This is a genomic window from Prosthecobacter sp. (genome assembly GCF_044378005.1).
GTDB lineage: Bacteria > Verrucomicrobiota > Verrucomicrobiia > Verrucomicrobiales > Verrucomicrobiaceae > Prosthecobacter.
Genome location: NZ_JBILYB010000011.1, coordinates 1 through 56,098, shown reverse-complemented (window position 1 = coordinate 56,098; position 56,098 = coordinate 1). Strand labels below are relative to the sequence as shown.

General features: G+C 60.4%; 53 protein-coding genes. 25 read left to right on the top strand and 28 right to left on the bottom strand.

The genetic code is table 11. From position 1 onward, the window contains the following. The first annotated feature begins 54 nt into the window (after positions 1-54). The 3 genes from AC6FTP_RS04270 (at position 55) to AC6FTP_RS04260 (ending at position 1,820) form a co-directional block, all read left to right on the top strand. Complete coding sequence (locus AC6FTP_RS04270; RefSeq protein WP_497205662.1) at positions 55-297, top strand: hypothetical protein; 243 nt, start codon at positions 55-57, stop codon at positions 295-297. A 105-nt stretch (positions 298-402) separates the two neighbouring features. Then, positions 403-942: an RrF2 family transcriptional regulator gene (locus tag AC6FTP_RS04265; RefSeq protein WP_497205661.1), complete on the top strand. Its 540-nt coding sequence runs from the start codon at positions 403-405 to the stop codon at positions 940-942. Positions 943-1,427: 485 nt separating this feature from the next. Next, positions 1,428-1,820 (top strand): hypothetical protein, encoded by a 393-nt coding sequence (locus AC6FTP_RS04260; protein WP_497205660.1) that lies wholly within the window; start codon positions 1,428-1,430, stop codon positions 1,818-1,820. Positions 1,821-1,879: 59 nt separating this feature from the next. Here AC6FTP_RS04260 and AC6FTP_RS04255 read toward each other — a convergent pair whose 3' ends face one another. The 3 genes from AC6FTP_RS04255 to AC6FTP_RS04245 form a co-directional block, all read right to left on the bottom strand. Beyond that, entirely contained in the window at positions 1,880-4,093 is a 2,214-nt protein-coding gene (locus AC6FTP_RS04255; protein WP_497205659.1) for a hypothetical protein, read from the bottom strand. A 275-nt stretch (positions 4,094-4,368) separates the two neighbouring features. After that, positions 4,369-5,934, bottom strand: a complete 1,566-nt coding sequence (locus AC6FTP_RS04250) for a glycoside hydrolase family 75 protein (RefSeq protein WP_497205658.1) — start codon at positions 5,932-5,934, stop codon at positions 4,369-4,371. Positions 5,935-5,940: 6 nt separating this feature from the next. After that, the gene (locus AC6FTP_RS04245; RefSeq protein ID WP_497205657.1) at positions 5,941-6,756 is read right to left on the bottom strand and encodes an SDR family NAD(P)-dependent oxidoreductase; all 816 of its coding nucleotides are present in this window, start codon (positions 6,754-6,756) and stop codon (positions 5,941-5,943) included. A 49-nt stretch (positions 6,757-6,805) separates the two neighbouring features. Here AC6FTP_RS04245 and AC6FTP_RS04240 point away from each other — a divergent pair, with 49 nt between their 5' ends. Beyond that, positions 6,806-7,159 (top strand): cupin domain-containing protein, encoded by a 354-nt coding sequence (locus tag AC6FTP_RS04240; RefSeq protein WP_497205656.1) that lies wholly within the window; start codon positions 6,806-6,808, stop codon positions 7,157-7,159. On the opposite strand, the gene AC6FTP_RS04235 is transcribed toward AC6FTP_RS04240, so the two are convergent. The 4 genes from AC6FTP_RS04235 to AC6FTP_RS04220 form a co-directional block, all read right to left on the bottom strand. Further along, complete coding sequence (locus AC6FTP_RS04235; protein WP_497205655.1) at positions 7,156-7,485, bottom strand: hypothetical protein; 330 nt, start codon at positions 7,483-7,485, stop codon at positions 7,156-7,158. The two genes, AC6FTP_RS04240 and AC6FTP_RS04235, sit on opposite strands and share 4 nt — an antisense overlap. Before the next feature lie 164 nt (positions 7,486-7,649). Next, on the bottom strand, positions 7,650-9,419 hold the full coding sequence (locus AC6FTP_RS04230; protein ID WP_497205654.1) for a LamG-like jellyroll fold domain-containing protein: 1,770 nt from the start codon (positions 9,417-9,419) through the stop codon (positions 7,650-7,652). 295 nt (positions 9,420-9,714) lie between these two features. Continuing rightward, positions 9,715-10,941, bottom strand: coding sequence for an aspartate kinase (locus AC6FTP_RS04225; RefSeq protein WP_497205653.1), 1,227 nt, complete (start codon positions 10,939-10,941; stop codon positions 9,715-9,717). Between the two features lie 72 nt (positions 10,942-11,013). Then, entirely contained in the window at positions 11,014-12,168 is a 1,155-nt protein-coding gene (locus tag AC6FTP_RS04220) for a prepilin peptidase (protein ID WP_497205652.1), read from the bottom strand. 76 nt (positions 12,169-12,244) lie between these two features. On the opposite strand from AC6FTP_RS04220, the gene AC6FTP_RS04215 reads away from it, so the two are divergent. The 5 genes from AC6FTP_RS04215 (at position 12,245) to AC6FTP_RS04195 (ending at position 15,563) form a co-directional block, all read left to right on the top strand. After that, a complete protein-coding gene (locus AC6FTP_RS04215) occupies positions 12,245-12,931 on the top strand; it encodes a M15 family metallopeptidase (RefSeq protein ID WP_497205651.1) in 687 nt (228 codons plus the stop codon). A 126-nt stretch (positions 12,932-13,057) separates the two neighbouring features. Next, entirely contained in the window at positions 13,058-13,909 is an 852-nt protein-coding gene (locus AC6FTP_RS04210; protein WP_497205650.1) for an energy transducer TonB, read from the top strand. Positions 13,910-13,921: 12 nt separating this feature from the next. Next, complete coding sequence (locus AC6FTP_RS04205; protein ID WP_497205649.1) at positions 13,922-14,569, top strand: MotA/TolQ/ExbB proton channel family protein; 648 nt, start codon at positions 13,922-13,924, stop codon at positions 14,567-14,569. A gap of 20 nt (positions 14,570-14,589) precedes the next feature. Then, positions 14,590-15,024: an ExbD/TolR family protein gene (locus AC6FTP_RS04200; protein WP_497205648.1), complete on the top strand. Its 435-nt coding sequence runs from the start codon at positions 14,590-14,592 to the stop codon at positions 15,022-15,024. Next, entirely contained in the window at positions 15,024-15,563 is a 540-nt protein-coding gene (locus tag AC6FTP_RS04195; protein WP_497205647.1) for a hypothetical protein, read from the top strand. The genes AC6FTP_RS04200 and AC6FTP_RS04195 overlap by 1 nt, the downstream gene beginning before the upstream one ends. Positions 15,564-15,595: 32 nt before the next feature. On the opposite strand, the gene AC6FTP_RS04190 is transcribed toward AC6FTP_RS04195, so the two are convergent. The 4 genes from AC6FTP_RS04190 to tmk form a co-directional block, all read right to left on the bottom strand. Next, positions 15,596-17,047, bottom strand: a complete 1,452-nt coding sequence (locus AC6FTP_RS04190; RefSeq protein WP_497205646.1) for a sigma-54-dependent transcriptional regulator — start codon at positions 17,045-17,047, stop codon at positions 15,596-15,598. 91 nt (positions 17,048-17,138) lie between these two features. Then, positions 17,139-17,786 (bottom strand): tRNA (adenosine(37)-N6)-threonylcarbamoyltransferase complex dimerization subunit type 1 TsaB, encoded by a 648-nt coding sequence (gene tsaB, locus AC6FTP_RS04185; protein ID WP_497205645.1) that lies wholly within the window; start codon positions 17,784-17,786, stop codon positions 17,139-17,141. Between the two features lie 68 nt (positions 17,787-17,854). Continuing rightward, positions 17,855-18,850 (bottom strand): DNA polymerase III delta subunit-related protein, encoded by a 996-nt coding sequence (locus tag AC6FTP_RS04180; protein ID WP_497205644.1) that lies wholly within the window; start codon positions 18,848-18,850, stop codon positions 17,855-17,857. After that, a complete protein-coding gene (gene tmk / locus AC6FTP_RS04175) occupies positions 18,840-19,472 on the bottom strand; it encodes a dTMP kinase (RefSeq protein WP_497205643.1) in 633 nt (210 codons plus the stop codon). The genes AC6FTP_RS04180 and tmk overlap by 11 nt, the downstream gene beginning before the upstream one ends. A gap of 137 nt (positions 19,473-19,609) precedes the next feature. On the opposite strand from tmk, the gene hisI reads away from it, so the two are divergent. Together hisI and recR are read left to right on the top strand one after the other, a co-directional pair. After that, entirely contained in the window at positions 19,610-20,029 is a 420-nt protein-coding gene (gene hisI / locus AC6FTP_RS04170) for a phosphoribosyl-AMP cyclohydrolase (RefSeq protein ID WP_497205642.1), read from the top strand. A gap of 11 nt (positions 20,030-20,040) precedes the next feature. Further along, the gene (gene recR / locus AC6FTP_RS04165; RefSeq protein WP_497205641.1) at positions 20,041-20,646 is read left to right on the top strand and encodes a recombination mediator RecR; all 606 of its coding nucleotides are present in this window, start codon (positions 20,041-20,043) and stop codon (positions 20,644-20,646) included. Here the strand turns inward: recR and AC6FTP_RS04160 are convergent. The 5 genes from AC6FTP_RS04160 to AC6FTP_RS04140 form a co-directional block, all read right to left on the bottom strand. Continuing rightward, positions 20,643-21,608 carry a bactofilin family protein gene (locus AC6FTP_RS04160; protein ID WP_497205640.1) on the bottom strand — a complete coding sequence of 322 codons (966 nt, stop codon included), beginning with the start codon at positions 21,606-21,608 and terminating at the stop codon, positions 20,643-20,645. The genes recR and AC6FTP_RS04160 overlap by 4 nt on opposite strands. Positions 21,609-21,803: 195 nt before the next feature. After that, complete coding sequence (locus AC6FTP_RS04155) at positions 21,804-22,169, bottom strand: bactofilin family protein (RefSeq protein ID WP_497205639.1); 366 nt, start codon at positions 22,167-22,169, stop codon at positions 21,804-21,806. 296 nt (positions 22,170-22,465) lie between these two features. Beyond that, the gene (locus AC6FTP_RS04150; RefSeq protein ID WP_497205638.1) at positions 22,466-23,701 is read right to left on the bottom strand and encodes an exo-beta-N-acetylmuramidase NamZ family protein; all 1,236 of its coding nucleotides are present in this window, start codon (positions 23,699-23,701) and stop codon (positions 22,466-22,468) included. A gap of 33 nt (positions 23,702-23,734) precedes the next feature. After that, positions 23,735-24,772 carry a hypothetical protein gene (locus AC6FTP_RS04145; RefSeq protein WP_497205637.1) on the bottom strand — a complete coding sequence of 346 codons (1,038 nt, stop codon included), beginning with the start codon at positions 24,770-24,772 and terminating at the stop codon, positions 23,735-23,737. A 9-nt stretch (positions 24,773-24,781) separates the two neighbouring features. Next, positions 24,782-25,216 (bottom strand): YidB family protein, encoded by a 435-nt coding sequence (locus AC6FTP_RS04140; RefSeq protein WP_497203563.1) that lies wholly within the window; start codon positions 25,214-25,216, stop codon positions 24,782-24,784. Between the two features lie 135 nt (positions 25,217-25,351). On the opposite strand from AC6FTP_RS04140, the gene AC6FTP_RS04135 reads away from it, so the two are divergent. Continuing rightward, positions 25,352-26,194 carry an LOG family protein gene (locus AC6FTP_RS04135; RefSeq protein ID WP_497203562.1) on the top strand — a complete coding sequence of 281 codons (843 nt, stop codon included), beginning with the start codon at positions 25,352-25,354 and terminating at the stop codon, positions 26,192-26,194. A 60-nt stretch (positions 26,195-26,254) separates the two neighbouring features. After that, a complete protein-coding gene (locus AC6FTP_RS04130) occupies positions 26,255-27,124 on the top strand; it encodes an alpha/beta hydrolase (protein ID WP_497203561.1) in 870 nt (289 codons plus the stop codon). A gap of 6 nt (positions 27,125-27,130) precedes the next feature. Here AC6FTP_RS04130 and AC6FTP_RS04125 read toward each other — a convergent pair whose 3' ends face one another. Next, a complete protein-coding gene (locus AC6FTP_RS04125) occupies positions 27,131-32,488 on the bottom strand; it encodes a PVC-type heme-binding CxxCH protein (RefSeq protein ID WP_497205636.1) in 5,358 nt (1,785 codons plus the stop codon). 35 nt (positions 32,489-32,523) lie between these two features. Then, entirely contained in the window at positions 32,524-33,771 is a 1,248-nt protein-coding gene (locus tag AC6FTP_RS04120) for an NAD(P)/FAD-dependent oxidoreductase (RefSeq protein ID WP_497205635.1), read from the bottom strand. Positions 33,772-33,867: 96 nt separating this feature from the next. Between AC6FTP_RS04120 and AC6FTP_RS04115 the strand changes: the two genes are divergently transcribed. The 3 genes from AC6FTP_RS04115 to AC6FTP_RS04105 all read left to right on the top strand — a co-directional run bounded on the left by AC6FTP_RS04115 (position 33,868) and on the right by AC6FTP_RS04105 (position 36,956). Next, the gene (locus tag AC6FTP_RS04115; RefSeq protein WP_497205634.1) at positions 33,868-34,734 is read left to right on the top strand and encodes an SDR family oxidoreductase; all 867 of its coding nucleotides are present in this window, start codon (positions 33,868-33,870) and stop codon (positions 34,732-34,734) included. Positions 34,735-34,797: 63 nt separating this feature from the next. Further along, entirely contained in the window at positions 34,798-35,739 is a 942-nt protein-coding gene (locus AC6FTP_RS04110) for a DUF502 domain-containing protein (RefSeq protein WP_497205633.1), read from the top strand. Positions 35,740-35,753: 14 nt separating this feature from the next. Further along, a complete protein-coding gene (locus tag AC6FTP_RS04105; protein ID WP_497205632.1) occupies positions 35,754-36,956 on the top strand; it encodes a M20/M25/M40 family metallo-hydrolase in 1,203 nt (400 codons plus the stop codon). Positions 36,957-36,965: 9 nt separating this feature from the next. Here AC6FTP_RS04105 and AC6FTP_RS04100 read toward each other — a convergent pair whose 3' ends face one another. Beyond that, positions 36,966-38,054: a hypothetical protein gene (locus AC6FTP_RS04100; RefSeq protein ID WP_497205631.1), complete on the bottom strand. Its 1,089-nt coding sequence runs from the start codon at positions 38,052-38,054 to the stop codon at positions 36,966-36,968. A gap of 276 nt (positions 38,055-38,330) precedes the next feature. On the opposite strand from AC6FTP_RS04100, the gene hisC reads away from it, so the two are divergent. Continuing rightward, on the top strand, positions 38,331-39,422 hold the full coding sequence (gene hisC, locus AC6FTP_RS04095; RefSeq protein WP_497205630.1) for a histidinol-phosphate transaminase: 1,092 nt from the start codon (positions 38,331-38,333) through the stop codon (positions 39,420-39,422). A 30-nt stretch (positions 39,423-39,452) separates the two neighbouring features. Here hisC and AC6FTP_RS04090 read toward each other — a convergent pair whose 3' ends face one another. The 5 genes from AC6FTP_RS04090 to AC6FTP_RS04070 form a co-directional block, all read right to left on the bottom strand. Next, the gene (locus AC6FTP_RS04090) at positions 39,453-40,343 is read right to left on the bottom strand and encodes a sugar phosphate isomerase/epimerase family protein (RefSeq protein ID WP_497205629.1); all 891 of its coding nucleotides are present in this window, start codon (positions 40,341-40,343) and stop codon (positions 39,453-39,455) included. Between the two features lie 86 nt (positions 40,344-40,429). After that, complete coding sequence (locus AC6FTP_RS04085) at positions 40,430-41,425, bottom strand: alpha-ketoacid dehydrogenase subunit beta (RefSeq protein WP_497205628.1); 996 nt, start codon at positions 41,423-41,425, stop codon at positions 40,430-40,432. A gap of 66 nt (positions 41,426-41,491) precedes the next feature. Continuing rightward, complete coding sequence (locus AC6FTP_RS04080) at positions 41,492-44,317, bottom strand: PVC-type heme-binding CxxCH protein (protein WP_497205627.1); 2,826 nt, start codon at positions 44,315-44,317, stop codon at positions 41,492-41,494. 148 nt (positions 44,318-44,465) lie between these two features. Further along, positions 44,466-45,041 (bottom strand): LOG family protein, encoded by a 576-nt coding sequence (locus AC6FTP_RS04075; RefSeq protein WP_497205626.1) that lies wholly within the window; start codon positions 45,039-45,041, stop codon positions 44,466-44,468. A 39-nt stretch (positions 45,042-45,080) separates the two neighbouring features. Then, positions 45,081-45,695, bottom strand: coding sequence for a carbohydrate-binding family 9-like protein (locus AC6FTP_RS04070; RefSeq protein ID WP_497205625.1), 615 nt, complete (start codon positions 45,693-45,695; stop codon positions 45,081-45,083). Between the two features lie 49 nt (positions 45,696-45,744). Here AC6FTP_RS04070 and glpQ point away from each other — a divergent pair, with 49 nt between their 5' ends. Continuing rightward, positions 45,745-46,680, top strand: coding sequence for a glycerophosphodiester phosphodiesterase (gene glpQ, locus AC6FTP_RS04065; protein WP_497205624.1), 936 nt, complete (start codon positions 45,745-45,747; stop codon positions 46,678-46,680). Positions 46,681-46,695: 15 nt separating this feature from the next. Here glpQ and AC6FTP_RS04060 read toward each other — a convergent pair whose 3' ends face one another. After that, the gene (locus AC6FTP_RS04060; RefSeq protein WP_497205623.1) at positions 46,696-47,118 is read right to left on the bottom strand and encodes a hypothetical protein; all 423 of its coding nucleotides are present in this window, start codon (positions 47,116-47,118) and stop codon (positions 46,696-46,698) included. 186 nt (positions 47,119-47,304) lie between these two features. On the opposite strand from AC6FTP_RS04060, the gene AC6FTP_RS04055 reads away from it, so the two are divergent. The 5 genes from AC6FTP_RS04055 to AC6FTP_RS04035 all read left to right on the top strand — a co-directional run bounded on the left by AC6FTP_RS04055 (position 47,305) and on the right by AC6FTP_RS04035 (position 52,175). Next, entirely contained in the window at positions 47,305-48,693 is a 1,389-nt protein-coding gene (locus tag AC6FTP_RS04055; RefSeq protein WP_497205622.1) for an FAD-binding oxidoreductase, read from the top strand. Next, complete coding sequence (locus AC6FTP_RS04050) at positions 48,690-49,766, top strand: beta-ketoacyl synthase N-terminal-like domain-containing protein (RefSeq protein ID WP_497205621.1); 1,077 nt, start codon at positions 48,690-48,692, stop codon at positions 49,764-49,766. Before AC6FTP_RS04055 ends, AC6FTP_RS04050 begins: the two co-directional genes overlap by 4 nt. A gap of 60 nt (positions 49,767-49,826) precedes the next feature. Then, entirely contained in the window at positions 49,827-50,612 is a 786-nt protein-coding gene (locus tag AC6FTP_RS04045) for a sialate O-acetylesterase (protein ID WP_497205620.1), read from the top strand. Positions 50,613-50,765: 153 nt separating this feature from the next. Then, complete coding sequence (locus AC6FTP_RS04040) at positions 50,766-51,380, top strand: L,D-transpeptidase (RefSeq protein ID WP_497205619.1); 615 nt, start codon at positions 50,766-50,768, stop codon at positions 51,378-51,380. A 15-nt stretch (positions 51,381-51,395) separates the two neighbouring features. Next, positions 51,396-52,175, top strand: a complete 780-nt coding sequence (locus AC6FTP_RS04035; protein WP_497205618.1) for a sulfite exporter TauE/SafE family protein — start codon at positions 51,396-51,398, stop codon at positions 52,173-52,175. 23 nt (positions 52,176-52,198) lie between these two features. Here AC6FTP_RS04035 and AC6FTP_RS04030 read toward each other — a convergent pair whose 3' ends face one another. Next, a complete protein-coding gene (locus AC6FTP_RS04030) occupies positions 52,199-52,618 on the bottom strand; it encodes a c-type cytochrome domain-containing protein (protein WP_497205617.1) in 420 nt (139 codons plus the stop codon). 146 nt (positions 52,619-52,764) lie between these two features. On the opposite strand from AC6FTP_RS04030, the gene AC6FTP_RS04025 reads away from it, so the two are divergent. Continuing rightward, a complete protein-coding gene (locus AC6FTP_RS04025; RefSeq protein WP_497205616.1) occupies positions 52,765-53,940 on the top strand; it encodes a Gfo/Idh/MocA family protein in 1,176 nt (391 codons plus the stop codon). After that, positions 53,937-55,133, top strand: coding sequence for an N-acetylglucosamine-6-phosphate deacetylase (gene nagA, locus AC6FTP_RS04020; RefSeq protein ID WP_497205615.1), 1,197 nt, complete (start codon positions 53,937-53,939; stop codon positions 55,131-55,133). The genes AC6FTP_RS04025 and nagA overlap by 4 nt, the downstream gene beginning before the upstream one ends. On the opposite strand, the gene AC6FTP_RS04015 is transcribed toward nagA, so the two are convergent. Continuing rightward, positions 55,134-55,658: an ion channel gene (locus AC6FTP_RS04015; protein ID WP_497205614.1), complete on the bottom strand. Its 525-nt coding sequence runs from the start codon at positions 55,656-55,658 to the stop codon at positions 55,134-55,136. 87 nt (positions 55,659-55,745) lie between these two features. Next, entirely contained in the window at positions 55,746-56,063 is a 318-nt protein-coding gene (locus AC6FTP_RS04010; RefSeq protein ID WP_497205613.1) for a hypothetical protein, read from the bottom strand. Positions 56,064-56,098 lie beyond the last annotated feature (35 nt).

Genomic DNA, 56,098 nt, shown 5'->3' with positions numbered 1-56,098 from the left:
CGCACAACCCGTCAATAATGTGTCACCACCAGCCCGCTTCTGCCGGTGATCAGGATGAACCCCGCTCAACATCTCCGTCGGCGGAGCCACCACTGGAGCCCCGACCAGCGGCATCAGCGCCGCCAACAGCAGCAGTTCCGCCACCAACTCCGCTGCCACAGCCCAGACCGCGACACCTCCTCCAAAGAAGAGCTACCCTCCATCATTACCGTCGAAGTCCTCGGCTATGGCGGCGGCAGTGACGAAGAAGAAGATGAGGAGGAAAAGCGCCGTCGTGCTGCTGGCGGAGCCGAGTGAATCCAACATTTTTGGGTGAGAACACAAGGCCAGGGTCGTTTCACGGTCGCGAATCCCTGTTTGCACCGTAGGGATAGGCAGCTATTCATCTTCTCACCCACCACCATGACCCTGACCAAACGCGGAGAGTACGCTCTTAGAACCATGATTCGTCTCGGCATCGCCGACTGGAACAAGGAAGGCGTCATCTCGGTTTCGAACATCGCGCATCAGGAGCACCTGCCCTTCAAATTCCTGGAGGCGATCCTCATGGAACTGCGCACCGCGGGCTATGTGGAAAGCGTTCGCGGCAAATACGGCGGTGCCAAGCTCGCAAAGCCGATGAAGTCCATCAAGATGGGCGATGTCGTGCGGCTCATTGATGGCAAGCTGGCTCCGATCAGTTGCGCCAGTGAGACCGAATATGTGAAGTGCTCCTGCCCCGACGAGGAGCACTGCGGCCTGCGGATGCTGATGATCGATGTCCGCAATGCCATCGCCAACATTCTGGACAAGTACTCGCTCTATGATGTGGTCGAAGTCACCCTGCGGAAGCAGGAACTCGAAGCCCCCAAGAAGAAAATCGCCGCCAAGAAGGTTACGCGTTCTCGCCATGCCGACCCAGCCGACGGTTTCCTGGCGCTGCTGAAGTCTGGCAAGGCCTGATGTGTTCGCTCATTGAGGTTCATTCTGGGTATGTTTTAGAAAAGTTGAGCCGCAAAGAGCGCAGAGATCATAGAGGCTGAGGATCGATACTCTTTGCGGTGGATCATGAGCACGGAGGCAGACTCACCCGCGAGCTGGGCGCGGTGCTATTTTGGGCCCCCTTCACTTGCTCTGAACTGCTTAGCTGAGGCAGAATCAGAGCCTCGAATTTGGGATCGGGAGACTCTGGGTGCGGTCGGCCCCTCCTCGCCGCCGCCCACGCCCGACCCGCTGCCTTCGCTGCCCCAAAACCGTGTCGATCTTGATGTGTACTTTTACCGGGAGGAGCCCTCCGCGTGACGAAACCCGCGAAGCCAAATGCCCAAGCCCCAAAGGGGCGAAACAACTCAGCCCAGGGCAACGCCCTGGGTAACGCGGCCCCAAAAGCTCGGTGCCCTGAAAGGGCGAGACAATCCTCGAAGGACACCCGAAGCACAAAAACTCCGGTGCCGCCGCTGGCGAATGATACGCTGCTGGTGGCCGCCGGTCAGGCCTTTGCCACGGCGATCACGGAGCTGAATCTGGCCGCCGATTTCACCGAGCATGGTTATGACGGCGACATTGTGGCGGATCTAAATGCTGAAGCGCTGGATGTGCAGGAGGCGGAAAGCTCCCAGGGCGGTGCCCTCCAGGGGCAGGGCGGCGCGACGGCGTCGCTGCCCGGTCTGCTGAAGCAGGGCGCGGACATGGTGAAATGCCTGGATGCCGTCATCAAGAACCGCTTCCGCAATGACCCGACGGTACTGGGTGCCTGGAAGATCGCCGGTCATGTGATGAGCACGGGCGGCGGTGGTGAGGAAGAGTCGCCGACGCCTCCCGCGCCTCCTCCGGCGGGTTAAACTCGGAGAACGGAGTTCCGTCCCGTAGCTCGCAGGGCGGGGCTGCGAACAGGGCAGACTCAGAAACTCTCGTCCTTCTTTGGCGTGGCGTCCTTGGGCTTGTCCTCGATCTTGGGCACGACGATTTCGACCTTCTTGGGCTCGGCGGCTTTGGCGACGGCAGGGGGCGGAGGTGCCACGACTTTGGGCTTCGGCGGCGGAGGGGGTGGTGGTGGCGGGATGAGGACGGTCTCGATGCCTTTGCGCTGTTCGGGGAGCCGGGAGTCATCCATGAGACGGGGAATCGTCGAGGCGGGATCTTTGAGGCGTGAGGCGAGGTAATTCACGGCGATGGCGGTGGCAAAGGGTGTACCGGGGCTGACGGTGTATTCGCTGCTGGCATGATTCCAGTAGGCGACGTGGGCTTTGTTGATATCGACGGGCAGGTTCACCCGCCAGTCCCGCCAGACGCGTCCGGGCATCTCGGACATGGCTTTCCAGCGCTCGCGCATGCTGCTGGTCTGGTAGCTGCGCTTGAAGCGGGCTCCCCAGGAGCCGTCGGCATCGGCGGCGAGGATGATCATGCGGGTGAAGATGTCGGCATGGTTTTCACCACCGGCACTGAGGGCGGCGGGCATCTTCAGCGGGCGGGAGCTGGCTAGGAGCAGCTCGAAGAGCGCCGGGTTGGCGACGGCTGCGTTGGGCTTCTGGTTCTGCTTCTTCCAAAGCGTGGACAGATGCTCGGCCATCAGCATCACGCGGCCTTTGGCACCGACTTCATACTTGGGCAGGAACTTGCCCATCTTTTCAATGCCGACGACGCGTCCGATGCTGTCGAGCGCGGCGACTCCCTGAGCGGCGCTGACAGGGGTGATGGGCGAGTTCAGCGGCGGGAAGCTGTCGGCGATGACGGGCACGGCGAGGTATTTGTCAAAGGTGTCAAAGTCGGTCACGGGCTGGTGGATGTTGCCCTCGCTCCAGGCGGAGGCATCGCCGAGCAGGGTGACGAGCGCGTTGGCGGCACGAGCGAGCACGGCGATGGCGTTCTCCGGCGGCACGGTGGTGGCGTTGAGCTGGGATTTGACGGCGGCCTGCGGCTTCGGTGCCTCGCCAAACTTCACCTGGGAGCTGTAGGAAGGTGGGATTTCGGGGCGCAGGGATTCCTTGGGCAGACGCCCGGCGGCGGCGCATTCGGAGAGCGCGTGGAGGGCGATCCAGGTGCTCTCCATGTCTGCGGCGCGCTGATTGTAGAAGAACTCCGTGGCTCCGCCGAACTGCACCTTTTCAGCCAGTTGATCATCCCACACGAGGGGCCACTCGACGGAGGCAAAACGCAGGGCATTGCGCGACCAGGAGTCGGCGTATTTCTTCAAGCGGTTGCGGCCACCTTCGGCGACATCGATGAGCAGTTGGTTGGCCCGGGTGGGTTGCTTTTGATGCTTTGCCTTGAGCCTTTCCACCTCTGCTTCACCGGCGAGGAAGTCGCGGATGACGATGGCGAGGAGGCGCGGGTGGATGGACATCGGCCCCCACAGGCCGCGCGCTGGGCCATCGGAGATCTGGCCGTCGAGCAGCCGGGAGGCGAGCTTGTTTGTCCATTCCTCCGCCATCTCCCCGGGTGTGCGGGAGAGGGCGATGGCGAGCTGGGCGATGTTCCAAGTGTGGTCGGGCGCGCCGTAGGTGTCGAGGTAGTTCAGCAGGTTCTCTGTCATGCGGTAGATGACGAGATCTGTCTCTGGCAGGCCCGCATTCCGCAGGGCGGTGAGCGCCATTGCGGAGTCGCCGATGAGATTGAACTGCCAGGAGGTGTCTCCGACGTGCTCATAGATGGGCTGTTTGTCGATCATCTCCTCCGTGCCGTTTGGGTCCCAGCGGATGATGGTTTCTTTCTTCGTGCCGATCTGCTTCGTGGGCACCTTGCGCACCTGACGCAGCGGCGGCTCGCCCGGAGAGGGATTGGGCACCATCACGACGAGGTCGGTGTACTCATAGATGGCCCGGTCAATCTCGATCCGGCGGAACTTGCGGGGCACGTCTTTGTAGCCTGTGATGCGCACGCGCTGGATGGGCGGGATGATCCAGCCCTGGGGGTCGGCATTCGCGAGGTCCTTGAGCTTTTTCACCCCAGTGGCCAGTGCGATGCTGGTGGCGTACTCCATGTCTGCCGGAGTGATGGTCGGCGCGGGGACAAAGGGCTCCTCCTTTTTCGCGGGCTTCGCGGGAGCAGGTGCGGCGGGTGCCGGAGTCTGAGCGCCGGCGTCAGGCCCTCCGAAGAGCGAGGCTGAGAGGCCCATCAGCACGAGGCTTTTTCGGGCGTGAGACGAGAGCGTTTTGCGTGTGCGGCATGCTTTCATAGGAGGCACCTTGTCTGGGTTGGAAAGGCCTGCCAAAGTCAGGCCAACCAGAATGATGGCAAAATCACCGGCGAACGACAAGATCAATTTGAGCACGGAGGTGGGCGACCCGCCATGGGATCTCCCTTTGATTCCAGTCTGCGTGCCAGCCTTATAGCATCGTCGATCTCAGTTTGGTGAAGCAGGAACGAGGACTGTCTCGACGACTCGACACTTCACATCCCACCTGACTTCGGCACCTCGGCAGGCGGTGGGGTGGGAGCCGTAGGAGCAGCGGAGGGAGCCGCAGGTGGGGTGGCAGGTGGAACACCCGTGACCGAACCTGCTGGAGCGACGACGGCAGGAGGGGCGACGACGACGGGTGGAGGCTCGGGCTTCTTGAACGGGTCTTCCCAGCGGTGCAGCTCACGGCCTGGGCCGGGGGCACCGATCTCGGTGAGGTAGGCGCTGCACTTCTCATGCCATTGGTCGAGATTGGGAGGTGCGTTTGGTTTCTCAGCGGTGCCGGGGAAGATGAGATAGGTGACCTTTAAATCACTCTCGGGGCGGCGGTAGGGCGTGGCTTTCTCATTGATGGTCTTGGCCAAAAAGAGGGAGGCCTCACCCATCTTTTGTGTGGGACCGTAGTCTCCACAGATGGCGGGGTACATCTTGTCACCATAGATCACGACGGCGTAATCACCCATCTGCGGGGTATGCTTGTTGGTGGCGGTGTAACCACGAAAGAGAAGCGAAAGCACGATGAAGGGATCTTTCTCCGCGATGAGGCTGCTGCGTGCCTTCATGTCTTTGATCTCCAGACCGAGCTGGTCGATCAGCACTTTAAGTTCGCGGTTCTTGTCGGCGGGCAGTCCCTTCACGCTGAACTGCTCCTTTGCCTTCGTCAGCCGCTCTTCCCATCTGGCGAGCAAGGGGTTCGGCGTCTTGGTCTTCTTTGCCCAGGCGTAGCTGGTAAAGGGCTGGTAGTAGTCGGACATGAAGATGTACTCATCCAGGGTGGCCATGCGGTCCCCGTCAGAGCCATCGCACACGACATCCATCTCGGACTGGATGAGCAATGCCTTCCGCTTCGAGACCGGATGCGTCATCTCCAGGATGGTCTCGCAGTCGAAGAAGTTGTGACGATCGAGGATTTTATTCAGCCGGGTGAGGTCGCGCTGGATGGCGCTGGTCTTGTTTTCGTAAAGCTTGTGGTAGAAGCCGGAGACCTTCGCGGTGGGCAGCATGGCTTTGAGATCCGGCAGCAGCGCGGTAAGGGCGGGATTGATGCGGGAGAGCTCATCGACGGTTTGATTGGCCTTCGGCACACGAACGCTGAGCTGGAACTCGGCCTTGTATGCCTCAGGATTCAGGCGCTCCAGACTGGCGTAGGTACCCTGCTCGGTTTGCAATTTTGTCTTGATGGTGATGCCGTTGAAGAAGGTGGCCACATCAGCCTCCTTGCGCGGGATGTAGTCGTCCGGCAGCGGCACGGGCGGGGCGGGCACTTCCTTGATGACTTCTTTGATGATCTCCTTCGGCACCTCGACCCGCTTTTCCACCTCGACCTCGCGTGTGATCACCCGAGCCTGCCCGGCTCGTGCAGCAGCGACGATCTCTTTGAGCCCCTGTTTGATCTTTCCAGCAAAGGGCGTGAATGGAATCACCAGCAGCAACGCGATGATGATGAGCACGAGCACCCGGATCAACGAACTGAAGAAGCCACGCTGCGGCGGTTTCGACCAGGGCGACGGGCCATGATTCTCGGTCAAAGGAGTGGTCTCAGGGGGCGGAAGATTCATGAATGGTCAGACTTTGCCGCTGGCATGGCGGCGACGCAAGAACCAGCGCATCACTCGACGCGGCAGATGGCGGAAAAGCGGCCCGGCGAGGGAGACGCCCAGCCCTGGGAAAACGCAGGTCCTCCCCGCACGCAGCCCCACCAGCGTCTCCGCCACGACCTGGCTCGATGGGATGCGCAGCAGCCCCTGCCCATCGCGGTTCGTGTCCGTGCCATCCGTGCGCTTCGCCGTCTTGCTGAAGTTCGTCGGCGTCGGCCCTGGGCAAACATAAGTCACCTGGATGCCGCGTGGCTCGAGCTCGATGGCGATGCCCTCGCTGAAGCTGGTGACAAACGCCTTCGAGGCCGCATACACCGCGAGATCCGGCATCGGCAGGGTGCTCGCCAGCGAGCTCACATTCACGATGCCCGCAGGTGCATTCGAGATCAGCACCGGCAGCAGCGCGTGCGTCAAAAGCACCACGGCACTCACATTCACCTCGATCTGCATCCGCAACTTGTCCGCCGTGGCGTCTTCGAGCGCGCCGTAGTCGCCGAGGCCCGCATTGTTGATGAGCAAATCCGGCTTCACTGCCGACTGCCGCACCCACTCCACCAGCACCGCACGCCCCGCTTCATTCCCGAGATCTGCCACGACGAGATGCACCTCCAGCGTCGGCTTCAAAACAAGCAGCTCAGCTTTCACCAACTCCAGCGCCTCAAGTCGTCGTGCCACGAGCACCAGGCAACGCGCCGTAGGCGCAAGCTGTCGTGCGAACTCCGCACCAAGGCCGGAAGAAGCGCCCGTGATGATGGCGGTGCAGTCGTGAGTGTCGAAATTCATGCTTGGGGTTGTCTCTTGAAGAGTGAGCCGGATGCTGGCAGACAGCGTCATGACGATCAACCCGCTTTCCAAACAGATTCCCTTCACCACCAAGGACGGCAGCACCATCCGCAGCATCCTCGACCGCACGAACGCCCCCGTGCAAAATCAATCCCTCGCCGAAGCCACTGTCCCCGTCGGCCAGCCCACCGAGCGCCATTACCACAAGCTCAGTGAGGAGTTCTACTTCATCCTCGAAGGCGAAGGCACCATGGAAATCGACGGAGAAATCCGCGAAGTAACCCCTGGCGATGCCATCCTCATCCCGCCTGGAGCTTGGCACCAGATCACGGCATCGCAGACGCTGCGCTTTCTATGCTGCTGCGCCCCGCCGTACTCGCACGAGGATACTTTTTTCAGCTAAGTCAGACGCACCCGACAAAAAGCGAGCAGGCGGGCGCGGTGGAGGGCGGATACGGAATCTTGCTGGAAGAGGGTTTTGAACCATGCTTTGAAAGTCGCACGGAGGCCTAGCCAGGTGACTTTTAGGCGATGTTTTCGAGCAAGGTGGAAAACGGTCCGTGCAAACTCATAATCGCGATTGTGGCCGCTTCGGCTGTAGCGAAAGGGCAGGGAGAGACAGCGGCAGATGTGACCGAGGTCGAGTTGCTGAATGGCCCAGGCGTAATCTTCGGAGGTGTCGAGTGTTCCATCGAAGGCGTGGCGCTCCCAAAGGCTGCGACGGATCATTCCCATGCTGTTGCTGTAGAAGAATTTAAAAAACGGAGCTGTCTGAAAATGTGTCAGCGCTTCAAAAGGGAAGGATGCCAAGTTTTGTTTGCTTGGCCGTACGGCCCTAAAAAGCTGAGTCACGACTTCCCCTGAGCGACATGAAAAGGGGCGAATACCCAAACCTACTTTAGCTTCTCAATTGGGATCACCGCCAACTCCGCGCTGTTGTGATTGCCACGGCGACCACCGCCGTTGGAGTAGCCGACGTAGAGTTTGCCTTCGTGCTCGATGGCATAGGGATAGGAGAGTGGGGCTTTGTCGGCGACATCGCCGGGGCCTTGGGGGAAGATGGAAGGGCGGATGATGAAGACTTTACTGAACACGGACTCGCCCGGCTTGCTGATGGCGATGGTGAGAGGCGTGCGGCGTCCGCCGCTGTCAGCAGTGGTGGTGCAGATGAGGTAACGCTGGCCGGTGCTGAGCATGCCAGCGGCTGGCTTGGAGGTGGCCATGGGCAGATTGCTCGGCGCGTAGGCAATCCAGGTGCGGCCGTAGTCTTTGCTCACGGCGATGAGCGCCTGTGCCTTGGCTCCCAAGCGGGCGATGTTCGTCACCTTTGGGCCATCGACAATGATGCTTGATTCGCCCCACATCGTGAGTCCCTCGACGGCGGGGATCACCACGAGGTCCCACTTCAGGAAGTCATCGCCACGACTGATCGCCACGGCGGCGCAGTGTCCGTTGCCGACGCTGATGCCGGGCATGATCCAGTTTCCATCGGCCATCTTCACCGGCTGATTCAGCGCCCAGAAGCCGCCTTCGATGACGGTGCCTTTCGGTTCCCAGACGTTCGTGGTTTCATTGAGCCGATAAGTACGCGTGTGGACTTTGGACTTTGTGATGTCGGTCAAACTGTGGCCGTAAAAGCTGCCATGAAAGGCCCACAGCTCGCCGCCATGCGAGAGGAACACGCCGTGACTCACCGCGTGCTCCGTCGAGTCGCCAGCACCGATGGTGAAGGTCTCGCCCCACGTCTTGCCCCCATCGCTGCTCACGCGACCGCGTGCTTGCTCGCCCGGTGTGTTCTCCTCGCCTTGGTTGTGACCAAAGGACGCGTAGAGCTTGCCTTTATGCCAGCCAAGGCCCACGCCATGCAGCCAGATGTAGCCGTCTTTCTCAGGCTCGTTCGCTTTGATGACGTGAAACTCCACGCCATCGAGCACGGGCAGTTCAGCGGCTTTCGGCAGCTTCACTTTGGCATCCCACAGCGGCGTGTCAGCCACGATGACCTTCGGGATTTCATGCGTGGCCGGCACCGGCTGAAACGTCGCCGCGATGTCCGCTGCGCTCATCACTTGAGCAACGTATCGCGCCTCATCCACCGCCCCGCTGAAGGTCTGCGTGCGTCGTCCAGCGTCATGAATGCCGCCCAATGTGATCGGTGCCTGTGTGGCCGGTATCGGCTTCTTCAGCTTCACCTCGCCCTGGCTTTGACCATTGAGAAACAGCGCCGCAGTGCCCGCGCCGACGGTCAGCGTCGCCAGATGCCAATGACCCTGCTTCAGCACCTCCTTGCTTGTGACAGTGGCCCAACCGCCCTGCTGCACATAAGCCTTCAGCCTACCATCCGGCTCCACCGTGAGCGACCATTGCCTCTCATTCAGCGAGTAACGATTCTTCCCCGCGATCACCTGCTGTCCTTCATTCACCGCATACGGATTGAACCACACGGAGAAAGTGAACCCGCTCTCGCCATTCAGCGCCGCCGTCTCCTTCAGTTCGAGCAACGACACGCCATCAAGCACGAGCGATGTGTCACGAGCACCACTCGCCACCTTCGCCTTGCCGAGGACAGCGATCTGAGAATCCACTGCATTGAGCGGCCAGTGCTCTGCCATGCAGGCGAGTGTGGGAGCGAAGACGAAAGCTCTGAGGAGGAGTAAACGGATCATGATGGTGAGGCTGAGCGAGTTGTGCCCAACTTGGACTCGGCGAGCCAGGGTGCCAGTTCGTAAAGCTAAAATGGCGACAGACACGCAGATGTGTTTCAGCTTTCCAGATTTCACCCGCGAGGTTGTCGAATCATCATGGCAATGAAGAGCTGAGCCACAAAACAGGGTGACGCGCTTTTTTTCTGGAGGGTGAGAAATACTGGCGGGCTTGCTGACCCGAGCCATCTGTGAGGAAAGAAAAAGCCTCCAAGCCGACGAGCAGCTTGGAGGCTTCAAAATGGGCGGGTGGCGTCGCTTACGAGGCGTCGAGGCCGAAGGCGGTGTGGACGGCGCGGGCGGCGGTCTCGATGTCGGCTTCGTTGACGATGACGGCGGTCTTGATCTCGCTGGTGGAGATCATGAGGATGTTCACGCTGACATCGGCCAGGGCTTTGAACATCTTGGCGGCGACGCCGCTGTGGCTTCTCATGCCGATGCCGACGACGCTGAGCTTGGCGATGCCGGACTCGGTGCGGAGGGTGACTTTATCGCCGAGGGTGGGGAGGATGGCCTTGAGGGCGGCCTCGGCTTTCGGGAGGTCGGCTCCGCTGAGGGTAAAGGAGATGTCGGTTTCGCCATCGAAGCTCACGTTCTGGACGATCATATCGACCATGATGTTGGCTCCGGCGATGGCACCGAAAATGGCGGAGGAGATGCCGGGGCGGTCGGGCACGTCGTCGATGGTGACTTTGGCTTGATTGCGCTCGAGGCTGACGCCGCGGACGACGACGGATTCCATGCCGGGGGTTTCTTCTTTCACGATGGTGCCGGGGTTGTTGTTCATGCTGTTGCGGACTTCGAAACGGACGCCGAATTTTTTGGCAAACTCGACGCTGCGGCTCTGCATGACCTTGCTGCCGCTGGAGGCCATCTCGAGCATTTCGTCGTAGCTGAGGTCTTCGATCTTGGTGGCGACCTTCACGACGCGGGGGTCGCAGGTATAGACTCCATCGACGTCGGTGAAGATCTGGCAGAGGTCGGCCTTGATGGCGGCGGCCATGGCGATGGCGGTGAGGTCGCTGCCGCCGCGGCCGAGGGTGGTGATTTCACCGCTGGCGGTCTCGCCCTGGAAGCCGGCGAGCATGACGATGTTGCCTTCGTCGAGCATCTGCTTCACGGCATCGGGGGTGATATTCACGATGCGCGCCTTGGTGTGGACGCGGTCGGTGGAGATGCCTGCCTGGGCTCCGGTGAGGGAGACGGCCTTGCCGCCGAGGGCGTTGATGGCCATGGCGGTGAGGGCGATGGTGGTCTGCTCGCCGGTGGCGAGGAGGACGTCCATCTCACGCTCGACGGGGTCGCGCTCGGGGGAGACTTCTTTGGCGAGGCGGATGAGGTTGTCGGTCACGCCGGACATGGCGGAGACGACGGCGACGACTTGGTTCCCAGCGCGCTGGGTTTCCAAGATGCGGCGGGCGCAGTTGCGGATGCGCTCTGGGTTGCCGACGGAGGTGCCGCCATATTTCTGGACGATGAGGGCCATGGTGGGGGAGGAAAAGGGCCGCGATAGTGGCACGGCTGGCGGGTGCGGCAAGGGGAAATCCGGGGGCCCTGATCAGAGGCCGCGCGGGGCGAGGAGGCCGAGGTACCAGTCGAGGATTTCGGTCCCGAAGAAGACCCAGATGAGGGCCCCGGCGGCGAGGTAGGGGCCGAAGGGGATCTTTTGCCCCCACTCGCTGCGGCCAAAGAGGCGGGAGATGCCGGCGATGAGGGTGCCGAGGAGGGAGGCGGCAAGGACGGTGAAGAGGACGCACTTCCAGCCGGTGAAGGTGCCGATCATCATGAGCAGGAGGACATCGCCGAAGCCCATGGCCTCGCGCGGGATGACGACGCTGGTGGTGGTGCCCTGGAGGTGGGTGACGCCTTCGAGGGCGAACTCCTGGAGGCTGCCATCGGCGCTGCGGACTTTGAGTTTCTCCATCCAGAGTTCGGCGGTGACGTTTTCGAAGCTGAGTTCGTTCACGCTGAGGGCAGGGGAGGTGATGATCATGCGGTCGCTGGCGCGGGAGTAGATGTCAGCCCAGCCGGTCTGCTCGCCGTCGAGGGTGACGATGGGGGGCTCTTCGTCGTTTGGCTGGGTGACGCTCCAGGGGGCGGGCTTTTCAAAGCGGAGGCGTTTGCGGCCAAAGGCGAGCTTGCCGAGCTCGACGACGAGCCAGAGCCCGCCGAGGCCGAGGGCACCACTGGCGAGGGAGAGGAGGAAGCCACGAAGATGCAATTCCTCGCCGACGAGGGAGGGCACGAGCGTGGCGCTGATGAGTCCGGCGATGGCTCCGCCCATGGTGATCTCATGGGGGAGGATGTAGTGCTCGATGTCGATGAAACTGCCAGCGACGAGGAGGGCGGTGAAAACCCAGAGGGCGAGCATGGCGGGCCCCCACTCTTTGATGAGGGTCCAGTCGCCGCCGACTCTCCAGAAGATGGCGTAAAAGAGCAGGCCGGTGAGGAGCTCGACGCCGAGATAACGCGGGGAGATGGAGCAGCCGCACTTGGCGCATTTGCCACGAAGCATGATCCAGCTCACCAGGGGGATGTTCAGCCACATGGGGATCTGATTTTTACATTTCGGGCAGTAGGAGCGGCGGGGATTGTTCACCGAGATGCCGAGAGGCAGGCGGTAGATGACCACATTTAAAAAGGAGCCGATGCCGGTGCCCATGAAGAAGAACAGGAAGTGGAGCAGGGCGTTGAGGAGGTCGTACTTGGTCATGCGGACGGCGTGGAAAGGATGAAGTGGCCGGAAACTTGCCTTGCCATGCCGCTCAACGGAAGCAAAAAAAGGCTCTATGTTATTCAGCCACGCCGGAAGGAAGATTGCAGCGACCTATGTTTTGCCACTGCTGCTAGCCGGTTGCGCCGGGCAGCAGGGGGCGTTTCACCCCAAGCATACGGTGGAGCTGGCCAGGAAGGTCGGGATGCTGGATGTGCGGAAGGAGGTGCCCGGCATCGTGGTGGATCTGCGCTACACGACGGGGCAGAACGTGACGGGTCAGCCTCTCTACCCCAGCCGGATGCCCTGCCTGCTGCTGCGTCCGACGGTGGAGCGGCTGAAGAGGGCGCAGGCCGCGCTGCGGGCTCAGGGCTACGGTTTGAAGATCTGGGATGCCTGGCGTCCGGCGGAGGCGCAGGGGAAGCTCCATGCCCATGGCGGGAAGACGGGGATGTTCCTCAATCCCAAGGTCGGCTGGTCGCGCCACTGCGGCGGGGTTTCGCTGGATGCGACGCTGGTGGACGCGGAGGGTCGGGAGCAGCCGATGCCGACCTACTTTGATGAAAACCTGGCCCATGCGGCGAGCAGCCAGACGCCGGCGGACCCCGTCGTGCGGCGGAATCTGGCCCTGCTGCACCGTGCCATGCGCTCGGCGGGCCTGATGCCGCTGCCAGCGGAGTGGTGGCACTTTGATGACATCGACTTTTTGCATAATCCGGTCCTGGTGATCCACGGAAGCGTCATCGGGGTGCCGATCCGCTGAGTGGAGTCGTAGGATTGGGGGCCAAATCGCCAAAGCTAAGGCAGCTAGGAGACTTTCATGCGATAGTGTCTCAATAGGCTTTGACCTCTCGGTTTTTCCCGCCATCCTCCCATCCTCCCCGCTATAATGACCTCCTCAGCCCTCCGCCGCTCGCCTGATCTGGCTCTGCCAGCGGCCATGGCGTGGACTGCCAAGTCGGAGCCGACAGGCCGGGCGTCTTCCATTCTCCCGCTCACTGGCTCGGAGCCTTGGGCTAAGTGGGCTTGGATCTTGGCCATCACCGCCAGCTTCCTTGCCGTCGGCATTGCTGGAGTCTCCGCCGACTTGGGACCGATGCCTAAACTGACCTCGTATCAGCCCAAGCTGGACGAACTCGCTGCCGCTGGAGGTGAGGCGATGCTCATGGCTGACCTCGCCGCCGAGCCCGAGGCTGCTGAAGTCATCCAGGAAACGCCGCCCGAGGTACTGGAAGTGCCCCCGCCGGTGGAGGCGGTGCCCGATGCGCTCGATCTCCCCGAGCTCGCCGAAGCGCTCGTGACAGAGGACCTTTTCGTCGTCCCCACCGCCCCGAAGGTGGAAGAGATGCTCCGCGCTGTGGACCCCGCGCCGCCAAAGCCTGTCACCCGTTCGACCCCCAAAGCCACCCCAAGCCGCCCCATGGCCCGCAGCACCACCGGCACCGGCCAGGGGAGTGGAGTCGGCAGCGGCGGAGCCGGTGCGGGCAGCACGGGGCAGGGGACCTTTGTCATTCCGAAGCCGACTTATCCCAGCTCACTGAGGTCGCTCGGCATCCAGGGCACCGTCCGTCTGCAAGTCACCGTCGGTGCTTCCGGGCGTGCCACCAGCGTCTCCATCATCGGCACGAGTGGAAACTCCACGCTCGACCAATACGCCGCCTCCTGGGTGCGCCGCAATGGCAAGGCACCTCCTGGAACTGTGCGCACCTTCACGGCCCCGCTGTCCTTTGTTCTACGTTAAAGTCACCGCCCCATGTTTGTCTCCCCCCCGCAGTTCCCTCTCGCCAACATCGTCGTCGAGTTCATCATTAAAGGCGGCCCCATCATGTATCCCATCCTGGTGGTGGCCGTGGTGGCGGTCTGCGTCGTCGTCGAGCGCATCTTCTGGTGGCTGCGCCTCCGAGTGGGCCGCAAGCCAAAGGTCATCGAAGAAGTCTATACCGCCCTGGATGAGGGAGACTTGCCCCGCGCAGTCAGCCTTTCCAAAGACAGCACCGACCCCGTCGTGCGCATGATCCATCACGGGCTGAATCACCACCACTCCTCCATGCAGGGCGCTCTCGAAGTCGCCGCCGGGCATGAGCTTCAGGCCGCCGGCCGGTTCCTCGGTGCCATGGACACCATCGTCACGCTCGGGCCACTGCTCGGCCTGCTCGGCACCGTCACAGGCATCATGGGATCCTTTACCTCCATCGGCAGCTCCGAACTCGCGGTGGAAAAAGTCACCGGAGGCATCGGCGAGGCCCTCATCGCCACCGCAGCGGGTCTCGGCATCGCCATCACCACGCTGATCCCGATGAACTACTTCCACGGCCGTCTCGCCAAGCTCCAGTTCGAACTCGAAGCCGCCGCGAACAACGTCCTCATCCTGGCCGGCCGCCACGGTTTGGAAAAGAAGTAACCGGGAACTGAGAACCACGCGTGAAGCTCCACTCCCCCATCCCGCACAAAAAGACCCGTCTGGAGATCATCCCGTTGATCGACGTGATGTTCTTCCTGCTCGCGTCCTTCATGATGGTGAGCCTCACCATGACGAAGCAGCAGACACTGAAGGTCAATCTACCCGTCGCCGCTGCCGCGCAGTCCGACTTCAAACCCGACATGATCAACCTCGCCGTCAACAAAGCGGGAGACATCTACTACGACAAAGAGCGCGCCACACTCCCCGAACTCGAGCGCAAGCTCGCCGAGCGATATGGCGCAGACCCGAAAACGCCTGTGTATATCAGTGCCGATGTGGAGGCTCCGTCCGGTCACATGCTCCGCGCGCTCGACATCGCTCGTCGTGTTGGCTTCACCCAGGTGGCCTTCCAGGTCAAAGCCGCCGCCACCACGGTCCCAGCTACCGCCAAGTGATGAAGCACCTCCTCCAGATCCTGCTCGCCCTCGTGGCCCTCAGCCTCTGCGGCATCTGCGTGCTGCAATGGCAGCGTGAGGCCAGGCTCCGCGCACGCATCGTGGGACTCGTCCACGATCTCGAAGCTGAGAACAAGCTGCGCGTCCAGGCCGAACAAAAAGTGGCTGAATATGAGATCGAGATCGAGCGCCTCAACGGCCTGCGCAGTGAGATCGAGGCGAAGCTGCTCACCACCACCGAGGAACTCCGCGACCGCACGCTCGACCAGACTGCGCGCGGCTTCAGCATCGCCATCCTCATGAATGAAACGATCCGCTCCACCAGCGAGCTTGCCGCTTATCAAAAGCTCGCCGACCAGGGCAGCGATGCGCTGAAGAAGCACAACGAAACCGTCTCCGAGCAAAACACAGCCATCGAGAAAGCCAACGCACAGCTCAAGCAACTCGCCAAAGAGCGCGATGAAGCCATCACCAAGCTCAACGCCCGCACCACTGAGTTCAACGAACTCGTCGAGAAGTACAATAAGCTGAGCCGCTAGTAACTGGCGCTTGAGTGCGTAAGTCGCTCAACTCACGCCGCTTTCTTGCCTACAGGCTTCTTGGGCGACTTTCCAGATGGCGTCAGATCTAGCTGGGTCTGTAGATCCTCAGCAGAGATGCCGAGGAACTTGGCGGTCTTGCCGATGTCATCTTCGTAGTGGCGGTAGGCCAGGCGACAGAGTTCTTTTTCCACCCAGGGAATGAGGTCAATGTCAGGCTGTGTCTGCGCCACGCTGATGAGCATGGAGAGTGCGTCCTTCATCCGTGTCACCGTGTTTGCCGGATGGGTGAAGCGGCTGTTCGCGATGCTGCCCAGCGGGATGTCCGAGGGCAGGAGCACGTCCGAGTTTGCCAGAGCGCAGGCACGCTGGATGGTGTTTTCCAGTTCACGCACATTGCCCGGCCAGTCGTAGGCTTCGAGCAGGCCGAGTGCATCTTCAGTGAAACGCATGAGCGGTCCACGACGGCGTGCTGACTGGCGCTGAAGGAAAAACTCCGCCAGCAACCGCACATCGTCGCGGCGTTCACGCAGCGGTGGGATGTGGATGCGCACGACGTTCAGGCGGTAAAAAAGGTCTTCTCGGAAGGTGCCCTTGGACACTTCGGTTTCGAGATCCTTGTTCGTCGCTGCCAGGATGCGCACATCACACTTCAGCGTCTGATTGCTGCCCACACGGCAAAACTCACCTTCCTGGAGCACGCGCAGCAGCTTGCTCTGCACGGCCAGCGGCATGTCTCCGATCTCATCGAGAAAAAGAGTGCCGCCATCGCACTGCTCAAAGCGGCCCACACGCTGGGTCACGGCACCTGTGAAGCTACCCTTCTCATGCCCGAAGAGCTCGCTCTCCATCAGATTGTCCGGGATGGAGGTGATGTTGATCCCCACAAACTCCTTCGGCGAACGCGGGCTGAATTTGTGGACTGCACGGGCCACGAGTTCCTTCCCGCAGCCGCTCTCGCCCGTGATCATCACCGGCGCATCACTGCGGGAGACGCGGCCGATCATTTTAAAGACTTCCTGGATTGGGGCCGAGCGTCCGATGATGGTCTCCTGAATGGTCTCGGCGGGCACCTCGGCAGCCAGGGCGCGGGTCACGCGGCGGGACTCATTGGCCCTCAGGGCGCTTTCGACGACGGTGCGCAGCTCGTAGGGCAGCTTTTCCTTGCCCAGCACATCGTAGGCACCGAGACGCATCGCCTCGATCACATTGCTGTTGCTCGCCAGACCGCTGAAGAGGATGACCATGGCGTTTGGGTCATTCATGCGCAGGCGCTTGAGCAGCTCGATGCCGTTCGTGCCCGGAAGACGTACTTCCGCCAGCACGAGATCTGCACGGAGCTTCTGGTAGGAAGCCACGGCTTCTTCCGCACGTTCCGCGGTGACGACAGTCACGCCTGGCGCTTTCAAATGGCTGCAAGCCCAGCTCAGAAAATCTGAGTCGGCGTCCACAATGAGAATGCGGGAATCCTGGGGAGATGACATTTGGCGGTAAAGAAGTCGTTTTCGTAGCTGGTTGAGTCTCCGCCGTCAACACGCGTTCTGAAAGAGATGTCTGTCTGCGCTGTCAGGATTCTCACACAGGAGGAACGTGCTTGCCTGCTTTTCGGGCTACGGTAATGAATGCTTCCTGCAAATAAAAGGGCTCCAGTGTGGCTGTGCAGCCCTGCTGAAACTCCGCTTCAGGCAGACGTGAGATGAACTTTCCGAGCGCTGCGGCGTCAGGCGTGGCCATGGTCACTGGCAAGCCAAGAGGCGCACGCTCATCGTAGCTCAGCCAGGTGCCACCGTCTGCCACGAGCGCGGTGGCTTTTTCCGCCGGGACGAGGACTGGAGCATGAGTCATGCGTCCGTCATGGATGAGTGCATGATAAAACTGGCCTCGCCGGGCATCTCCCAGCACAGCGTAACTGGCGAGTTCAGAGGTGGCGATGGAGGGCCAGCCCAGCAGCTCCCAGCCACGGGACAAGGCAATTCCCTGCGCCGCCGCGATGCTGATCCGCACGCCCGTGTATGATCCTGGCCCCGTGCCCACCACCATGACGGCTTTTTCGTTCGCCGGCATCGCATCCAACGCCTCGCCCAGCGGGGCAAAGACCTGCGCATTGTGCGAGCGCTCCGATTGAAACGTCGCTTCAAACAGCACTAGGTCACCGCGCACCACGGCCAACACCCCACGCGGCGTGGAGAGATCAATGGCGAGCACTAGGCGTGAGTCAGGCATGGTCAGCCCCTCCCATCCCACGACCTGTCATCCGCTGCAAGCCTGGATCAGCAGAGCAGGCTCATCCCTTACTTCCCAAAGGCCTGAATGAAGGCGACTTCAAGGGCGAGGCCTTCGTTGACGTTTGTGTGCAGGTGTTGCTCGAGCTGGCGGATGGCCCGGAGGCGCTGGGTTGTCTCCTCGGGTTTCCACTGCTCGGCGAGGCGGGCGGTGGCGTGCTGGAACTGGGGGAGGTCGAGGTTCGCAGCGCCCACCTGCTGGCGGGCGACGTCGCCCATCCAGGCGAGGACGAGATCCATGAGGGCATCGCGGCGCTGGAGGTAACGGGCTTCGATCTGGGCGCTGACCTCTTCTTCCCGCTGCTTCAGCCAGGTGCCGTCAGTGGTTTTGGCGTAGTGGTCCTGCTCCTTTTCGAACTCCTCCTCCTGCTCCTTTTTGATCTCATCGTAGAGGTCATCGATCACGGACTGGAAGTCCGTCTTTAATCCGAGGGCAGCTCCGATGCCGCCGGTGGAGCGGTTGGCGAGCTGCTGGAGTACGGCGAGGAGCTTCATCTCGTGTTCGTCAAACTGGCGGACGCCTGCGGGGGGCAGGAGGGGCATCTGGATGACGCGGGAGAGGATGGTGGTGAGGAGCTGCTCGGGATGGTTGCTGATGAGGAGGATGAGGGTGCGGGGCGGCGGCTCTTCGAGGGTTTTGAGAAAGGCGTTTTGCGCGGGGATGGTCATGCGCTCGGCATCGACAATGATGCCGAGCTTGTGCCCGCCGGGGGCGGTGGTGCGATGGATCATGCGCTCCAGGAAGCGGATGGTGCCGACCTCGCTGGCGTCATCGCCAACGGAGATGCGGCGTGATTTGCTTTGGGGGCGAAGGATGACGGCGCCATCCTGCGCCCAGTCGTCGAGGCTGCGGTGGCGGACGGGGCTGACGAGACTGAGGACGGAGGAAGCGAAGTCCTCCAAGCCGGCCTCGCGGGGGCCGCTGATGAGGTAGGCGTGGGCCATGCGTCCGAGCTTCTGGGCACGGGTGAGGAGGCTGAGCGCGTGGTCGGCTTTATACGGCATGGCGGTGAGTCTCGACGAGCTTCAGGATTTCGCCATGGACGGCTTCGGGGCTGTGCGAGGCATCGACGATGGCGATGCGGGCGGGCTCAGCACGCGCGAGGGTGAGGTAGCCCTGGCGGACTTTTTCGTAGAACTCGCGGGGTTGACTCTCCATGCGGTCAAGCTCGCGGCCGGTGGCGTGGATACGCTGCCAGGCGGTGTCGGTTTCGAGATCGAGCAGGACGGTGAGCTGGGGGAGTGTGCCGCCGGTGGCGAAAGTGTTGATGGCACGGACGGCGTCGAGCGGCAGCCCGCGGGCGAGACCCTGATAGACGGTGGTGGAGTCGAGGAAACGGTCCAGGATGACAAAGGTGCCGGAAGCGAGGAGGGGGCGGACCTTTTCCCGAACGATCTGCGCACGGCTGGCGGCGAAGAGAAGGAGCTCGGTCTCCGGGGTCATGGCGGTGCCGGTCTTGGCGTGCTGGAGGAGGTGGCGGATCTCCTCGCCGATCTCGGTGCCGCCGGGCTCGCGAAGGATCACGACGCTCTGGCCGGTGCTTTCGAGGTGCTGCTGGAGGAGGCGGATTTGGGTGGACTTGCCACAACCTTCGGAGCCTTCGAAGGAGAGCAGGAAACCGGGCATGGAGGAGTCGGCGTACACGGGTGAAAAGACGGCCCGGAGGGCAGTGGAGCGGCCTTTTTAGCGTGTGGCCCGGCGATGTCGAACAAAAGCATTTTCGTTTTGGCAAAGGCGGGCGGCGGGGTTATCTCCGCCGTCCCATGATAGAAGCGTCTTCCCTCCAGTTCGGCCCCCGTGACTCCAAGCAAACCATCGAAGAAGGTCTGGCCTTCGCGCCGAAGTTTGACGAGCATGGTCTGATCGCGGCGATGGCGGTGGATGCCGACACGAACGAGCCGCTGATGCTGGCATACATGAATGCGGACACGCTGCGTGAGACGCTGGTGCTCGGCCAGGCGGTGTATTATAGCCGGAGTCGGAAGGAACGCTGGCACAAGGGTGCTACGAGTGGTGAGTTTCAGGATGTGATCGAGATCCGCACGGACTGTGACCAGGATGCGCTGATCCTGCGGGTGAAGCAGCGTGGTGGTGGCTGCTGCCACACGAGCCGTCCGACTTGTTTTTACCGCAAGGTCGCGATGCCCGCCGAGGCGGGCGTGGTGATGCTGGAGAAGGCCTGATCTGCACTGCCATGGCCGCCCTCGACTATCCTCCGCCGCTGCGCCGCCTGATTGCCCAACTGAAGTCGCTGCCAGGCCTGGGCCCGCGCAGTGCCGAGCGGCTGATGCTCTGGCTGATGCAGGACGGCGGGCGCATCGAGCCGATGGTGGATGCTTTAAAAGAGGCCACGGCGCGGGTTCATGCCTGCGATGACTGCGGCTTTTTCATCGAGCGTGAGGAAGAATGTGCGCTGTGCCACAATCCGAAGCGCCAGCAGCGGCTGATCTGTGTGGTTGAGCAGGCGGCGGACGTATTGCGGCTGGAGAGGTCGGGAGCGTTTCACGGAATGTACCATGTGCTCGGCGGGAAGCTCTCCCCACTGGACAATGTGACGCCGGAGGATCTGCGGATCGAGCCGCTGCTGGAGCGCGTGAAGCGCGTGCAGGCGGAGGAGGTGATCCTGGCCGTGGGCTCGGACGTGGAGGGCGAGGCGACGGCCAGTTATCTCCACGATCTTCTGCGAGCGGAGGGACTGGCGGTGACTCGACTGGCGCAGGGTTTGCCCGCAGGTGGCGGGCTGGATCACGCAGATGAGCTGACGCTTTACCAGGCGCTGCACGGCAGACGGACGCTCTAAATCGCCGGCCTGGGCATGGTCTGGGTGCGCACAATGTTCATGGCACCGTTGAGTTCGCCGCCGGGTTCGATATTGATCGAGCGGGCGGTGACATCGCCAAAGACGGCACCATCTTTGCCGATGGTTAGGGGGCCGGTGCAAAGGATGGTGCCAGTGATCTTGGCCTGGATGTCTGTCTCCTCGGCATGGATGAGGTTTAGGAAGGTAACATCCGCTCCTTTTTCGATGATGAAGCGTTTGCAGTGTACCTCGCCAATGATGTTTCCGACGGTGCGAAAGACGGCATCACCGCTGGCTTGGATATTGGCCTCGACGATGCCCTGGCAGCGGATGTCCCGGCAGATGATGAGATCGGTGGAGAGATGGCCGCGCTTGCGGATGAGGACATCTCCACGCGTTTTGATAGCCTGATTGGTGGCCATGTTGATCTCAATGTCTTCGAGGGAGATGAGAGAGCCGCAATGGGGGCAGTTGGCGGAGCGGGAGGAACGGCTAACTTTGAATTTATGACCGCATTCAAAACAGTCCGCGTCTTTGAAGTAGGCGTTTCGATAGACGCCCTGGTCCCGCATTTTTTGCAGCGTGCTGGCGGACATGGGCTCCGGTGCAGGGGTGGGCGGCGGGGAGTTGGATTGCGGACGGCGCGCTACCGGAGCTTCCAGCACCCTGGGCTCAGGTGGTGCTTCGGTGATGACTTCAGGCACTTGGGCTGCTGGCAAAGGCTCTGGGCTGGATGCTGCCTGCTGTTTGAGGAAGACCCCGAAACCACCCTCGGCCTCTTCTTCTTGAGAAATGGGCTTCGCGAACTCGAGCTGCTCTGGCTCGGCGTGGGCAGCGTTGATCGGTGTGAGTGTTCGCCTGCTGGTTTGAGGCACCTGAGCTGTGGGCTGGCTGGTTGGTTCCTTCGCCGGAGCCGGGGTATCCCAGGCACTGTTATCGATTTTGCCACCTGCGCGGCTCACTCCCGAAGCAGAGACTTTGCCACGGGTGATGGAGAGATGGACGCCACACTTTTTGCAAAAAGTGGAAACAACAAGGCGCGGCTCAAACTGAGCCGCGCCACAGGTCGGACACACCACCTCAATTTGTCCTTTAGGTGGTGTCGGGCGATCACTTTTCGGGCCGAAAAGTCTTCGAAACACGAAGGGAGTCGCTAATTAAGGTTGGGGGCGGGGGCCGCCAGCAGGTTTGGGAGCATCGGCTTTTTTACCCACGGAGGATTGACCCATGAATGTCGCACCCTCTTCGATGGAGAGAGTGCCAGCGGCGATGTCTCCGACGAGGATGGCGTTGCTCTTGAGTTCGCAGCGCTCAGCGACGGTGATATTGCCTTCGACCTTGCCGAAGATGATGACCGAGCGTGTCTTGACTTCACCCTTGATCAGCGCGTTTTCACCGACGGTGAGGCTGCCATCGGAGACGACTTCGCCTTCGATTTTACCGTCAATGATGAGGTCATGGGAGAATTTGATGGAGCCTTTGATTTCGACGTCGTTGGCGAGGACATTTTTGCTGGATGTCATAGAGAAAGAAGATGAGGTGGCGCGTTGAGGTTGTGCAGCAGGAGCATGGGTGGAGAGCAGTGGAGCGCGTTCAGCCGGTGAGGCTGGCGCGGGTGTTTCAGCACGTGTGTCCTTTTGACTTTCGTTGGGTTGTCCGATTATTTGCCTGAGCATGGGAATGGAATATAAGAGGGCTGCGTGTTGAGTGTCAATGTTCTGGTGATCTTTTTTCTGAAACCTTTATTTCACAGAGAACAAAGCCTTTTCCGGGCCATTGCAGGAGCTTTCGTTTCTGATGAATTCAAGGATTTCATTCTTCAGGCATACATCAAGTATCTCTGGCGGGCACTCCGAAAGGATGAGGTGTAACCAGCCCATCCGGCAATGATCCGGCTGGCAGGCACTCCGTGGCGGAGCTGGGTGTAAAGGGACTCACTGCCATAGACTTTGTGGAAAAGGTTGAGCTTATCTCCGCTCATTCGGACAAGCGCACGACCGCTTGTGAGTCGGTTGACGGCATCCAGCATCTGGACATCCAGGCCGGTAAGATTGGCCTGGGCATGAGGGTGGATGTTCAGACGGACGCCACCGAAGCCATTCCGTGAATAGGGGGAAAAGCTGACTCCGCTGGCTCCGAAACCACGGCATGCAGCCAGCATGGCCTGAGGATTGACGCCGCTGCCGCCTGCATAGCCAAAGGGATTTTCGGTGCCGATACCGACATCGACGGCAGCAGCTCCACCCAGCATTCCGGTGGCCACATAGTAGAGCGGCGATGTGGCGTGGGGGATGTTGGGGGAGGTGGCATGCCAGCGCAGTCCGGTGTTTCCCCAGGCCATGTTCCGGCCCCAGCTCTGCATTTTCACCACGGTGAGCTTTGGAGAGCGTGAGATCCAGCCGTTTGCGGCAGTCATCATGGCAAGTTCGCCGACGGTCATGCCGTGAACATAAGGAATGGGGATCTGGCTGACGAAGGACTTCCAGCGCGATTCGACAGGAGGGCCTTCGACGCGCCAGCCACCCATTGGGTTCGGGCGATCAAGCACGATAAAGGTTTTGCCCTGCTCAGCGGCGGCTTCCATCGCCACGACCATGGTGCTAATATAAGTGTAGCTGCGGCAGCCGATGTCCTGCACGTCAAAGACGAGGGTGTCGATGGCGGCAAGTTGCTGTGGTGTGGGTTTGCGGGTGGGGCCGTAGAGGGAGTGAACGATCAGGCCAGTGACGGAATCCCGCTTGGTGGCGATGTGCTTTCCCGCAGGAACATGGCCGTCGATGCCATGCTCCGGTCCATAGAGGGCCACGAGCCCGGTACCTAGTGCACGTTTCATCGCGACTCGCGTCATTTCACCTCGGCTGGTGTAGGCTGTATGATTGGTGATGAGTCCCACGCGGCGTCCGCGAAGCAGGTCAAAGTTCCGCGCCGCGAGCATATCGATCCCCAGCATGAAGGGGCCGCCCTGTGCTGTGGGCATGATTTGCGGAGATGACATCTGGCAGCCGGTGAGTGCGGCGGCACCTGATGAGAGGAGAAAGGAGCGGCGGGTGGACATGTGCAGCGTGGAGAGGCGTTTCTCTCCTCTACATTAAGTCAGATGTCTTCCGAGAGTGAATTCAAGATTTCGCTCCACCACATCGCCCATGCTCGCGCAGGACTTGAAGCGGTCGGTGTTATGATGTTCGCCGAGTTCACGGGCGAGCTGCTGCATTTTCTCCGGCGGTTCCATGGGGTTGGCCTTCATGCAGTCGAGCAGGTTATGGATGCGCTGGTGCTCGCTGATGTATCGGCGGGCGATGAGGGTGCGCTCCTCATCCTGATACTGATGCATGGTCGGTACGTTCAGGCACTTGGTGCAGAGTTTGACGACTGGATTGTTCTCTTTGAAAAACTGCGGGAGATAGAGCGTGCGGCGCCCCTCGTAGCTCTGCTGGTCAAAGTCGATGGCGCGGACGCGATACTGTAAGTCCTCGAAGTCGGGCGTGATGTCGATGACGTAGTTGTAGCTGCGCATATCTCCGAGCAGGCGGATGAAGCAACGCTCGCTGAACTTCACGAACTCTTTGGCGATACGGACCTCGTTAATGTCTGGGCGATCCAGGTAATCCCGGATGAAGGCATCCCCTGGGATGCCGGCGATGTGCTCTTCCACCAGCGTGCCACTGTGCGCGAGGTAGTTGATCCGGTTTGGGGAAAGCAGATGTTCCAGTTCCAGGCCATACACACGCGAAGCATCGGCGCGTTTCACATAAAGGTGATCGTAGTTGTCGTTGTACTGGTTGACCACCCGCACGCGAAAGGGGCGCGAATTGCCAAACTCACAGTAGTCCAGTCGCTCCACGTAAAGATGCGGCACGGCGTGGAGATCACCCGTGCGTAGGAGGGAGTAGATGCTCGTCAGACGCGGATAGAGATCCTGCTGCACCTCACGAGGATACAGCACCGTGGACCAGTGTGTGGGATTGCCGTTTTTGTCGTCGAGCGGGTAGCTTTCCGTGAAGTTCAGTAGGTCCTGGTAAGTCGCGGGCAGTGAGTAGCGTCGTCCGAACTGATCGAGGTAGGTTTCCAGTTCATCAGTGAGCGGCAGGAACTCCTTGCGCTTGGTGATCTGGACGTCGGTGACCATGAGGCAGGATTAGGAGCGACCTCCGAAGAAGCTTCCCAGGCCGCCTTTCATCACGCTGGCGAGCACATTTTGGAGTTGATCGCTGGAAGGCTGCTGATCTTCGACCACGCCCTTGGGTGTGAGTTTGTCGATGACCTGGGGGAGGAACTGGCTGATGAGCGGCAGCACCATGTTCACATTCAGTCCTAGCTTCTGGGCTAGATCAGCCACAGCGTCCGCACCGAGCGCCTGCTCCATTTGGGCTGGCTGAACAGTCTTGTTTTCACCCGTGGAAACCCAGGAGGCAAAGACTTCCGTCAAGCCTGCCTGATTGAACTTCTGCTTCAGACCTGGAAGACCTCCGGCCTGATTGAGAAGTGAAGTTAATAAGTCGGAAGGTTGGCCGCTGTTGCCGCCGAGAAGGCTGCCCATGGCTTGTTTGGCGAGAGAGTCGAAGAGTCCCATAGAGGATTCATGGTGTGAAGTGCGAGACGCAAGTCAATCAGCTCTCAGCGAAACATCAGCAGAGCAAAAAAAGAGCCACCCTGATGGATGATTTTTGAATCCATGAGCCTATTTCTGACTCATATTGACATCATCATGATTGCTCCCCAGTCTCCGTTGCAGAGGAAAGAAAAAGAGTCCGTGTCCGGTCTGCTGCCTACGTCAGTTGTCCAGCCGCCAACTCCCGCAGAAAAGCAGGAGGAAGAGATCTTCATTCAGCAACTCGTGGATCGGTCCATGCTAAGTGGCCCGAACCGTCGTCTTCAGGAACTCAAGCAGATCTTGGATGTGGCCTGGGAATTCATCAAAGGAGTCCGCGCACTGCACTTCGTGGGACCGTGCATCACCGTCTTCGGCTCGGCGCGTTTCGAGGAGGACCATCCATACTACAAGCTGGCGCGAAAGCTGGGCGCGGAGATCGCGAAGATGGGCTTTACTGTCATGACAGGCGGCGGCCCAGGCATCATGGAGGCAGCCAATCGTGGTGCCAAGGATGTCGGTGGACGCAGTGTCGGTTGTAACATCGAGCTGCCCTTTGAGCAGAAGCACAATCCCTGGCTCGACCGCTGGGTGACGATGAAGTACTTCTTTGTCCGCAAGGTGCTGCTCATGAAATACAGCTATGGTTTTGTCATCATGCCCGGCGGCTTCGGCACTCTGGATGAGATGTTTGAAGCCCTTACGCTGATCCAAACGAAGAAAGTGAAAAACTTCCCCGTCGTGGTCATGGGCACGGAGTTCTGGAGTGAGATGAAGAACCTCGTGGACCACATGCTCAAAGGCTCGACGATCAGTCCTGAAGATGTCGAACTCATCTGCTGGACGGACAGTGTCGAAGAAGCCATCTCGCATCTCCAGGATCGTGCGGTGAAGCAGTTCGGCCTGCGCCATGAGCCTGTGCCCAGCAGCAGCGTTCTACTGGGAGAGAAAAGTCTCTGATTTGTGACTTAAGACCACGTCTTGCACATCCACTCTACCAGTCTAGTCTCCGCGCCTTTCATGTCGGATCACTCTTTTCAGCTTAGAAACGGACTCACCCTTGGATACGCTGAGTATGGCGATCCTCAGGGGGCCGTGATGTTTTATTATCACGGCTGGCCGAGTGCGCGGGTTCAGGGGGCACTCATGGATGATGTGGCGAAGCGTCACGGCCTTCGACTCATCGCTCCAGACAGACCGGGCATCGGCCTGTCTGAATTTCAGCCCAAACGCGAACTGCTCGACTGGCCGGAGACTTTGGAGCAACTCGCAGCCCATGTGGGCGCGGACAAGTTCCACCTCATGGGCTGGTCGGGAGGAGGGCCCTATGTTTTAGCCACAGCCAAGGCATTTCCTGAGCGCATTCTCACTGCCACAGTGGTCTGTGGTGCACCGCCGCTGATGTTCCTTGGCTTTCAGCACATGTTCTGGGTCTATCGTCTCATGATTCGCCTGCGGACCTTCTGTCCCTGGCTGCTCGGCGGATTACTCCGTTTTGGGAAAGTCATCTCCAGTGGAAAGCCGGACAAAGCCCCACTCAAGTGGCTCATGCTCATGCTGGGAAAGGAAGACCGTGGTGTGCTCTCTGATCCGCATACATTCGATGTTGTCCGTCATGGCATCGTTGAGGCACTTCGCCGTGGGCCGCGAATGGTCATCGCCGATGCTGACATCTACCTCAGCGAATGGGGATTTGAAGTCAGCAGCATCGAAACACTCATCCACTTCTGGCATGGCAAAGAGGACAGAAACATCTCCTGGAAGTACACAGAGCAAATCTCAGCCCTCATGCCTCACACCACTACTCACTGGTTCGAGCATGAGGGACATTACTCCCTTCCCATCAAACATGCCGAGCAGATCGTGAAGCACGCGCTCGGCAAAGAGTAAGGCGGGTCAGCGAGCCACCTTTAGATAAGCGATCAAATCCGCCAGCGACTGAGGCGTCATCACCACCTCCAGCCCCTCCGGCATCAGTGACGTGCCCGTGCTCTTCAAACTTGAGATCTCGCTTCGCAGCACCGACTTCGTCAGGTTCCCGGCCATCTTCAGCGTCAAACTCGCGCTCGTTTCGGTAGCGATGACGCCATAGAGCTGCTCGCCATTCTTCAGCGTGCAATGATACGCCATGAAGCCCGGCTCGATGATCGCGCTTGGGTCGAGGATGGAGTTGAGCAACTTCTCCGCGTCATGCTGCACCACACTGCGGAGGTCAGGGCCGAGTTCTAGGCCCATGCCGTCGAGTTTGTGGCAACTGATGCACACCTGCGAGAAAACGACCTTCCCCTTCACAGCATCGCCCGTCAGCTTCAGCGCCGGTTTGAACTTCTCCACCACCGCTGCCCGCGTGGCGCTCGTCGAGTCCGCAAACACCTTCTCCGCCATTTGCGCGATGTTCTTCTTCGGATGCTTCATCAATCGTGCCCGCGTCGCCGCGTCACAAGCCTTCGCCTCAGGGCGATTCAACAGCGCTAGCGTCCACGCATCGTTCGAGAGCAGCGTCTCGATGATCTGACCGCGCACCGTCGGCGTGCGCTCCTCAAAGCGCTCCAGCAAAAATGTCTGCCCATACCTCGGTTGCAGTCGTCCCACCAGTCGAAGCACCTCCGCGCTGCCCGTCTTCGCCCAAAGCTCCGGCAACAACTCACGCACCATCTCTCGATGCTCGCGATCCGAGGCCAGCAGCGCCAGCTCCGCCATCGGCGGAGCCTCCTTCGCCGTTTTGACCGTCTCCGACGCCTTTGCGAGCATGTCCGCCATCTTCTTCAATCCCGCCTGCGCCTCCGGCGAACTCACCTGCTTCGCGAATTGAGCCAACGAGAGGTCTTTTTCATTGAGGACAGCCAGAATCTCCACCGCATGCATTTTAGCCTCCAAATGCGACATCAGCGCTGCGATAGCTTTTTCGTTCTTCTCCGCCAAAGCGCACTGGAACAGCTTCCCGATCGCCCCGTTGTTTTCCGGCTCACCACCTTCTGGGAACCTTTCACAAACCCGCTCCAAATGCGGCAGCACCGAACTCATCGCCGCCCCTTGCAACGATGATCCCGCCGGAACTGCATTCAAAAACTCCGCCAGCAAATCCGCCGCCCACTCAAACTTCAACTCCCCCAACGAGCACGCCAGTTGCAACCGCACCTTCTCGTACTTGTCGTTTACGAGCTTCGCGAGAGCGGCATGGAGTGGCAACGAGTCGTCGCCCTTCCATTCGAGCTTCTCGGCCATTTGAAGGGCTTGTTCCCGAACATGCGCAGACTCGTCTCCGAGGAGCTTCATGCAGTCGGAAGTCTTCAGCTTGCCTTGTATGAGAAGCGTCCATGCTGTTTGAGCTTTGACGTTGGCTGCGCCGGCGATCAAAGCATCGCCGACTCCGCTCCATAACGCTTTCATCTGCGCTTTGTCTCTGAGCCAGCCATTGGAAGAATCAAGGTTAATAGGGAGGTTGTCCCATTCGAAGACTGGTTGTGATCCAAAAGAGTCTTTAACAACCCGCCAAATCCGTCCCTTGTCATCTCCTTCGCGGTAGTGCGGCAGGAGCTCGTCTTTGCCGTTTTGCGGCAGCCACTGCGGGTGCTCGATCATGTAGCGATACATGTCAGCGATCCACAGCGCGCCGTCGGGGCCGTTGCGGACCATGACGGGGCGGCACCAGCGGTCTTCGCTGGCGAGGAAGTCCGTCTTCGACTCGGCGGGATCGCGCGTCGCCTTGAACGTTACTTCATCATCCTCCAGCACATGATGCTGAACCAGATTGGCAAACGGCTCGCAGGTGAAGGCATGCGTCTTCCCATCATCAAACAGCACGACATCGCGATACACCTCGATGCCGCAGGCGCTGGTGAAGCGTCCGGCCTGGTCGAAGCTGTGGAAACGCTTCTCCATGCTGCTGGCGGGATAGACGGGCGGATTGCGAGGGAAGAGCTGATGGATCGGGTCCGGCGGGATGACGTGCGGATTTCGGCGCAGGTAGTGATCCTGCAACACATAGTGCCAGAGCGGGAAACTGTTCTGCACGCCGAACCAGTGGCCCCAGTCGTCACGGGCACGACCGAACTGCGAGGGGCCGCTCTGCGGATCAAACTCGCCCGTGTCTGGCTTGAAACGGAAATCGCGGCTGCCGAGGTCGATCTTCTCGCCGGTGAGCTTGCATTCAATTTGAGTGCCTTTATTGTAGCCGCCGTGATGCGCTCCGGCGGCGCAATACACCCAGCCATCCATGCCCCAGCGCAGGCCGTTCACGCGGAGCTGCTGATTGCCGGTGCTGAAGCCGGTGTAGAGCGCCTTCTTCGTGCCATCCGGCGAAATGAAAAAGATGTCCGGCGCGGCGGTGACAATCACGCCTTCACGCCAGGTGAGGATGCCGGTGGGATAGCTCAAATCGCTGACGATGACGCTGCGCTTGTCGTAGCGACCGTCGCGGTCCGTGTCCTCCAGTCGCACCACACGACCACCGGCCTTGCCATTGCCATCCATGCCGAGCGGGTAGTCCGCCATCTCGATGACCCACAGGCGGCCCTGCTCATCCCAATCAAACGCCACCGGATCGAGCACCACCGGCTCCGCCGCGACAAGCTCGATGCGATACCCCTCACGCACATGCCACTTCTTCGAGGATTCCTCTGGGGAGAGAGGCTGCGAGGCCAATTCGATCTTCGGCGCAGGTGCAGCAGCGGCGGGTTTTTCCAAACCAGCCACCTCGACCTTTTCAAACGCGCCTTCCAGCGGCGCGAGGTCATCGCAGCGCTTCCCAAAGAACATTTCCTTCGCGCCCGGCGCGGTGACGGGCAACTCGGCGTCGATCTCCACCTTGCCATTCAGCATCACCTTCACCCGCGAGCCAATGCGTTCCATCTTCACGTCATTCCACGAGCCAGGCTCGATCACCGTCGTCCCGCGCACGATTTGATCCGCTGCGTTGCCATTGAAGACAAACAGCCTGCCTGGCAGCGAATCTTTGTAAGTGCCGCCGATGCCAAGGTGATCCCCCGGAGCCTGCGAATCGCCCTTTGGCCCGCGTGAGATGAGGTAAGCCGTCACGGCACTGACGTTATTCGCCTTCGTGTTGCGGAAGCGCATCGACGCCGACCAGTTCTCATGCCCCTTCAACGATGCCGAGGTCTGCACCTGCGCTCGCTCGGCCTTTTCCTTCCGTGCGACGGCATGTCGCGCGTTGTCATCGGCTACTTTCGAGATGTTCCAAAGCTTCGCGATCAACTCCGGCTCCACCACGCGATCCCAAACGGTGATCTCATCCAGCCGTCCGTCGAGCCCTTTGCCGAAAAGCACCTTACTCTCCGCTTTCCCGGCCTTTCCGGTCAAAACGGGCTTTTCACTGCCATCGAGATGCACGCGCACGTTTTCGCCATTGCGAATGAGCACGGCGAAATGCCAGTCGTCGGCGAAAAGATCCTCTTTCGTCTCTTCACCGCCAATGGTGAGCCTCACATGATGCTGCGCGTCTTGATGCGCCTTCAAGCTAACCCCCAGCGCATTGATCAACTCGCCCGCGCGATCACTCGCGCCGCTCTCGTGGCCGAGCCAGAACCAGAGGGCGATGGAAGCCTGAGTTCCAAGTTTCAGGTTGGAAGTTTTAAGATGGCCGCCAGCGAGGTGGATGGAGCGATTGATTGTGTGAGAACTGGAGAAAGGCGAGGGCTTCAAGGCAGACTCTTCATCGTAGCCAAGACCAGAACCGGCTCCTGGCAGATAAAAAGCATGTCCGCCGATCAATTTGGCCTCTACCCCCACTTCGTCGGTCAGTGTCGAACGAGCGTCATCGCAGCGGAAATAGGAAGCTGGCTTCGAAGCGAGTGTTTCGCTGGAATAAGAGCTGTCTGATGGACGAATGGGGCGTGAAGGCTTGCCCGCGATCTGAGCGATGGATTCGCTCAAGGTGTCGACCATGGAAGGTTCGGCCTTTACTTCGAGACCTGCGGTGCGGGCAGGCCATGTCGTGTAACCACCGAGTGTGTGCTGCTCAGGCGGTGGAATGTAACCTGTGGCTCCATTCGCCAACTCGATGTTGAAGTGCGTTCCAAGCGGCGACATCTCCCGAAGCTTCAACCCCGTGATCGCATACACCTCGTTCGGCAGCGTGGCGATGCTCAGGTCGCCAATCCGAATCGATTGCAGCTTCACGCTCGTCTTTTGCCGCTCGTGCAAAATCAGCGCCTCTCTCGCATAGACTTCCTCTTTGTTCTTCGGCACGTCGTTTTCGATCTTCGCGGCGATGGGGCGTGCCCAGGCGAGGCGTTTTTCGTCGGGGACGCGATACTTGAGCTCCAGCGTCTTCTCGATCATGCCGAGCGGGGCGTGATCGACATATTTCACGGTTTGCAAGGCCTTCAGGGCGCTGTCGGCGACCTCGGCGGCGTAGTGGTCGATGGTGATCGTCTTTTTCTCCGCGCCGTAGTCCATCCACATCTGGTCGCCGCTGGTGCCCTGGCTCATGGCGCAGACGAAGGGGCCGTTGCCATCACCCTGCTGGCCCATTTTGGCAGCGAGGTGTCGGCAGAAGTGGCCATAGTAGTCGGCGGACACCGGGCCGCTGCCGAAGTAGTGCTGCGAGTAGTTCGCCAGCACGCCGAGCGGTTTGCCATCGAGCGTTTGCAGCGCGATGACGCTGAGCTGCGGATCGACGGGGCCGCTGGGGCCGACGACGTCCTTGCTGAGGTAGCCGGGGTGCATGTTCGCACGGCCGGTGGGCTGGCCGAAGGGATCGACGACTTCTTTGCCCGGTAGCCTGATCCAGCGGCGATTGTGCGTGTGCTCCCAGTCGTCGAACGAGCCCCAGCCGATGCGGGCCGGTTGCAGCGCCGCATTCGCCGCCACGATGGCCTCGGCGATCTTCGGCGTGAGGAACTTCGCATACACCGTGTCCTTTCGCGTGCCGAGGCAGCCCATCGCGGCGGGCGCGGAGTGCGTGTGAGTGGCGCTGACCATCATGCGATCCACCGGGATGCCGCACTGCTTCGACGCGATGCCTTTGGCCTCATCGATGAGCGACTGCTCCATCATGCAGGTATCCACGATGGCGAAGGCGATCTTCATCTTCCCGTCATCGAGCACGAAACTGCGCACGAAGAGCTTGTCCGCGAGCTTTTCGCCCCGCCCTTCAAGAAACCCGCCAGCGATGATGCGCGGGAACTCCGTGGGCGAAATATCCACCGTAGCGACTCCGGCGCGGAAAGTGGCCGCGGTGGACAGGATTGGACTGAGGACAAGCGCGAGGAGGTAAAGCGGTCGGAGATTCATTGCCAGACTGCGACGGGAACCCGAGCGCAGGTCTTTCAAACGATACTCGCGAGCACGGCTTCGGCTGCATGGCGTCCGCTGATGAGAGCGCCGTTGATAGAGGCATCCTCCACATAATCTCCGCAGCGATACAGACCCGGTTCGAGCACGGTGCTCAGTGATTCATCACCGAGCTGGAGCTGGCGGCTTTCAGGCTGGGCGTTGCGGATCTGGTAGGTGCGGAGGTGTTTCCACTGGCGTGCACCGGGGCCAAACCAGCGCGTCATTTGATCACGCACCACGTCTTCGAGTTCGGCGCTCGATGGAGCGCCGACGATGCTTGTGCTGATGAGATGCTGACCTTTCGGAGCGAGGCTTGGCGAAGCATTGCTGAGCACGCAGGCATTGTTCACGGGGCCGCGGTTGTCGCCATCGAGATACAGGATGGCTTCGCGTGGCAGGGACTGATCCGTGGTGAAATAAAGGCAGGTCGTGCTGCGTCCCGGCTTGGGCTTTTCCACGCCTGTGTCCGGAAGGAGTCGGTGTGCGACGTCTTCACTGACGGCTAGGATAATGTGATCCGCGCGCACGATCTCGCCGGTGGAAAGGGTGATCTCGCCTCTTCGGACGGTACTGACGGGAGTGTTGAGCTTGAGTGATCCTGGGGGCAGGGCGACGGCGAGTTGATCAGGGATGGCCTGCATTCCTGCTGCCGGGATGGCTGCGCCACTGCGGCGGAACATGGAGTAGAGAAAGAAAAACATGCGCACTGAGGTGCGGAGGTCTTTTTCCAGAAACACGCCGCCAAAAAAGGGGCGGAAGAAGCGGTCGATCATCGCCTCGCTGAAGCCGAAATCGTGGAGGTAGTCTTCAGTTTCGATTTCCGGCAGCCGGCGTTCGATGGTTTTGGTGTCGGCGGATTCCTTCCAAAGGACAAGGGTTTGCCATTTGTCACGCCAGGGGATGAAGTCATCGCCCAGGTTCTTCAAGGCATCGAGTGGATGCTGAAAAGGATCGGCAAGGCGATGCAGGCGGTTTTTAAAGTAGATCTCAGCGCCTCGGTAGAGCGGACAGAGATCGAGCCCGTCATAGTCGAGCACCCGGCGAGCCTCAGGGTAGGCGGGGAGCAGCACTTGGAAGCCGCGATCAAGGGTGAAGCCATCGACTCGATCCGAGCGCACACGTCCGCCGACGGCATCGGCTGATTCGTAGAGGGTGAATGGCACACCTGCTTTGGCCAGTAATCGCGCACATGCGAGACCGGATAATCCGGCTCCGATGATGGCGATGGTGGGCTGAGGCATGAGTGATTAGGAGGGCGTTCTAGCGCATGATGGATGCCAGGAAAGTGATTGCAAGCAGCGGAGGAGTCTTCAGGGATGCGGGACATGAGTGAGCGCATGAAACTTTTGATCACGGGAACCACCGGCAGACTCGGGGGAGTTCTGGCGAGGCACTATGCGCTTCGTCATGAATTGATGTGTCCGGGTCGTGGTATGCTGGACCTCGCCCGGCCCGAGTCATTGAGCGCTGGTTTGCGTGAGATGGACTTCGATCTGCTGATCAACTCCGCAGGCATGACCAGCCCTGATGTCTGTGCGCGTGAGCCTGAGCTGGCGCAGCGTGTGAATGCTGAATCTCCGGCGGTGATGGCTGCGGAATGTCAGCGGCGCGGGGCGCGAATGATCCAGATCAGCACAGACTATGTCTTCGGTGGCGAGGTGGAGGGCAGATTGACTGAAGACATGAAAACAGAGCCGGTGAATCACTATGGCTCCACCAAGCTCGAAGGTGAACGGGCGGTGATGGCGGCTTGTTCCCGAGCACTTGTGGCGCGGGTGTCATGGTTGTTTGGCGGTGGGAATTCCTTTCCTGAGCAGATGCTGCGCACGGCACGTGAGGGCAGGGACGTGGAGGCCATCGGGGATAAATGGAGCGCGCCGACGAGTATGCATGACATCGCCTGCTGGCTGGAGGTTCTTTGGCAAAAAAGCCCCGCAGTCTCTGGCGTGCTGCATCTCTGCAACAGCGGCACAGCCTCTTGGCAAAGCTATGCCCAGACCGTGCTCGATCTGGCTCATGAGCTGGGTTTGCTCGATCATCCGGTCGTGGTGAAGGGCAATCGCCTCGATGATTTTCCCCACTTCATCGCACGTCGTCCGCGACACACCTTGATGTCAAATGAGCGGCTGGCGGGCTTGCTCGGAGAGCCTGTGAGATCTTGGCAGGCGGCTCTGCGTGAATGGATGACCTCACGGGCGGCGTGAGTTCGTCGGTGATGTTGATTGAACAAGGCGCGACATCATCGACACTACCATCGTATCCCATCTATGCCTCCCCCGGTGTCCAGTCCAGCTCCAGTGATCCGTAACCCCTTCGTGTGGTTGCGGAACAAATTCTTTGCGGGTCTGGCAGTGGCGCTGCCTTTGCTGATCACCTTTTGGGTGCTGACCAGTGCCTACCATCTTCTCCATGGCTGGAGTGAGCCCGCCATCGAGTTCCTGGCCCTGAAGATCAATGAGATCGAAGGCCGTACGGTCGTCGATCCAGCGGGTGAGACCTACAAGCAGGTCGTCAACTTCGTTGGCTTTCTCATTCCGGTGATCGTCTTTGTGGCTCTTGGTGTCATGGCCACTCATGTGCTCGGCGTGCGCGTCGTCAGCGCCATTGATCGCCTGCTCATGCGCGTGCCCATCGCTTCCTTCATTTATAAGACGATGAAGCAGGTGATCGACGGCTTCAAAGGCCTGGGTGGACGACAGAACTTCAAGCGTGTGGTCTATGTCGATTACCCCTCGGGTGACATGAAGATGCTCGGTTTCGTCACCGGTCAGTATCTGGACCCACAGCAAAACAAGGTGCTCGCCGCCGTCTTCATCCCTGGTGCGCTGAGTCCGATGACGGGCCTTCTCCTCGTGGTGCCGCTGGAGCAACTCACCGATGCTCCACTGAGCGTCGAAGATGCGATGAAGCTCATCTTCTCTGGCGGCCTCGTCGTCCCCAGCCGCCTGGCCGCGCCTGCGACCAAGCCTGACATCCATGCTCACCTGCCATCTGTGGCGATTGAGGAGGATGCGCTGGCAGTGACAGAGGATGAAGTGCTTGCCGAGTCCGCAGCGCTGCTGCCCCACGGACTGCCGCGTGCTGAAGATTTTGATTTTGGTGACCCTGACATCCTTTCCGGCAGCGAGCGTGAAGGCACTCAGCTTCTAGTTTCACGATCACCCGCACGTCGGCTGCTCGGCTCTCTGCCGTGGCGGAAGCGTGAGTAGTTTTTTCCTCTCCCATGGATCTCCGCCCGCTCCATCAAAGCGCCGAAGACGCTCTGCCTCAGATGCTCGACTGGCTCCGTCACATGGTGGAGATCAACAGCTTCACCACGAACATCGTGGGAGTGAATGCACTCGGCCAGCTCACGGCTGAATGCTTTGCTGAGCTGGGGTTCGAGCCGGAGTTCGTGCCTGCCACGCATCCGCAGCACGGCAGTCATTTGTTTCTTCGGCGTGGACCTGCTGAGCAGCCGCCCATCGTGCTCGTCACGCATCTGGACACCGTTTTCCCACCCGAAGAAGAGCTGGCAAATGACTTCCGCTGGCAGCCTGACGGGCGGCGTATCTACGGTCCCGGCACGGTGGACAATAAGGGCGGCACGGCGATGATCTGGCTCATGCTCAAAGTGATGCGCGAAGTCTTGCCGGACCTCTTTGAGTCCACGCACTGGCTCATCGCTGCGAACTCGGCGGAGGAGGTGATCGGCTCCGACTTTGCGAACTGCACGCGCGAACGTTGTCCACACGGTGTGCGTGCTGTGTTCGTGTTCGAAGGCGGGCCGAGAGATGCCGCAGGCTGGCATCTCGTCACGGCGAGGAAGGGGCGGGCCGAATTTCGTGTCACCTGTCATGGCCGTGCGGCGCACGCGGGGAGCAATCATGCCTCGGGCATCAATGCCGTCGTCGAACTCGCGAGTGTTCTGCCTCCGATTAGTGCGCTCACGGATGTGAGTCAGGCTCTGACGGTGAACATTGCCTCCATACATGGAGGTACGGTGTTAAATCGTGTGCCGCATGAGGCTGTGGCGGATCTGGAGATGCGCGCCTTTGATCCTGCGGTGCTCGTTCGGGCCGAGGAAGCATTGCGATTTTTCGGCGGACGCACTGGGGCGCATGGAGAGATCGTCATCGACTGCCTCGGACGCACACAAGCCTGGCCCGGTGGTATGCCGACAGAGGCGCTTTTTCATGTTTGGGAGAATGCCGCCGCACGTCTTGGCTTCAGCGCTGTGGCTGAGCAGCGGGGCGGACTCAGTGATGCCAACTACCTCTGTGCGCTCGGTCCCACGCTTGATGGTCTTGGCCCCGTCGGTGGGAATGCACACTGCTCCGAACGCAGCGCGGACGGGAGCAAGCTGCCTGAGTTCGTGGAACCTGACAGCTTCGTGCCAAAAGCCGTGATGAATATCCTCGCTCTCGCGGAGCTTCTTCGCGCTTGAGTGATTGGCTCACTCACCCTCGCCAGCACCATTCGTCGCCACGGTGACCCAGCCGGGCACGACCAGTTCGGCGATCCAAGCCTGATCATGGGTGACTGTCTGCGCTGGATAACACAATCTCAGCGTGAGCGGTGTGCCGCCGCTGGCATCCTGGCCGAGCCAAATGTCAAGCTGGCGTGCCAGTTCAGTTTCCTTGGGCACATAGCCGAACACGGGCATGGCGGCAGGATCTGCCGCAGGGACGAGCCGGATGCAGCGGAGCTTGTCTTTATTGCTAAAAGGGCCGCTGAACTGCGATCCAGGCGTGGCGAGCACGCGCATGAGCACCGGACGTGTGGGGCGGGCCTGCCGCATCTGCTCCCACTCCAGATCTCCGAGGGCGACAAAGCTTGCCCAGTCCACACGAGGCCCCTCGGGGGTGGGGATCACGGCCGCAAATTTTTTGGTCCCATCGCGGAGCACCACGCGGAACTCAGTGAAATTGGCCGGGCTCTGGGAATGTCTTTCGATGTGGCTGTAGGGCAGGGCTCCCACGGGATGATGAAGGTAGTACTCTCTAAGTGCGGGTTCTACCTGGGTGGCGTTCAGCGCAAAGGCCAGCTTTTCATCCACTGTGGCTGCTGCCAGAAATTTCTCCAAAGCCCAAAGCGGATCTTCGTTCACCGTGGGTTGCTCTGAGGTGCTCGGTTTCGCAGGTCGGAAGGAGAGTCGTTTGATGGGCTCGCCGATCTGAATCGGTTTTGAAGTCACGGCGACCACGGATTGAGTTCCGACCGATGGTTTCGAGGAGAGCTGGGGCGTGTCAGACACGGTCACATTGTTCAGTTCGATGCTGAGCGCCGGTCTTGGCCAAACATCGGTCCAATGGATCACTGCGGCTGCAAGGATGAGCGCTATCACAGCCCCTGCACCTGCCATGAACTGAGTCCTGGTGCGAATGAGCTCCGGGTCGAGGCACATTCGCTCAAAGGCATCTCCAGGAAACAAGGAGGCGTCGTCGATGAAATCTGGCTTCTCCAGGGAGTCTGTCGGCGGCGTCGGGCTCATCAGCAGCGCCTTGTGCTTGAAGCCGCTGCTGCGGCCCGCCACTTGAAGCATGATCGTGCGTCCGCAGTCAGGGCAGGGGCGTGAACGAGTGACAGCCGTGACCTGAATCTCGACAGACTTTTCGCAGTGGGGGCATGTGACAGAGGCTGCTGGCATCTGGACTTAAACTGAGTCTTACCATGCTCAAATCGAGCCAAGATGGCAACATCACAGGTGAAAACGTTTTGGGCAGTCATTTTAGCGTCTTTTTTGATGCTTATCCCCGCTACGCTAGGGCTTGCCAGCCTCTTAGATTCAGTCGATAGAGCCGCCCTTCCGCCACCCACCATGTCCATTTGGAACTACGCCAACCCGCAGCTCAAAGATCTCGTCGCCTACGAACCCGGTAAACCCATTGAGGATGTCGCCCGTGAGCGCGGGCTGCGGCCCGAGGACATCATCAAACTGGCCTCCAATGAGAACCCCCTCGGCCCCAGCCCGAAGGCTATCGAGGCGATGAAGAAAGCCTGCGAGGAAGTCCACATCTATCCGGACGGAGCTTCCTGGAAGCTGCGCAACGCGCTCGCTGAGAAGTTTGACCTGGAAATGGGCAACTTCATCATGGGTTGCGGCAGTAATGAGGTCATCGAGTTCATCGGTCACGCCTTCCTCAAGCCGGGTGACAATATCATCACCGCCGAGCACGCTTTCCTCGTTTATAAACTCATGGCCAAGGTCTTCGGTGCCAGCACCATCGAGGTGCCAGATCCAGGCTACGTGCATGATCTCGACGCCATGGCTGCGGCCATCACGCCGGAGACGAAGGAGGTCTTCATCGCCAATCCGAACAACCCAACAGGCACACTCGTCACCCAGGAGCAGATCGACCGCTTCATGGCCAAGGTGCCTGACCACGTCGTCGTCGTCTTTGACGAAGCCTACTACGAGTTCCTCGACAACCCGCCCGACACCTTGAAATATGTGCGCGAAGGCCGCAACGTGGTCGTCCTGCGCACCTTCTCGAAGATCCAGGGTCTTGCAGGAACCCGCGTCGGCTATGGCGTGGCGAACAAGGAACTGATCGACGTCCTCCAGCGCACGCGTCAGCCTTTCAATCTCAACTCCATCGCCCAGGCGGGCGCGCTCGCAGGTCTGATCGACCAGGAGCATCAGGACAAAACCAAGCGCATCACTGACGAAGGCCGCACCTATCTGCAAACGCAGTTCGGTGAGATGGGCCTCGAATACATCCCGAGCTACGCGAACTTCGTCCTCGTCAAAGTCGGTGATGGAAATGCCGTCTTCAAAGCCATGATGGACAAGGGCGTCATCGTCCGTGCCATGGCCGCCTACAAGCTGCCTGAATGGGTGCGCATCTCCATCGGCACCATGCCGCAGAATGAGAAATGCATCGAAGTTCTGAAGCAGGTGCTCGCTTAGTCGGCACCTGCCCGAACGATCAGCGGAGGATCACATCGCGAAGATGCGGTCCATCCGCTCGGTCAGCATCTTCAGACCGTTTGGATTCATGCCGCCGCGCTGTTCGCTGATGGCCCAGCCGGTGTAGCTGACATCATCCAGCGCTTTCATGATGGCAGGCCAGTTGTTGTCGCCCTCCGTCAGATCGCAGTCGAAGCCCTTCCAGACACCTTCGTCCTTCATCTTCTTTGTGCTGTATTCCTTCACATGGATGCGGTTGATTCGCTTGCCCAGCACGGTGATCCATTGCTCAGGCCAGCCGTAGCGCAGCACGTTGCCGATGTCGAAATGCCATCCGACGATGGGATCGCCGATCTCATCCAGGAAGCGCACGGCCTCCAGCGGGCTGAGGATGAAGTTGTTCCAGACGTTCTCGATGCTGATCTTGACGCCGAGTTCCTTTGCCAGTGGCACCGCCTTCTTGATCTGCGTGATCGAGCGCTCCCAGGCGAGGTGGTAGGGCACCTCTTCATTGCAAACACCCGGCACGACGAGGATGGACTCAGCACCATAAGCCTTCGCATCGCGCAGCGTGGTCAGCACGCCTTGCAGGCCTTCCTCGCGCATCTTCTCATCGTTGTGGGTGAGGGTTTGTTTCCAGTGTGTGTGGCAGCAGACGCTGGCCGCTTTCAATCCGGAGGCTCCGAGCGCGTCGATGATCTCCTGCTGATTCGCGCCTCCAGAGGGCTCCACGCCTTCATAACCTGCCACTTTAGCGGCCGTGTATTTCTCGATCAGCGTCCCCTTGATGCCGAGCGTGCCACCCATGATGGCCTTGCGGAGCTGGCGCACCGGTTTGGGCTCCTGGCCGCAGGCTGGGATGGAAAGAGCGAAGGCACTGGCTTGAAGCGCGGAGGAGAGGAAGGAGCGGCGGTTGGTCATGGTGGAGCGAAGTGAACGCCCATCATGCCCCAACGTTTGCACGCGGCAATCACATCACTGCATCGACCTGTGTCGCTTGGGCGATCTCAGCAAATGCCGAGCGCCTTCGCCACCACGACATCCGCTGTCGGAAGCTGGAGAGCCTCCAGCGGTGGGCTGTAGATGGCGGGGGAGTCCAGACTGCACACGCGCTGCACGGGGGCATCGAGTTCATCGAAGATGCGCTCCTGGATCATGTAGGCGATCTGGGCACCGATGCCGCAGTAAGGCTTGTTTTCCTCGACGTAGATCGCGCGATGCGTCTTGGCGACGGAGTTCAAGATGGTCTCTTCATCCAGCGGGCGGATGCTGCGGAGGTCAACGACCTCGGCGCTGATGCCGTGCTCTTCTTCCAGGATGCGGGCGGCTTCCAGGCAGGTGATCACCGCTTTGCCGTGGGCGATGAGGGAGATGTCCGTGCCCTCGCGCTTCACGTCGGCGAGACCGAGCGGGATGAAGAGGTCGCCGCCGGGGATTTCGTCGTTCGAGGGCACATCCCATTCAGCTCCGTAGAGGACGGTGCTCTCCATGAACATGACGGGGTCATTGTCGCGGATGCTGGCCTTCATGAGGCCCTTGGCGTCGTAGGCGTTGCTGGGGCAGACGCACTTCATGCCGGGGAAGTTCGCCATGATGTTTTCCGGCGTGTGGGAATGGGTGGCGCCGACGCTGGTGCCGCCATTGGCCGGACCACGGATGACGATGGGCACATTGATCTTGCCGCCGCTCATGTAGCGCACCATCGCGCCATTATTCACGATCTGATCCCAGGCCACGGTATAGAAGCTCCAGAACATCAGCTCCATCACCGGACGCACGCCGAGCATGGAGGCACCGATGCCCATGCCGATGAAGCCTGCTTCGGAGATCGGGGTATCGACGAGGCGTTTGTCGCCCCACTTTTCCCACAGACCCTGGGTCACCTTGTAGGCACCGTTGTATTGAGCGACTTCCTCACCCATGACCACGACCATGGGGTCGCGGGCGATTTCTTCATCGAGGGCTTCACGGATGGCGTCGCGGTAGGAGATTCGGCGTGGCATTTTTGGGGAGGGAAAAAGGAGCGAGTTCTTCGGCGGAGGTGGCGGGGGAGTCAAGAGCGGAGGCGGTCACTTCACCTGCACCGGGTGCATGAGGTAGGCGATGAGGTCGCGGATCTGCTCCGGCTGAAAAGCAAGAAGCAGGCCTTCCGGCATCATCGACATGGGGGAGGTCTCGGTTTTCGTGATCTCAGCACGCTCAAGGGTCAGGGTTTCGGTCAAGGTACGGAGGGTCAGGGTTTTGTCCGTGGTTTCAGCGATGACGCCACTCAGACTGCGGCCATCTTTGAGGGTGAGCAGGCTCATGCGGAAGTCCGCACGCACCACGCCGCTGGGGTCGGCGATGTTTTCCAGGAGGTAGTCGATGTTCGCCCGCCCGCTGCCCGTGAGGTCGGGCCCGAGCTTCCCGCCCTGACCGTACATGACATGACAGGCACCGCAGACGGCGGTGAAAAGCATGCGCCCCTGGCTGAGGTTGGCTTTCGCCAAAGTGGGCGCATCGAGCTGTTTCTTGAGCTTCTCGATCAATTCCTTCTTATCAGCGGCGGACTCGCGCAGTTCGCCCCAGACTTCGGTGAGCTTCTTCGAGAGAGCTTCATCATTGTAGCCGCGAATCTGCCGGGCATGAAAGGCGGTCACCTCCGTGCGGGTGATCTGGCCCTTGCCCACACTCTCCAGCATCGCAGCGGCCCAAGTGGGGCGAGAGACGAGCGCGTCCAGCACGGCGGGGCGGTCGGCGGGGGCGAACTTGCGGTAATCCTTCGCCAGTCTTTGGCCGATGGCTGGGTCATCAAAGAGCGTCAGCCCGCGCACGGCGGTGACGTTCAGGCCACGCACGTCGAGCAGGCCTTCACAAACGGCGCGCAGGTCGGCGGGACGGGCCTCGATCAGCGTCTTCAAAGCCGCCTCGCGGGTGGGAGTCTCCGCCTGGGCATCCAGCACGATCTTCTTCACGTCATCGAGCGCGCGGCCATCGCCGAAGAGGATGGAGAGGTCGCGGATTGAGTTCGTAGTTCGGGCTTCAGCCCGTTCTTCGGCACTCCCAGCACGGGCTGAAGCCCGAACTACGAACGCCTCCCAAGCCTCCGGCTTCGGCACCTTGCGCAGACCTTTGAAGGCCTCCGACATCCCTTCCAGGATGTTCGCCGCCTGCTCAGGCTTCGCGCTTGTCAGCAGCGCATTCAGATGCTCCGGCTGCGTGGCGAGACTGCGCGCGATCCACTTCAGCGTCTTCGGCCAGGAGCAATGCTGGGCGATCTTCACCAGCGCTGCCGGGTCATGCTTCGCCAGCGGGCTGATGCCAAACCAGACCATGTGCGGCAGGAAGGGGTCGTCGGCATACTCCGCGTGCTTCAGAAGCTCGATGGCGAGTTCGGGGCGGCGACTCAACGGCAGCCGTTGGAGCGTGCTGGCGAGTGTGAGGTGGACGAAGCTGGATTTTTCGGTGCGGGCCAAGTCAATCAGTCGAGGAACCTCCGGGCTTGCCGCCCATTTGAATCCTAGATTCTGACATCTACCTTCAATGGTATCCATCGGCCAAAACTGCGTCATCTCACGGATTGCCAGCACACGCTGATGCTCATCGCCCTTGAAGTCAGGCTTTGGCAAAGGCTTCCGCCAAGCAAAGGGCTTCTCCAGCTTCTTCACCTCCCCATAGCTGATCCTGAAAATCCTCCCGCTCGTCCGATGTACGCCGGTGCTTTCGTGGCACTCTCCCGTGTCGCTCCAGTCCAAAATAAAACCGCTGCCGTCGGGGCCGGTGCTGATTTCGATGCCACGGAACCAAGGATCGTCGGTGAGGAAGACATCGGGCTCATGTTTGCCGACGTAGCCGCTGCCGTTGCGTTCGAGGCGCTCCACATTCGCACGGCGACCGTGCATGTTCAGGGTGAAAAGCTTGTTGCGATACTGCTCGGGCCATTGGTCACCCTGATAGATCATCATGCCGATGTGGGCGTGGCCGCCGCCGAGGCTGTTGGCCTTGCCATCGCGGGATTCCGTCCAGCTCCCGCTGCGGTCGTAGTGGTAGTGATCGGCGATGGTATCGAGCTTTTCATACACGAGCGGATTCAGCGTGCTGGAGTCCATGAGATGAGCACCGGGGATGAGGTGCCAGAGATGGCCGGTGACGGTGTTGATGAAGAACATCTCGCCGTTTTCATCCCAATCATGGCCCCAGGGATTCGTGGTGCCGTGCGTCAGCACCTCGACGATCTTCCGCTCGGGATGAAAGCGCCAGATGCCGCCCTTCATCGGGATGCGTTGCTCGTCCGGCGTGCCGGGCACACCGAGTCGTCCGGGGCAGGAGTGCCCGCATCGACCGTAGAGCCAGCCGTCCGGGCCCCAGCGCAGGCCGTTAGCGAAATTGTGGTAGTTGTCCTTCGCCACCGTGAAGCCATCCAGCACCACCTCGGGTTCGCCATCCGGGATGTCATCGCCATTGCGATCTGGGATGAAGAGCACCTGCGGCGGGCACATCAGCCACACGCCGCCGCGCCCGACCTCCACGCTGGTCAGCATCTGCACCTCTTCCGTGAAAACCTTCCGCGTCTCCGCCACGCCGTCCCAGTCCTTGTCCTCCAGGATGATGACCCGGTCCTTCAGCCCCAGATCGAAGCGCTTCTGCCGCTCTGCGTAAGTGTAGTTCTCCGCCACCCACATCCGCCCCTTGGCATCCCAGGCCATGGCGATGGGATTCTGCACGTCCGGCTCCGCTGCAAAGAGTGTCGCTTTGAAGCCCGGCGGCAGCTTCAGCATCTTCAGGGACTCCTGCGGCGTCGGCGGCTGCGCATCACCGGGATCGGAATTGTAGAGGGCAGGGAAGTCCGCCCCCATCAGCGCAGCAGACGCCAGAGCAAAGAAAACGGAGAAGGTCGGAAGAAAGCGGCAAGTCATGGTCGGCACCCGCCACCCTGAAACCTCCACCCCCCTCCGGCAAGCTGTAGGTAAGTCTGGATTCGATGAAACGAGAAATGCTGCCCACCTAAAAGCGCCCGTTTTGCTCTGAAGCTTTTGAGTTCTGCGACATTTAGTCGCCGGAGTTTCAAACAAGTTCCTTGATCCACTTCCCGCAGGTGTGCGGCTGGAAGGCCTGCATGGCGGTGAGCAATGCGGCGGGATCAGTCTCCATCAGCAGACTGGCGCGGTGCTCGGGCTTGAGGAAATCGGTGCCCGTCATGTGATCGAGAAAGGTGAGCAGGTGATCGAAGAAGCCCGCGACGTTCAGAAGACCGACGGGTTTGCCGTGAAAGCCAAGCTGGAGCCAGGTGAGTGTCTCGAAGAGTTCATCCAGCGTGCCAAAGCCACCGGGCAGGGCGATGAAGGCATCGCTGAGGTCCACCATCATTTGTTTCCGCTCATGCATGGAGCGCACGACGCGGAGCTCGGTGACCCCACCGTGGCCGAGTTCCTTGGCCAGCAGGGACTCGGGGATTACGCCGATGACCTCCCCACCAGCGGACATCGCCGCATCCGCGATGACGCCCATGAGGCCGACATTGCCGCCGCCATAGACGATGCCGATGCCCTGGCTGACGAGATGCCTCGCGAGGTCAGCGGCGGCGGTTTGAAAGACGGGGTCGAGTCCGCGACTGGACCCGCAATAGATGGCGATGCGCATGGCGGCTTCTCTTCAGCCGCTGGCGGGCGCGGTCAAGACTCAGTCCATGAGATCAAAGAGGCCAAAAGAGCCTGGCACATGGAAGTCGGGGCGCTCAGTCTGGGGATCGACCCACGGCATCCAAAGTCGGCGCAGGCTGCCATCGGCCTCGCGGGAAAAGTCGGCGCGATACACGCCGGCGAAGAACTGGCGGGCATCTTTTTGGATCACGCCCATTTCCTGCAAGGTGCTCCAGGGCAGGCTGCCGGAGACGGTGTAGTGCTCGCCCTGGATTTCGGCGGCGAGTTTCAAAGTCGGGCAGGTCCAGTCGAAGTCGATCTCTCGGTAGTGGCGGGCTTTATAAATGAGCGCTTCGGCTCGCGGGCTCATTTCAAAACCGTAGTAGGGCGTGAGGGAGAGATCCGTCGTGAAGAAGATCTCCACGCGGTCGGAATCCAGCACGCGCTCCTTCAGCGTGGCGGAGTCATCGAGCACGAGATCGTGGTCGATGCAGTCGAAGCGGAAGTGCAGCGCCTCGGCATCCCAGAGCGCGCGGAACTCCGTGGCCGCGGGAGTCAGGTCCGCATTCCAGGGCAAAGAGAAGTCCGTGAGACAGACGGCGCGGCTCCATTCGAGCGTGGGGCCGGAGGTGCGATGGATGGAGTAGCGCTTCATGGGGAGAGCAGTCTTGACGGAGAGGGCGGGAGTCTGTCAGCCTGAAAGCATGGCTCGCAAATCCTTTCCCCTGATCATCGCCCATCGCGGCGCGAGTGGCTATCTGCCCGAGCACACGCTGGAGGCGAAGGCCATGGCCCATGCCCAGGGCGCGCACTACATCGAGCAGGATCTCGTTTTGACAAAGGACGACGTGCCCGTGGTGCTGCATGACATCCATGTGGATAGCGTCACCGATGTGGCGGAGAAGTTTCCGAACCGGAAGCGCAGCGATGGCCGCTACTACGCGCTCGACTTCACGCTCGCAGAACTCAAGACACTGCGTGTCATGGAGCGCTTCGATCCCGCCACCGGGAAGCAGGTTTTCCCGAAACGCTTCCCGAAAGGGCAGGGGAGCTTCCAGGTCGCGACGCTGGAGGAGGAACTCCAGCTCATCCAGGGCCTGAACCGTAGCACAGGCCGCATCGCCGGCATCTACCCCGAAATCAAAGATCCCGCCTGGCATCGCGCGCAGAAGCACGACATCACCCGCATCGTGCTCGCCATCCTCCGCCGCTACGGCTACCGCAGCAAAGACGACCCCTGCTACATCCAGTGCTTCGAGCTCGATGAACTCAAGCGCCTGCGCGGCTCGCTGCGCTGGCGCGGGAACCTAGTCATGCTGCTCGACACCCTCCCCACCGGCCCCGGCAACACCGACTTTAACCACCTGCGCACACCCAATGGCCTCGCCGAACTCGCCAAGATCGCCGACGGTATCGGCCCCGATATCGAGAGCGTGATCGCCGCTGATCGAAAGCCCACCGCGCTGGTGAAAAACGCCCACGCCTGCGGCCTGAAGGTCCACCCTTACACCCTGCGCGTGGATGAGTTGCCGAAGTTCGCCAAGTCCCCGGAGGATCTCCTGAAGCTGCTTTTCAAAAAGGCCGGTGTCGATGGGCTCTTCAGCGACTTTCCCGATGTGGCGATGAGGTGGGGGAAGTAATCGCTTGGCGTGTCATCAGTGCGGCTTCCTGGCTTTCAGCCTGTGCATGCCAAGAATGTAGGCCAAAAGTAAAACTCCAAACATGAGAAACCAGGGAACAGGATCGATGGGCCGAATATAACCGAAAGAGGAGAGCGGATCGAACTCCACTCGGAATTCTGAAGGAACTACAATCAGCGATGCCTCTCCGTGATACGTCGCCAACTGCAAATGGCATTCCCTGCCATCCGAGCTCCAAGTGTCATTCGTGGTAGAAGCACGAGCATCAAAACCCGGAAGGGGCGACTTGAATGTAAGCACAGGTGGTTTTCCTGAGATCGAAACGTGAGACTCTGCCTGGAAGACTTCCAGTTTTAAAGTTTCAACCGCAAACTCGGATTCATCGGTGACACTGATGGTCCAGCGACCATCAGGAGATGTGGTGGAATGGCCTCCCATTGAGGCAGCCAATCAGCCGAGCTTCACTTTGTCACGCTCAAAGTGCCCCGCATGAGACCGGGCGTGGCAAAGAATCTTTCCAAGGACAGTCCAAACGCACAGCGCCAGCCGGACGAGAATATCCAACCTCAACTAGAACGTCCCTGCGCCCTTGCGCCATCGCTTCAGCCGCCCACACTCCGCGCCGTGCCAACCGTCACTCCTCATCTCGTCTCCGCCCTTTGTTCCGCGCTCTCGCCTGACCGTGTCCTCACGCAGGCGGAGGATATTTTGCCTTACAGTTTCGATGGCACTGCTGCTCTGAAGGTGAAGCCCGGCGCAGTGGTGTTTCCGCATTCGGGAGAAGAGGTGGCCGCATGTGTGAAGCTGGCGCGTGAAGCCAGAGTGCCTGTCGTGACGCGTGGTTCGGGCACCGGACTCAGCGGTGGCAGCGTGCCCATCGAGGGGGGCCTCGTGATCTGTGTGGTGCAGATGGACAAGATCCTCGAAGTCGATGAAAAGAACCTCACCCTGCGTGCCCAGTGTGGCGTGATCACGAAGGAGATCGACGATGCGGCGAACAAGGTGGGCCTGTTTTATCCGCCTGATCCCGGCAGCATGAAGATCAGCACCATCGGCGGCAATGTGGCGGAGAACAGCGGCGGTCTGCGCGGCCTGAAGTATGGTGTCACACGCGACTACGTCATGGGCATCGAGGTTGTCTTGCCCGATGGCACCCTCACGCGTCTCGGCAACAAATGCGTGAAGGATGTGGCTGGCTATTCGATGAAGGATCTTTTCATCGGTAGTGAAGGCACACTCGGCATCATCACCGAGGTCATGCTGAAGCTCGTGCCTAAGCCGAAGGCACGGAAGACCATGCTGGCGCTCTATGATTCCATGGAAGCAGCGGCGGAAACCATCAGCGCCATCATCGCGGCGAAGATCATCCCCTGCACGCTGGAGTTCCTCGATCGCATGACGGTCGGCTGCGTGGAGGATTACGCGAAGATCGGCCTGCCGACTGAAGTCGAGGCCGTGGTGCTCATGGAGACCGATGGGCATCCCATCGTCGTCGAAGAAGAAGCCGCACAGATGATGGCTCTTGCTCGTGCACATGGAGCCCGTGAGGTCCGCGCCGCCGCCGATGATGCCGAAGCTGGCAGGCTGGCCACCGCCCGCCGCAGTGCCTTCTCCGCGCTTGCCCGCAAGCGGCCAACGACCATCCTGGAGGACGTCACCGTGCCGCGCACGGAGCTGGCGCACATGGTCAAATTCATCCGCGAGGTGGCGGAGCGGCATCGTCTGATGGTCGGCACCTTCGGGCACCTGGGTGATGGCAATCTGCACCCCACTTTCCTCACGAACGAACGCGACACCGAGGAGATGCACCGCGTGGAGATCGCGCTGGAGGAGATCGTGGATGAAACCATCCGCCTCGGTGGCACGGTCACGGGTGAGCATGGCGTGGGCTTGGCGAAGAAAGCCTTTGTGAAGCGCCAACTCGGCGAGGCCAGCTACGAACTCATGCGCACCATCAAGCGCGCACTCGACCCCGAGTGCCTGATGAACCCAGGGAAGATTTTCGATCTGTGAGTCAACCTATCTCGATCACTGCCGCTGAAGTCGTCTGCGCCCTCGGTGACTCAATGCCCGAGTGTCTGGAGACTTGGCTTGCGGGCAGATCAGGCCTGGCGGAACACGAAGGTCTGCTTTGTGGACGCATCGCAGATCGCAACGTGCTGAAAGGCCGACGCTATGGGGCGGCCTCGAACCTCGCCGTGCATGTCGCGCGCCATGCCGTGCAGCGTGCAGGCTGGAGTGCCGATGACACCAAGACAGCCTGGCTCTTCGCCGCCAGCAGCCGTGGCAATGCGGGCGAGTTACTCGGGCAACATGCGTGGCGTCGTCCTTCCCCGCGCTTCAGTGCCAGCAACACAATCCACAGCGAGATCGCCGCTGCGGTGAGTATCGAACTCGGCATTCGAGGTCCGTGGCAGATGCTTTCCAGCGGTTGCTCGTCAGGCCTCGATGCTCTCGGCATGGCTTGGATGGCCCTGCGTGCGGGTTTGACGAAACGAGCCCTCGTCGTCGCCGTGGATCTGCCGCTCGTGCCCGAGCTGGTCCGGGCGTTTCGTGACACGCATTTGCTTTCCACGAATGGCGTGAATGATCCGCTCTCGCCGCTGACCACGGGATTGCATCTCGGTGAGGCAGGCGTGGCGGTGACTCTCGAAATCTCCGACAAGGGTCTCGCGGAAGTGACGCGCTATGCGGCCAACAGTGACGCGCATGACTCACTCATGATCCCGGAGGATGGGGCACCGCTCGGGGAGTTGTTGAGCGAGTTTCAGCGCCCGGCTTTGCTTTGCCCTCATGCCACGGGAACTCTGAATCATGCCCTGGCGGAGAGTCGGGGGATGCGCACAGCCTTTGGCGACATGCCGCCGCTGCTCCTGCTGAAGCCTTTCACCGGCCACACACTCGGAGCCTGCGGCCTTCTGGATGTCGCGCTCATCGCGGCTGCGCTGCCGGAGGTTCCCGGCAACCTGCCCGGCATCACGGGGGTGCCTGACGTCCTTCCGAAACTTCATTCTGGCGACACTCTCCTGAAAATCGCCTCCGGGATGGGCGGGCACAATGCGGTGGTGGAACTGCGCGTGGGGTGAGTCTTTAAAATATGGCTGACAAAGCCAGTCGGGGTCCTCATGCTGCGTTCACTTCACCTCATGACTAACCGACTCATCCCCCTCTTTGCTTTTGTCTTCAGCATCTTCGCCCATGCCCAGGAGACGCCTTTGCCTGCGAAGGAAAAGTTCCACCTCTTCCTGCTCGTGGGTCAGTCGAACATGGCTGGCCGAGGTGTGGTGGAAGAGCAGGACAAGACGCCGCATCCGCGAGTGCTCATGCTGAGCAAGGAAGGCAAGTGGGTGCCTGCGGTAGATCCCATGCACTTCGACAAACCCGCCGCCGGGGTCGGCCTCGGCAAGACCTTTGGGCAGATCATCGCCGAGGCGAACCCAGGCGTGACCATTGGGCTCATCCCCTGCGCGGTCGGTGGCTCGCCTATCGACACTTGGAAGCCGGGTGTCTTTTATCCTGCTACAAAGTGCCATCCCTGGGATGACATGACCAAGCGTGCGGCTCTTGCTCTGTCCGCAGGCACACTCAAGGGCATCCTCTGGCATCAGGGTGAGAGTGATTCCAAGCCCGAATTGGCTCAAGCTTACGAGCCCAAGCTTCATGATCTCATCGCACGTCTCCGCCAGGAACTGAAGGCGCCGAGGGTACCATTCATCGCCGGGCAGATGGGCAAGTTTAAGGAAGTGCCCTGGACGCCGGAGATACTCCTCGTCGATGCCGCTCATCAGAGCCTGGTGAAGAAAGTGCCGCACACAGCCTTTGTCAGCGCCGAGGGGCTGAAGCACAAAGGGGACAAGATCCACTTCGACTCCGCCTCCTTTCGAGAACTCGGCAAGCGCTATGCGGAAGCGTATCAGAAGAATATAAAATGAAGTCGCTCGAGTGAGAGCTTTATTGAATATAAGTCCCTTCAAATTTATTGAGTGAACATAATGTAATTACCACACCGAGTGAGGTGAGTGATTTGAAGTTTTTGACATCACGCTCTGGCGTCTGACACGGAGTTTGCTACAAACACAGTCGCTATGAATCCTGCACGCCTTTTCCTTGCCGCCTTTTCCTTGGTCAGTCTAAGCGCCTGTCAGTTGCCGTCGAACTTTCTGCCGACGGCGTTCGTCCGTCAGGAAGTGATTCGCAAACCGCTCGTCGTGCAGCCCGTGGATTCCTCGAATAGTCCGCTTTATGTCTGGCACGGCGCAGGCCAGCCCGGCCCAGTTCGTGTAACGATCGATCTCAGCCAGCAGAAGGCCTACATCTTCCGCAACAGTCAGAACGTCGGCTGGTCCTATGTGGCGACGGGACGCAGTGGTTTCCCCACGCCCACCGGCACCTTCCGCATCTCGGAGAAGGTCGTGAACAAGCGCTCAAACCGCTACGGAACCATCGTCGATGCCAATGGCAACACCGTCCGCAGCAACGCTACGGCGGGCATGCATCGTGTGCCTTCAGGCGGCAGTTTTGTCGGCGCAAAAATGCCCTACTGGATGCGTCTCACCAGCAACGGCGTCGGCATGCACGCGGGGTATATCCCCAATCCTGGCTCACCTGCCTCCCACGGCTGTGTGCGCATGCCCTACGACATGGTGACTAAGCTGTATTCCATCGCGCCAGTCGGCACGCCGGTGACCATCGTCCCCTGATCCAAGTTCAGCGCATTGAACTTTCTCACCGACTGGCTGCCGCAGTACACGCTTTTCACGGCGGACACGCAGGTTTTCCTCCTGGCCTCCATCGCGGCGGTCTGCATCGGCCTTTCCAAAGCCGGACTCTCTGGCACCGCGACGCTGAATGTGGTGCTCATGGCCCAGGCTTTTGGAGCCAAGGCCAGCGTCGGCCTCGTGCTGCCTCTGTTGATCGTGGCCGACTTCATGGGCTTCTACCTCAACCGCCACGGCGGTTCCTGGAGGCGCATCATTCCCATGGTTCCACCCGCCATCGTGGGCGTGATCATCGGTTGGTTTCTGCTCGGCCATATCGACAACACCCTCGCGCGCCCCATCATCGGCTGGTTGATCATCGGGCTGCTCGCCTTTCACCTGCTGCTGAATGCTCGGCGGCAGGACTTCATCCTCCTGACCCAGCACAAAGCCTTCTCCTGGAGCATGGGCCTCTGCGCAGGCATCGTCACCATGCTCGCCAATGCCGCGGGGCCGGTGATGACCGTCTATCTGCTCTCCCAGCATTTGGAGAAGAAGGAGCACCTCGGTGTCTTCAGCCGCTTCTTCCTCTTCATCAATCTTTTCAAAGTGCCGTTCTCCGCTGATCTCGGGATCATCAATCCACGATCACTCGCCACGAATCTCGCCCTGCTGCCCTTTGTCATCATCGGCATCCTGCTTGGCTGGCAGATCCTCAAGCGCATCCCGCAAAAGCCCTTTGAGTGGACGCTTTTCACCCTCACCCTGATCGCAGCCTTCTGGCTCGTGCGTGGGTGAGGTGATTAGTCGGAGTGCCGGGCTTACGAGTTGTCCGACTTCGTCTTCATCGGCTTGATCACACCCGCTTTGCCTTCCGGCCATTCAGCCCCCTGCTTGATCCAGTCATAGATGAGGTTGATCTCCGTGTCCGTGACCCGATGGCCAGCGGCTGGCATTGCCTTCAGATTCTTCGCAGGAAGTTTCAGCACGATGTAGAGCATGCTGCTGTCCGGCTTGCCAGGCAGGATAATGGGGCCATTCACACGCTTCTTGAAGGCCATCGCACGATTCTCCAAGCTGAGTTCACCGAGCAGGGTGCCCGTGTTGTGGCAGTTGATGCAGCGACTGGTGAGCAGCGGCTTCACTTGCTTGGCAAAGTCCACCTTGGGTGCATCCGCAGCCCTGGCCGCAGTGAAGGAGACAAGACTCAGACCGAAGAGAAGGGACAGGTAGGTTTTCATGGTGGTGGGTATGCTTACAACGTGAGTCTCTGCATTTCGCTTCCACAATACCCCGCTTTGCTTGTCATTGGCTACACGGATCTTGAGATGATCTCGTCGTGACATTGCCGCGTGTTTTGCTCATGCTGAGTCGTTCTTTCCTCGCCATGAACCGCCGCACTCTTCTCACCGCCCTGCCCGCCGTCCTCTCCGCAGCCCCTTCCTTTGCCGCTGATAAAAAATGGCGCGTCGGTGTCATCGGTCATACAGGGCGCGGCAATTTCGGGCATGGACTCGACACCATGTGGCTGCGCATCCCGGAGTCGGAGATCGTGGCTATCGCCGATGCTGATGCCAAAGGACTCGCGGATGCAAAGAAGAAGCTCTCGGTCACCACGGGCTTTGCCGACTACCGTCAGATGCTCGCGGAGACGAAGCCAGATATCGTCGCCGTAGGGCCTCGGCATGTGGATCAGCACCGCGACATGATCGTCGCCGCCGCGCAGTCCGGAGCGCGTGCTGTTTATGTGGAGAAGCCTTTCTGCCGAAACCTGGAGGAGGCGGATGATATCCTCGCTGCCTGTGAGAAAGCGGGCACGAAGCTCGCCATCGCACATCGCAATCGTCAGCATCCCGTCCTGCCAGTGATCGCCAAACTGATCGAGGAAGGACTGATCGGACGTGTGCTGGAGATGCGTGGTCGAGGCAAAGAAGACACGCGTGGTGGATCCCTCGATCTCTGGGTGCTCGGCTCGCATATCATCAATGTCGTGAGCTACTTCGGTGGTGAGCCCATCTCATGCAGTGCCGAGGTGAAGCAGGACGGACACCTCATCACGAAGGCGGATGTGAAGGAGGGCGATGAAGGCATCGGCCTGCTCGTCGGCAATGAAGTCCATGCTCGCTATGAATTGGCGAAAGGTCTCACGCTCTACTTCGACTCCATAAAGGAAGCTGGAGTGAAGGAGGCGGGTTTCGGCCTTCAGATCATCGGCACGAAGGGCATCATCGACTTCCGCATTGATGCTGAACCCCTCGCCCATCTGCTGCCGGGCAGCCCTTTCCAGCCCAAGTCGGGGCCACGCACCTGGGTGCCCATCACCACGGGCGGAGTCGGAGTGGTCGAGCCCATCAAGGATCTCGGCAGGATGGTCTCCAGCCATGAAGTCGCCGGGCGTGACCTCATTGCCTGCATCGAGCAAAACCGCACACCGCTTTGTGATGGCGTGCAGGGCAAACAAACGATCGAGGCCATCAGCGCCGTCTTCGAGTCACATCGACTTGGCGGTCAGCGGGTGAACTTCCCGCTTCAGACGCGCGTGAATCCGCTCACTCTGCTATGACCCTGCCACCCGCCCTTATCATCGAGAACGGCACACTCATTTTGCCGGATCGACTCATCGAGAATGCCAGCCTGGTGTGCGAAGGCGGTCGAATCTCCGCACTTGGCAGACGCGTGAAGCGCCCTCTGGACGCGCAGATCATCGACGCGCGCGGTGGCTACATCAGCCCAGGATTCATCGACATTCATGTCCATGGCGGCGCGGGTGCGGACTTCATGGATGGCAGTGCCGAGGCGGTGCGCACAGCCTTGAAAGCCCACGCCCGACATGGTACCACGAGCATCTTTCCCACCACGACCACAGGCAGTCCCGAGCAGATCACCGCGATGCTCACCACCTGCCGCGAAGTGCTTGATTCATGGGAGCCAAGGCAAGGCGCACGCATCGCCGGTGTGCATGTTTATGGCCCCTACTTCGCTGAAGACAAAGTCGGCTGTCATTCCCAGTCAGGCCGCCGCGAGCCGAGTGCGGCGGAGTATGCCGCCTGGTTCCTCGATGACCTCGTGCGCATCGCCACGTGTGCTGCGGAGTTGCCAGGAGCACTCGATTTCTACCGTGCGGCAAAGCGGAAGCGCTGCCTCATCACCTGCGGTCACTCAAATGCCAACTGGGCAGAGATGGCGCAGGCCTTCCGCGCCGGGATGCGGCATGTCGATCACTTCTGGTGCGCGATGAGCAGCGTCGTTTCATTGCGCAATCGCTTTGGCACGCCCATGCAGGCCAGCATGGAGCAGTTCGTGCTCGCCACAGCAGACATGAGCACGGAAGTCATCGCTGACGGGCATCATCTCGCACCCGAACTTCTCGACTTCGCCTTTCGTATGAAAGGCGCGGCACGTCTCTGCCTCGTCACCGACAGCAATCGAGCGCTCGACATGCCGCCCGGACGCTACCGTTTTGGCTCCGCCAAAGATGGCTCATGGTTTGAGAGCGACGGACTCGTCGGCCGCGCCGGAGGCAGCCTTGCTAGCGCCATCGTTGGCATGGATCACATGCTGCGTCACATGTTCCGCAGCACCTCCGCCAACTTGCCAGATGCCGTCCGCATGGCCAGCCTCACTCCAGCGGAGCGCACGGGCATTGCCACCGAGACCGGCAGTCTGGAGAAGGGTAAACGCGCAGACGTGCTTGTGCTCAGTAAACGCCTCGAAGTGAAGCGCACCCTCATCGGCGGTGTCGAAGTGGGGTGCTGATTACTCGCGCGGCTTTTTGTCCACCCGCAGCGAGTCCTTGAGGCTGATGAAATCCGACAGCAGGAAGATCACGGTGAAGAAGGCCAGGATGACTTCCATCATCGTCACGATCTTTGCCGGGATCGTCTGCGGGGTCACATCTCCGAAGCCGAAGAATGAGAAGTTCAGCACGCTGAAGAAGAAGCACTCGAACAGAATCTCCGCCTGGCTCCAGGTTTCCTGAAACGCACTGAAGCTACCTTTGTCCGCCGTCTCCAGGCACCAGAAATCCAGTGCAAAAGAGAGTGTGATCTGTGCCATGTTCACACCCATCAGACCGAGGAAACGATGGTAGGGAATGTTGTGAGAGGTGGCGAGCAGGATGTGCTGGAGATTCTCGACAAAGAAGAAAGCTGTCTTCGTCAGCGCCCACCCCATGACCAGCAGGCAGATGGAACGTCCAGACATCCACTGCTGCTGAACGGCCAGTTCGATGACTGCCGCAACGGCGATGATGACGATGACCTCCGCCGTCTGACGGAACATTTGGGTCGGGAATGAAGGCTCAGAATTCATGTATAGCCAGATAACCGGCCACGCCCCTGTATGGCAAGCCGGAACAACGGCGCGCCCTCAGCCGAGCTGCTTCCACTGGATCTTGCCCACCTGATCTCCAAAGCGGTCGATCTGCACCTCGGCCAGCCAGGCATCAAAGCCCAGCGTGATGGCACGCGAGCAGACGCTGTCGTGCTCCGTCTGGCTGAGCGCAGGTGATGGGTTGGATGCCAGATGTGAGATCACATGCACGAGCATTTCATTGTCGGCACTGCGGGCTTCGAGATCCTTGGTGCCATGACGCTGCGTCTGGTGATGGCAGCGGTAGCCATTGTCTGTGAGCCATTTCTCCACATGGCGCTCTCCATATTCGGCGATGTCGGTCGGTGTCAGCATATTGATGGTGGGGTTGAAAGTTCACTAAACTTTTG

Coding starts and splice junctions, on each gene's coding strand:
- AC6FTP_RS04235 (WP_497205655.1), bottom strand. CDS start 7,485: ATGATCCGTCGCAGCCTTTGGGAGCGCCACGCCTTCGATGGAACACTC.
- AC6FTP_RS04190 (WP_497205646.1), bottom strand. CDS start 17,047: ATGTCATCTCCCCAGGATTCCCGCATTCTCATTGTGGACGCCGACTCA.
- AC6FTP_RS04075 (WP_497205626.1), bottom strand. CDS start 45,041: ATGCGCATCGCCATCTATTGCGGGTCCAGTCGCGGACTCGACCCCGTC.
- hisC (WP_497205630.1), top strand. CDS start 38,331: ATGTCCATTTGGAACTACGCCAACCCGCAGCTCAAAGATCTCGTCGCC.
- tsaB (WP_497205645.1), bottom strand. CDS start 17,786: ATGCCTGACTCACGCCTAGTGCTCGCCATTGATCTCTCCACGCCGCGT.
- AC6FTP_RS04015 (WP_497205614.1), bottom strand. CDS start 55,658: ATGTTCCGTCAGACGGCGGAGGTCATCGTCATCATCGCCGTTGCGGCA.
- AC6FTP_RS04100 (WP_497205631.1), bottom strand. CDS start 38,054: ATGCTTCAAGTGGCGGGCCGCAGCAGCGGCTTCAAGCACAAGGCGCTG.
- AC6FTP_RS04060 (WP_497205623.1), bottom strand. CDS start 47,118: ATGGGAGGCCATTCCACCACATCTCCTGATGGTCGCTGGACCATCAGT.
- AC6FTP_RS04265 (WP_497205661.1), top strand. CDS start 403: ATGACCCTGACCAAACGCGGAGAGTACGCTCTTAGAACCATGATTCGT.
- AC6FTP_RS04180 (WP_497205644.1), bottom strand. CDS start 18,850: ATGCCGTATAAAGCCGACCACGCGCTCAGCCTCCTCACCCGTGCCCAG.
- AC6FTP_RS04080 (WP_497205627.1), bottom strand. CDS start 44,317: ATGACTTGCCGCTTTCTTCCGACCTTCTCCGTTTTCTTTGCTCTGGCG.
- AC6FTP_RS04255 (WP_497205659.1), bottom strand. CDS start 4,093: ATGGGCCTCTCAGCCTCGCTCTTCGGAGGGCCTGACGCCGGCGCTCAG.
- AC6FTP_RS04195 (WP_497205647.1), top strand. CDS start 15,024: ATGAAGCACCTCCTCCAGATCCTGCTCGCCCTCGTGGCCCTCAGCCTC.
- AC6FTP_RS04270 (WP_497205662.1), top strand. CDS start 55: ATGAACCCCGCTCAACATCTCCGTCGGCGGAGCCACCACTGGAGCCCC.
- AC6FTP_RS04220 (WP_497205652.1), bottom strand. CDS start 12,168: ATGACCAAGTACGACCTCCTCAACGCCCTGCTCCACTTCCTGTTCTTC.
- AC6FTP_RS04030 (WP_497205617.1), bottom strand. CDS start 52,618: ATGAAAACCTACCTGTCCCTTCTCTTCGGTCTGAGTCTTGTCTCCTTC.
- recR (WP_497205641.1), top strand. CDS start 20,041: ATGGCCGCCCTCGACTATCCTCCGCCGCTGCGCCGCCTGATTGCCCAA.
- hisI (WP_497205642.1), top strand. CDS start 19,610: ATGATAGAAGCGTCTTCCCTCCAGTTCGGCCCCCGTGACTCCAAGCAA.
- AC6FTP_RS04250 (WP_497205658.1), bottom strand. CDS start 5,934: ATGAATCTTCCGCCCCCTGAGACCACTCCTTTGACCGAGAATCATGGC.
- AC6FTP_RS04040 (WP_497205619.1), top strand. CDS start 50,766: ATGAATCCTGCACGCCTTTTCCTTGCCGCCTTTTCCTTGGTCAGTCTA.
- AC6FTP_RS04215 (WP_497205651.1), top strand. CDS start 12,245: ATGTTATTCAGCCACGCCGGAAGGAAGATTGCAGCGACCTATGTTTTG.
- AC6FTP_RS04205 (WP_497205649.1), top strand. CDS start 13,922: ATGTTTGTCTCCCCCCCGCAGTTCCCTCTCGCCAACATCGTCGTCGAG.
- AC6FTP_RS04145 (WP_497205637.1), bottom strand. CDS start 24,772: ATGGTCACCGACGTCCAGATCACCAAGCGCAAGGAGTTCCTGCCGCTC.
- AC6FTP_RS04010 (WP_497205613.1), bottom strand. CDS start 56,063: ATGCTGACACCGACCGACATCGCCGAATATGGAGAGCGCCATGTGGAG.
- AC6FTP_RS04130 (WP_497203561.1), top strand. CDS start 26,255: ATGTCGGATCACTCTTTTCAGCTTAGAAACGGACTCACCCTTGGATAC.
- AC6FTP_RS04120 (WP_497205635.1), bottom strand. CDS start 33,771: ATGCCTCAGCCCACCATCGCCATCATCGGAGCCGGATTATCCGGTCTC.
- AC6FTP_RS04110 (WP_497205633.1), top strand. CDS start 34,798: ATGCCTCCCCCGGTGTCCAGTCCAGCTCCAGTGATCCGTAACCCCTTC.
- AC6FTP_RS04225 (WP_497205653.1), bottom strand. CDS start 10,941: ATGGCCCTCATCGTCCAGAAATATGGCGGCACCTCCGTCGGCAACCCA.
- AC6FTP_RS04115 (WP_497205634.1), top strand. CDS start 33,868: ATGAAACTTTTGATCACGGGAACCACCGGCAGACTCGGGGGAGTTCTG.
- AC6FTP_RS04125 (WP_497205636.1), bottom strand. CDS start 32,488: ATGAATCTCCGACCGCTTTACCTCCTCGCGCTTGTCCTCAGTCCAATC.
- AC6FTP_RS04135 (WP_497203562.1), top strand. CDS start 25,352: ATGATTGCTCCCCAGTCTCCGTTGCAGAGGAAAGAAAAAGAGTCCGTG.
- AC6FTP_RS04210 (WP_497205650.1), top strand. CDS start 13,058: ATGACCTCCTCAGCCCTCCGCCGCTCGCCTGATCTGGCTCTGCCAGCG.
- AC6FTP_RS04025 (WP_497205616.1), top strand. CDS start 52,765: ATGAACCGCCGCACTCTTCTCACCGCCCTGCCCGCCGTCCTCTCCGCA.
- AC6FTP_RS04045 (WP_497205620.1), top strand. CDS start 49,827: ATGACTAACCGACTCATCCCCCTCTTTGCTTTTGTCTTCAGCATCTTC.
- AC6FTP_RS04070 (WP_497205625.1), bottom strand. CDS start 45,695: ATGAAGCGCTACTCCATCCATCGCACCTCCGGCCCCACGCTCGAATGG.
- nagA (WP_497205615.1), top strand. CDS start 53,937: ATGACCCTGCCACCCGCCCTTATCATCGAGAACGGCACACTCATTTTG.
- AC6FTP_RS04155 (WP_497205639.1), bottom strand. CDS start 22,169: ATGACATCCAGCAAAAATGTCCTCGCCAACGACGTCGAAATCAAAGGC.
- AC6FTP_RS04240 (WP_497205656.1), top strand. CDS start 6,806: ATGACGATCAACCCGCTTTCCAAACAGATTCCCTTCACCACCAAGGAC.
- AC6FTP_RS04085 (WP_497205628.1), bottom strand. CDS start 41,425: ATGCCACGCCGAATCTCCTACCGCGACGCCATCCGTGAAGCCCTCGAT.
- AC6FTP_RS04105 (WP_497205632.1), top strand. CDS start 35,754: ATGGATCTCCGCCCGCTCCATCAAAGCGCCGAAGACGCTCTGCCTCAG.
- AC6FTP_RS04090 (WP_497205629.1), bottom strand. CDS start 40,343: ATGACCAACCGCCGCTCCTTCCTCTCCTCCGCGCTTCAAGCCAGTGCC.
- AC6FTP_RS04140 (WP_497203563.1), bottom strand. CDS start 25,216: ATGGGACTCTTCGACTCTCTCGCCAAACAAGCCATGGGCAGCCTTCTC.
- glpQ (WP_497205624.1), top strand. CDS start 45,745: ATGGCTCGCAAATCCTTTCCCCTGATCATCGCCCATCGCGGCGCGAGT.
- AC6FTP_RS04245 (WP_497205657.1), bottom strand. CDS start 6,756: ATGAATTTCGACACTCACGACTGCACCGCCATCATCACGGGCGCTTCT.
- AC6FTP_RS04150 (WP_497205638.1), bottom strand. CDS start 23,701: ATGTCCACCCGCCGCTCCTTTCTCCTCTCATCAGGTGCCGCCGCACTC.
- tmk (WP_497205643.1), bottom strand. CDS start 19,472: ATGCCCGGTTTCCTGCTCTCCTTCGAAGGCTCCGAAGGTTGTGGCAAG.
- AC6FTP_RS04230 (WP_497205654.1), bottom strand. CDS start 9,419: ATGATCCGTTTACTCCTCCTCAGAGCTTTCGTCTTCGCTCCCACACTC.